Source organism: Arthrobacter sp. NicSoilB8, assembly GCF_019977355.1.
In the GTDB taxonomy this organism is placed as follows: domain Bacteria; phylum Actinomycetota; class Actinomycetes; order Actinomycetales; family Micrococcaceae; genus Arthrobacter.
In genome coordinates this window covers 1,198,011-1,255,681 of sequence record NZ_AP024655.1, presented here as the reverse complement: position 1 = coordinate 1,255,681, position 57,671 = coordinate 1,198,011, and the positions used below count along the sequence as shown (strand labels likewise).

Genomic DNA, 57,671 nt, shown 5'->3' with positions numbered 1-57,671 from the left:
TTGGCCCATTCCTGCTTGGCCAGGATCACGCCGGAGCGCGGGCCGGCCAGCGTCTTGTGCACTGTGGAGGTGACGACGTCGGAGTGCGGGACCGGGCTCGGGTGCAGCCCGGCGGCGACCAGGCCGGCGAAGTGCGCCATGTCGGTCCAGAGCAGCGCGCCGACCTCGTCGGCGATCGAGCGGAACGCGGCGAAGTCTAGGTGCCGCGGGTAGGCGGACCAGCCGGCGATGATCACCTGGGGCTTTTCGGCGATGGCCTGCTCGCGCAGCTTGTCCATGTCGATCCGGAAGTTGTCTTCCTCGACCTGGTAGGCGGCCACGTTGTAGAGCTTGCCGGAGAAGTTCAGCTTCATGCCGTGGGTGAGGTGTCCGCCGTGGGCCAGGGACAGGCCCAGGATCTTGTCACCGGGGGTGATCATGGCGGCGAGCGCGGCGGCGTTGGCCTGCGCGCCGGAGTGCGGCTGGACGTTGGCGTATTCGGCGCCGAAGAGCTCCTTGACGCGGTCGATCGCGAGCTGCTCGGCGACGTCGACGTACTCACAGCCGCCGTAGTAGCGGCGTCCAGGGTAGCCCTCGGCATACTTGTTGGTCAGGACGGAACCCTGGGCTTCCATCACGGCGCGCGGGGCGAAGTTTTCGGAGGCGATCATTTCCAGGGTGCCGCGCTGGCGGCCCAGCTCCTGGGCCAGTACGGCGGCGATTTCAGGGTCGAGTTCGGCCAGCGGCTGGTTGCTCACGGCGGCTGAGGTGGCGGTAGTAGTAGTCACGAGGAACTCCTGGTAGGCAACGGGTACGGCTATTGGTCAGGCTACCGGCTGGCCCGTTGCACCGCCCTTTGATTACGGGCCCCTTGACAGCGGGCCGCGACAGCGGCGGTTGGCGCCCTGGACGGGCGCCGGCAACGGCGCGCAGCGGTGAGGCTGCCAACCGGTAAGACATGACCCTCGGCCCAGGCGTACGATCCGTGGTCTTCGTGAGTGCCGCTCCCTGATGGTTAGCCATCCAACGCCAGTTGCGACGGTTTAACACTACCAAAACGCTTTCAAAACCGCCCTTGAAGCGCAGGTAGGCTGTTCTTCGTGACTGACGCGAACCTGACTGCCTCCTACATCCTGACCCTGTCCTGTCCCGACCGGCCCGGCATCGTGCACGCCGTCGCCGGCGCCCTCCTCGTGGCGGGCTGCAATATTACGGACTCCCAGCAGTACGGCAGCCAGGGCACGGGCACCTTCTTCATGCGCGTGGAGGCAACGACGGCGGCGTCCCAGGCGGAGCTGCAGGCCGCGCTCGAGCCCGTGGCGCAGGCCTTCGGGATGCAGTGGAGCCTCAACCCGGCCGGCCGGAAAGTCCGCACCCTGCTGATGGCCAGCACCTCGGCCCACTGCCTGAACGACCTGCTGTTCCTGCAGCGCTCCGGCACCCTGCCGATCGAGATTCCGGCCATTGTCTCCAACCACCCTGACCTTCAGGGCCTGGCGGAGTTCTACGGGATCCCGTTCCACCACATCCCCGTCACCCCGGACACCAAGGTCCGGGCCGAGGACGCCCTGCGCGCCCTGATGAAAGAGCATGACATCGAGCTCACCGTCCTGGCGCGCTACATGCAGATCATCTCCGACGACCTCTGCACCGAACTCACGGGCAAGGCCATCAACATCCACCACTCGTTCCTGCCCTCCTTCAAGGGCGCCAGGCCCTACCACCAGGCGCACGCCCGCGGCGTGAAGCTCATCGGTGCCACAGCGCACTATGTCACGGCCGCCCTGGATGAGGGACCCATCATCGAACAGGAAGTCATCCGGGTGGACCACCGGCGCACTGCCGAGCAGTTTGTCCAGATGGGCCGCGATGTGGAGGGCCGCACCCTCGCCCAGGCCGTGCAGTGGCACGCCGAGCACCGCGTCCTGCTCGACGGCAACCGGACGGTTGTCTTTAACTGAAACCAGTCCTTGACTAGAGCTATGGAATCCACCCGGAAGGACCGGCTCGAATCATTCGTGGCCCTGTTGAAGTCCGAGGGCCGGCACGCCGTGCTCGGGCTGGACTGCGGCCCCGGCACCGACGGACTGCACTTTGTGCAGGCCGGCATCCATTTCACCGGCGTCGACCCGTCCGAGGAGAATATCCACGTCGCACGGGCGCACGGGCTCGAGGCCTCCGTGGCGGGCCCGGCGCCGCTGCCCTTCGCCGACGCCGCGTTCTCCTCGGTGTGGGCGGTGGACGCCCTGGCGGGCCTTCCGCCGGAACAGTGGGACGACGTCGTCCACGAACTCTGGCGGGTGGCGGAACCGGGCGCGCCGATCGCCGTCGTGCTTCCCGTGCCCGATCCGCACAGCGTGGGCGACAAAGAGGGCGGGTTCGGCGGCGGCGAGGGCGGGTTCGGCAGCGGCGAGGGCGGCGGCGGGTTCATGGTCCTCCGCTCCCCCGCCTGACCCAACTGACTAGCAGCAGGGGCCGTTTTGAGCGCTCAAAACGGCCCCTGCTGCTAGCTAGTTGGGCGGGGAAGTGTCCTAGGCTGGGGGCATGGCTCCCCTTTACGCGTTCGCCGGCACGACGCCGGCCGTCCATGACTCCGCCTTCGTCGCCCCCACGGCCTCGGTGATCGGCAACGCCACCCTGGCCGAGAACTCGAGCGCCTTCTACGGCGTGTCCGTCCGCGCCGACACCGCCGCCATCAGCGTGGGCGCGGGCAGCAACCTGCAGGACAACGTGGTGCTGCACGCCGACCCCGGCTTCCCTTGCACTGTGGGCGCGCGGGTCAGCGTCGGCCACAGCGCCGTGGTGCACGGCTGCACCGTGGAGGATGACTGCCTGATCGGCATGAGCGCCACCATCCTCAACGGGGCCGTGATCGGCGCCGGCTCGCTCATTGCCGCCGGCGCCGTGGTGCTGGAGGGCACGGTCATCCCGCCCCGCTCGCTCGTCGCCGGCGTTCCGGCCAAGGTCCGCCGCGAGCTCAGCGACGAGGAGTTCGCGGGCGTCCAGCACAACGCCGCGCACTACCAGGAGCTGGCGCGGGCGCACCGCGAACTGCACAGCGCGTGAACGGCACGGCACGGCACGGCACATCAACGGCACGGCACGTCAACGGCAAAGCGCGTGACATAGCGGGCTGACTGCCCGCGCCAAACACCTGCCAGCGCCCACCCTGCTGCCGGCCGAACCGCTCAGTCCAGCGCGACCGGACCCAGCTCGTCGAGCAGCTCGCCCGGTCCGGGGTTCCCCGCCGGGGTCCGGCCGCCAAGGTGGTTGACCACACCCCAGACCGCGTTCAGTCCGGTGGTGACGGCGCCCTCGGCCCAGCCTGCGGTGAAGGAGACGTCGTCGCCGGCGAGGAAGATTCCGCGCTGTTCGACCGGGAGCCCGTTCTGCTTGAAGTGGGTGAAGAGCCGCTGCTGGTAGCGGTAGTGTCCCGGCAGGTTGGCCTTGAAGGCTCCCATGAAGTTGGGGTCGGCCTCCCACGAGACGGTGATCGGCTGGCCCACGATGTGGCTGGCGATGTCGACGCCGGGGTAGATCTGCTCGAGCGAGTGCAGCATGAGCTCCGCCCGCGCGTCCGCGTCGAGCGACAGCCACTTCAGCGCGTCGTCGTTCCAGGTGTAGGACAGCAGGATCACGGCGGGCTGGTCCGGGCCGTTGTCCAGCAGGTACGTGGCCCGGTTCAGCCGGTCGGTCAGCGTCATGGACAGGACCTCGCGGCCCGTCTCCGGGTCGATGTCCTTCCAGAACGGCCGGTCCACCATGACGAAGGTCTTGGAGGACTGCATGTAGTGCGAGCGTTCGATCGCGGTCCACAGCTCGGCGGGAAAGAGGGTTTCGTCGGTGTGGATCCGTGTCGACAGCAGCCAGGACTGGCAGGTGGTCACCACCGCCGGGTACGCGGATTCGCGTCCCCAGCGTTCGCGGATCCGGAAGTCGCCGGCGCCGTCGCGGGCGATGCGCTCCACGGCGCCCCGCGGGGCACCGGCATGCAGCGATGCCAGGGAGGTGCCGTCCGGCCAGTGCGCCATGCCCGACGGCGCGTGCTCCCACAGTGCCTCGGGGAGCCGTTGCGCGCCGCCGGCGATGAGCCGGTGCTGATCATCGGCGTCGGTGTAGACCACGCGGAGGATTTCGAGGATGGAGTTGGGGAAGTCAGTGTCCCAGCCGCCGGTGCCGAAGCCCACCTGCCCGAACGCCTCGCGGTGGGCGAAGCCGGCCTCCTTGAAGGAGTCGCTGCCGGCGATGAAGCCGTAGAAGGTCTGCTCGTCCAGTTCCGGGAGCAGCGCGTTCCACAGTTCCTTGATCTTTGCCGTGTCCCGGGCACGGATCGCGTCCTGCATTTCGGCGAACCGGGCGCCGTCGTTCACGGCCGCCTTCCACGCGTCCGCCACCTCGAGGAAGAACGGGGGCAGGTCCGCCGCGGTCTCGGCGTAGTACTTCTGGCCCGCAAGCTCGATCACCGTGCTGGAGGTCGCCGGCGCCAGAGGGTTGGGGAACTCCTGGGTCTCCAGCCCGAGCAGGTCCACGTAGTGGTAGAAGGCCCTGCCGGAGACCGGGAACCGCATGCCGCCGAGGTCCGCCACGATGCCCGGCGCGGACGGGAAGCTGGCGGTCCTCAGCCGGCCGCCGATCCTGTCGGCCTCGTAGACCACCGGCCGCAGGCCCAGCTTCATGAGTTCATAGGCGGTCACCAGCCCGGACAGGCCGGCACCGACGACGGCGACCTCCGTCCCGTACAGTTCGGGCGGCACCGAGCCCAGGCCGTCGGGGTGGGCGAGGTAGTGGTCGTAGCTGAACGGGAAGTCCGGATTCAGCATGGTGATCGGCGCCTGCGCCGAACGAGTGGCGGCCGGGCTGTCTGCCGGAGTGAAAGCCGGTTCGGGGGCCGGCAGTTCGGTGGCGGTGGTCATGAGATCTCTGCCTTCAGTTCCTGGGTTGTGGTGGTGACGGGTTGGCGGCTTGATAGTTCACGGTATTCCTCGTGGCTCAGGGCGGCCACCCTGGAGTTCTTCCGGCCGTAACCGAAGTAGGCGGCCAGGCCCACGAGCATCCAGGCACCGAAGACCACCCAGGTCTCGGCACCGAGGTTGGCCATGAGGTAGGCGCACATGAGGGCGCCGAGGATCGGGGTCAGCGGGAACAGCGGGACGCGGAAGCTGCGCGTGAGCTCCGGCCGGGTCCGCCGCAGGTAGATGACTGCCACGTTGACCAGCGCGAACGCGAACAGGGTGCCGATGCTGGTGGCGTCGGCGAGGGCGCCGAGCGGCACCAGGCCGGCGGTCACGGCGACGGCGGTGCCCACGATCAGGGTTCCGGCAACCGGCGTGCCGGTCCGGGCCGAGACCCGGCCGAAGACCTTGGGGACCAAGCCGTCGCGCGACATCGAGAGCAGGATCCGGGTCTGCCCGTAGAGCACGGTCAGCACGATGCTGGCGATGGCGAGCACGGCGCCGACGGCGAACACCACGCCGACCCAGGGCTGGCCGGTGGTTTCCTCGAGGATTTTCACGAGGGCGGCTTCGGTGCCGTCGAACCATCCCCAGGGGCGGGCGCCGATGGCGGCGACGGCGACGAGCACGTAGATGCTGGTGACGATCAGCATGGAGAGCAGGATGGCCCGCGGGAGGTCGCGCTTGGGGTTGCGGGCTTCCTCGCCGGCCGTGGAGGCGGCGTCGAAGCCGATGTAGGAGAAGAAGACCCGGGAGGCGGCGGCCGAGACGCCGGCGGCGCCCATCGGCATGAGGGGTTCGAAGTGTCCGCCGTTGAAGGCCGTGAAGGCCACGGCGCAGAAGAACAGGAGGATGCCGACCTTGACCAGGACGATCGCCGTGTTGATCCAGGCGCTCTCCTTGGCGCCGCGGACCAACAACACCATGGCCAGGACCACAATGACGATCGCGGGCACATTAAGCACCCCGCCGGCTCCCGGCGGCTGCGACATGGCGTCCGGGAGGGACAGACCGAAGACCGCCAGGGCCTCGTTGACGTACTGGCCCGCGCCGACCGCGACGGCGGCCACGGAGACGGCGTATTCGAGCACCAGGCACCAGCCGCAGATCCAGGCCATGCCCTCGCCCATGGTGGCGTAGGTGTACGAGTAGCTGGAACCGGCGGCGGGGACCAGTCCGGCCATCTCCGCATAGGACACGGCGGAGAGCAGAGCGGCGAGTCCGGCAATGGCAAAGGAGATCCAGATGGCAGGGCCGGCGAGCGGCACGGATTCGCCCAGGATCACCAGGATGCCGGTGCCGAGCGTGGCACCGACGCTGATCATGGTCAGCTGCAGCACGCCGAAGCTGCGGACCAGCCGCGTGCCGCCGTGCCCGGTTTCGGCCTCGCTGACCAGCTGCCCGATCGGCTTGCGGCGCAGGATCTGGGCGGCGAGCCCGGGACGGCCGGCGGCGGCCGGCGGGCGTTCCCCGATCAGAGTTGGCACAGTCATCGTTGACGTCCTTATCTTCAGTAGTGGTCGGATTCCCCTGACCACCCTAGGCATGTGAGCCACCTCTCACGGTTGTGCAAAATGACCTGTACTCTTCAGTCATGAGACTTAATGCACTGCCCGCGCGGTTTCGGGACCGGCGGGACCGGCGGGACGGGGGCTGCGGCCGTGGCTGCTGAGGACTCCGAGCGGTTTGGTTTCGTCACGCTCTCACAGTTCCTGCGCCAGCTGCCGGAGCTCGGCGTCCTGCACGACGGCGGCAACGGGGACGAGCGCCTGCGCTGGGTGGAGCCGAGCGAGCTGGATGACCCGACCCCCTATCTGCTCGACGGCGAGTTCCTGCTCACGGCCGGTCTGCCGTTCGTCGGCGAGGGCGGCAGCGAGGAGGCGGTGGACGCCTACATGCGCCGGCTGGTCGGGGCCCGGGTCGGCGCCCTCGGCTTTGGCCTGGAACCTTACTTCGAGGCCGTGCCGGAGACCGTGGTCCGGTCCTGCCGGCGACACAACCTGACCCTGGTGTCCATCCCCGGGACCATCCCGTTCGCCGCGCTGGGACTCGAGTTCTCCCGGCTCCTTGAGTCGGACAACGCCAGGACCTTCCGCCAACTGGCCGACACCAACCGGCAGCTCATGCGGGCGGTCCTGTCTGCGCGCCCCGAGCACGAGCTCCTCGCGGCCCTCGTGCAGCGCGTCCCGGTCTGGGCCGTGCTGGTCGGGGCCGACGGGCGGGTGCGTGCCCGCGGCTCGGGCAGCTCCCCCGGCCCGCACACCGCGCACTCCGCGGCCGGCACCGTGCCGGGAGCCGATTCCGCCGTCCTGCAGCCGCTGCTGGCCCGGCTGCTCTCCGGCAGCGGCCCCCGGGTGGAGATGGATTCTTTCGACGCCGCAGGCTCATCGCTGGTCTTCGGGTACCCGCTGCGCAGCACCCGGGACGCCAACCTCGGCGCGCTCGTCCTGGGCACGGACGCCCCGCTGACGCCGGCGCAGAACAGCGTGGTCTCCACCGCCGTCGGGCTGCTGGAGCTGCTGGTCCGGCAGCGCACGAGCGGTTCCCTGGCCCCCAGCCAGCTTGCCACGGCACTGCTGCTGCACCCGGAAAGCGTGGCATCGGGTACCGCACGGCAGGTCAACGGGTTGAAGGACCTGCTGGCACAGAGCATCTCCTCCACCCGGTCCGCCCAGCTGCGGGTGGTCCAGGGCGTCCGGGTGGACGCCGCAGCGGGAGGCGACCGTGCCGCGGGCGGACCGCGCCACGCGGGCGAGGGCCGGGTGCGGGAGCTGTTGGAATGGCGCCGCCTGTTCGACACCAAACTGGTGGAGCACACCGACTACGGCTTCGCCGCGATCACCCGGCTCAAGGTCGACGACGCCCTGCTCGCCGAGGTGGAGCGGCTCGGCTGGCGCCTGGTGATCGGCGGCGGCACCGAATTCACGGGACTTGCCGGCGCCTACCAGGCTGCGTCGTCGCTGCGCAACCGGGTGCTGACCGGCCGCCGGAGCGTCCGGGCGGAGGAGGTCACCTGGTCCGTGACGGGGCTGCTGGGCTCGGAGGCCGGCACTATGCTGGCGGACCGCCTGCTGGCGCCGGTGCTCGCGCTCGAACCGGAGCGCCGCGACACCCTGCTGGGCATCCTGCGGGCCTGGCTTGGCGAGAACGGCAGCTGGGACGCCACGGCCAAGGCCACCGGGCTGCACCGCAACAGCGTCCGCCGGCAGGTCGGCGTCATCGCCGAACTGCTGGGCCTGGACCTCAACCAGGCCCAGGCCCGCGCGGAGCTGTGGATCGCTCTCCAGTACATCGCCCATCAGGACCAGGGCGGACCCGAGTTGCCCGGCACTGCGTCACCTGGCGCAGGTCCGCCCCCAGCCCCGGCCCCGGCAGCCGTCACTTCGGCCGAATCAGGCGCTCCCGCGGGTCAGATGTCCCAGGACCGGTAGGCGCTCCCGCGGGTCAGATGTCCCAGGACCGGTAGATGTCGGGGCGGCGGTCACGCAGGTACGCGACGGCGTCGTCCGCGTCACCTGCCCGGTCCGCGTCGTCCCTGCCGTCCCCGGCGGCGTGCTCGGCCCCTCCCAGCTCGGCCCCTCCCAGCTCGACAAAGAGCAGTTCCGGCCCGGGTCCGGCCACAGCCAGGGCCGTTCCGTCCGGGCCCGCCACGATGCTGCCGCCGCGGAAGTCGTAGCCTTCCTCCGTGCCGGCGTGGTTGGCGTACGCCACCGTCAGCTGGTTCTCCAGCGCCCTGGCCCGGACCAGCACCTGGGGCACGGCCTCGAACCCGCCCGCGAGTGCCGTCGGCACCAGCAGCAGTTCGGCGCCGCGCACGGCGGCGGCCCGTGCGGACTCGGGAAACTCGATGTCGTAGCAAATCACCAGGGCCGTCTTGAGCCCGTGGAAGTCGACGACGCCGGGCGCCGCCGCGGCGGGCGTAAACGCCGCCCGCTCCTCGGGGCCGAACAGGTGCACCTTGTCGTAACTGAGCAGCTCGTCGCCGGACGCGTCAACCAGGGAGGCAGAGATGTGCCACTCCCCGGCCGGCGTGACGGCGGGGAGGCTGTAGACGAGAGCGATGTTGTGGCGCCGGGCGATGCCGGCCAGGGCTTCCCGGAGCGCAGGCAGCGTGCCCGGATCGAAGCCTGACCGCAGCCGGAGCGGCGCGTAGCCCACGGGGAAAAGCTCCGGCGTCAGCAGCAGCTGCGCACCGGCGGCGGACGCCTCGCGGGCCGCCTCGTCCACCGCGGCGCAGTTCGCCGTCACATCCAGCACGGCGGCGTTCGCCTGCATCAGGGCCAGCAGCACCATTACTACCTCATGACTCTTCGGGTCCTTCCGCAGGAGCACTGCGGACTCTCTGGTCCCAGAGTAGCCGCGGCCCGCAATGCCGCATTTGGTGCATTTCCGCCCGGGTGGCGGGCGAACAGGGCGGAACGTCCCGCCCATGGAGGCCGGGAGGCCCGCGGGCCCGTCGCGTCCCCTGAAACCGGGGCTGCCGTTATCAATGCGTTAACTTCTTGACTACAAGCCGCCGATGCGTCACGCTTCATAGCATGCCCTCACCAACGCGCTCAACGAGGAGCCGAACCAAGAACCCGGGATCGCAGTCCGCCCTCCGGCATCTGAACCAGCAGCGGATCATCGAATGCCTCCTCGCGGGCCCTTCCACGCAGGCGGAACTGGCCCGCCAGACGGGCCTCTCCACGGCCACGGTTTCGAACATCGTCAAGATCATGCAGGACGCCGGGCTGGCATCCACCGAGCCGATCACGAGCTCCGGCCGGCGCGCGCTGAACGTGCGGCTCAACAGCAACGGGGCCGTCGCCGTCGGGATCGACTTCGGCCGGCGCCACCTGCGCGTGGTGCTGGCCTCGCTTAGCTACCACGTCATTGCCGAGGAGTCGGTCCTGCTCCCCTTGGGCCACCATGCCGAGGAGGGGATCCAGGCCGCCGTCGGCGTGCTGGACCGGCTGCTCGCAGAAAGCGGCGTGGAGCGCAGCGCCCTGGTGGGTGCCGGCGTCGGAATTCCCGGTCCCATCGACCGCCGCACCGGCACCGTGGCGCAGGGCGCGATCCTGCCCGAATGGGTGGGCATCAACATCCTCCAACGCCTCGAAGAAGCGCTTGACCTGCCCGTATTCGTCGACAACGACGCCAATCTGGGCGCCCTCTCCGAGGTCACCTGGGGCCCGCACAGCGGCATCAGCAACTTGATGTTCCTCAAGATCGGCTCAGGCATCGGCGCCGGGCTGATCCTCAACGGCGTCCCGTACTACGGCAACGTCGGCATCACCGGCGAAATCGGCCACGCCACCATACACGAGCACGGGCTGATCTGCCGCTGCGGGAACCGCGGCTGCCTGGAAACCATCGCGTCCACCACCACCATGATCGAGCTCCTAAGCCGCGGCGAGGACCGGCCGCTCACGCCCGGGGACATCGTCCGGAAGGCCCTGGAACGGGACTCCGCGACGCTGCGCGTGGTGGACGACGCCGGCCTCGCGGTCGGACGCGCCCTGGGCAACGTGGCGAACCTGATCAACCCCGAAGTCATTGTGGTCGGCGGCCCGCTGGCGGGACTCGGCGAACTCCTCCTGGACCCGATCCGGCGAGGCCTGATCCGCCACGCGGTGCCGGTCATCGGCGAGACAACCACCCTCACGATGTCGTCCCTGGGCGACCGTGCGGAGGCCCTCGGGGCCACGGCTTTGGTCTTCCAGCACGCCGGAATCAGGCGCAACTAACCATTTCGTTATCCGCCCGTTGCGTTAAAGACTTGACGACAAGGGCGTGATCCAGTTTACTTTTCCATCAGACGGCCCTGCGGTTTGCAGGGGCGGACAACGAAGTCATGCATTGGAGGCGTAAGGGCAGATGACGTCCCTCAACACGCACAGTGATCCGCTAATCCTCGAGATGCGATCCATCACCAAGGAGTTCCCCGGCGTTAAAGCTTTGGCCGATGTGAACCTGCGGGTGAAGGCCGGCGAGATCCACGCCATCTGCGGTGAGAACGGCGCCGGGAAGTCGACCCTGATGAAGGTGCTCTCCGGGGTTTACCCGTACGGGACCTACACGGGCGACATCGTGTATCAGAACGAGGTCCAGGAGTTCAAGGACATCCGCGCCAGCGAGCACGCCGGCATCGTGATCATCCACCAGGAGCTCGCGCTCATCCCGGAACTGTCGATCATGGAGAACATCTTCCTCGGCAACGAGCCCACCAAGCGCGGCGTGATCGACTGGGCCGAGGCCCGGAAACGGTCCACCGAGCTGCTGGCCCGGGTGGGGCTGCGCGAGGACCCGGACACCCCCATCAAGGAAATCGGAGTCGGCAAGCAGCAGCTGGTCGAGATCGCCAAGGCGCTGAACAAGTCGGTCAAGCTCCTGATCCTGGACGAGCCCACGGCGGCGCTGAACGAGTCCGATTCCCAGCACCTGCTGGACCTCATGCTGGGCCTGAAGGGCCGCGGGATCACCTCGATCATCATTTCCCACAAGCTCAACGAGATCGAACAGATCGCGGATGAGATCACGATCATCCGGGACGGGAAGTCGATTGAGACCCTGAACGTCAAGGCCGACGGCGTCGACGAGGACCGGATCATCAAGGGCATGGTGGGCCGGACGCTGGAATCCCGGTTCCCGGACCACGAGCCGAAGATCGGCGAGGTCCTCTTCGAGGTGAAGAACTGGAACGTCGGGCACCCGCAGATCCAGGACCGCCTGGTGTGCAAGAACTCCAGCTTCTTCGTCCGCCGGGGCGAGATCGTCGGGTTCGCCGGGCTGATGGGGGCCGGGCGCACCGAGCTGGCCCGCTCCGTGTTCGGCCGCTCCTACGGCCGCTTCATTTCCGGCCATGTTTATAAGGACGGGAAGGAACTGCAGCTCAAGAACGTCCGCCAGGCGATCGACGCCGGGCTGGGCTACGTCACCGAGGACCGGAAGTCCCTGGGCCTGAACCTGCTCGATGACATCAAGGCCACCACGGTCTCGGCGAACCTGCGCAAGATCAGCAAGCACTTCGTGGTCGACGAGAACAAGGAATACGCGGTCGCGGAGGAATACCGGAAGTCGCTGCGGACCAAGACGCCCTCCGTGGAGGAAGGCGTCGCGAAGCTCTCCGGCGGCAACCAGCAAAAGGTTGTCCTGGCCAAGTGGATGTTCACCGACCCGGACGTGCTGATCCTGGACGAGCCCACCCGCGGGATCGACGTCGGCGCCAAGTACGAGATCTACGGCATCATCCAGAATCTGGCCAACCAGGGCAAGGCTGTGATCGTCATTTCCTCGGAACTGCCCGAGCTGCTGGGCCTCTCGGACCGGATCTACACGATCTTCGAGGGCGCCATCACCGGCGTGCTGGACAAAGACCAAGCCAGCCAGGAAAGCCTCATGAAACTCATGACGTCCGCCCGCAAATCCGCCTGATCCTTTGGGACCAAACAGAACAATCCGAACACCCCGGACACAAGGACTGAAACAATGAACGCGCTCAAGAAGCTCTTTGGCGGCAACACCCGCCAATTCGGCATGATCTTCGCCCTGGTTGCGCTGATCGTGTTCTTCGAGATTTTCACGGAGGGCCGCACGCTCACGCCGGGCAACGTCATCAACCTCTTCAACGGCAACTCCTACATCCTGATCCTCGCCATCGGCATGGTGCTGGTCATCATCGCCGGACACATCGACCTCTCCGTCGGCTCCGTCGCGGCCTTCGTGGGCGTCTGCGTGGCCCTCTTCATCCGCGACTGGGGCCTGCCCTGGTACGTCGGGATCCTGCTCGGGCTGCTGCTGGGCGTCGCGATCGGGGCCTGGCAGGGATTCTGGGTGGCCTACGTCGGCATTCCCGCGTTCATTGTCACGCTCTCGGGCATGCTGATCTTCCGCGGCGCCAACCAGTTCGTCGGCAAGTCCAACACCATCCCGGTCCCGGGCGACTTCCAGTACATCGGCTCCGGCTATCTGCCCGAGGTCGGCCCGAAAACCGGGTACAACAACCTCACCCTGCTGCTGGGCCTGCTCGCGGTCGCGTACGTGATCTTCAGCGAGATCCGCTCCCGCCGCAACGCCAAGGCCCTCGGCGCCGAGGTCCCCGAGGCCTGGGTCAGCATCCTCAAGCTCGTCCTGGTCTGCGGCGCCATCCTCTACGCCACGTACCTGTTCGCCACCGGCCGGCCCGGCACCTCCTTCCCCATCCCGGGCCTGATCCTGGCCGTCCTGATCCTGATCTACGGCTTCATCTCCTCCAAGACCGTTATCGGCCGCCACATCTACGCCGTCGGCGGCAACCGGCACGCCGCTGAGCTCTCCGGCGTGCAGTCCAAGAAGGTCAACTTCCTGGTCATGATGAACATGTCCGTCCTCGCCGGACTCGCCGGCATGATCTTCGTCGGCCGCTCCACCGCCTCCGGCCCGTTCGACGGCGTCGGCTGGGAACTGGACGCCATCGCGGCCGTCTTCATCGGCGGCGCCGCGGTCACCGGCGGCGTGGGCACCGTGATCGGCTCGATCATCGGCGGCCTGGTCATGGCCGTGCTGAACAACGGCCTGCAGCTGCTCGGCGTCGGCGCCGACCTCACCCAGATCATCAAGGGCCTGGTGCTCCTGATCGCCGTCGCGTTTGACGTCTACAACAAGTCTCAGGGCAAGAAGTCCGTCATCGGCATGCTCATGAAGAACTTCGGCCGCAGCAGCGAAATCAAAGCGGACGAAACCACCCAAACCAAAGAGGTCATCTCGAGGGGGATCTGATCTGGTCCCCCGTTACCCACGACCCACGACCCACAATTCTCCCCACACCACCAAAAGAAAGTGAACCAAGCAATGCGAATGATTGGTAAAGCAGGAAAGGCAGCAGCAATCGCTGCTATTGCGGCACTGGCGCTGACAGCCTGCGGCCGTTCCGACACCGGAACTACCGGCGGTTCCTCCTCCGGCGGCGAAGCGTTCCCGAAGGGCTCCTCGATCGGCGTCGCACTGCCCCAGAAGACCTCGGAAAACTGGGTCCTGGCGGAGCAGCTGTTCAACGACGGCCTCACCAAGGCCGGCTACAAGCCGGACGTCCAGTTCGCCAACGGCGGCGTTTCGGATCAGCAGAACCAGATCAGCGCCATGATCACCAAGGGCGACAAGGTCATCATCGTCGGCGCCATCGACGGTGCGCAGCTGGGCACCCAGCTCAAGCAGGCCAAGGACGCCGGCGCCACCATCATCGCCTACGACCGGCTGCTCCTGAACACCGAGAACGTGGACTACTACGTGGCCTACGACAACTACAAGGTCGGTGTGCTCCAGGGCCAGGCCCTGCTGGAAGGCATGAAGGCCAAGAAGCCGAGCGGCCCGTACAACATCGAACTCTTCGCAGGTTCCCCGGATGACGCCAACGCGAAGGTCTTCTTCGACGGCGCCATGAGCGTGCTGAAGCCGAAGATGGACGACGGCACCCTGAAGGTCCTCTCCGGCCAGACGAGCTTCGAGCAGGCCGTTACCCAGGGCTGGAAGGCCGAGAACGCCCAGAAGCGCATGGACACCCTGCTCGCCGGCACCTACGGCAGCGCCTCGCTCGACGGCGTGCTGTCCCCGAACGACACCCTGGCCCGCGCGATCATCACCTCCGTCAAGGCCGCCGGCAAGCCGATCCCGGTTGTCACGGGCCAGGACTCCGAGGTTGAGTCCGTCAAGTCCATCATGGCGGGCGAGCAGTACTCCACCATCAACAAGGACACCCGCGCGCTCGTTGAGCACTCGATCGTCATGGTCAACGACATCCAGGCAGGTAAGAAGCCGGAGATCAACGACGACAAGTCCTACAACAACACGGTCAAGGTTGTTCCGGCGTACCTGCTGGAGCCGGTCATCGTGACCCAGGCCAACGTCCACACTGCCTACGTCAACGATCCGGTACTCGGCCCGATCACCAAGCAGTAGTTCTTTATCTAGGCACAAGATCTAGGCACAAGCCGCCCAGGCGCAAGCCAACTCGGCGCAAACCAGACAACAGAGCCCCGGCTCTCCCGCAAGGGAGGGCCGGGGCTCTGTTGTGCCCCGGACCGGGCCGGCTCCGGCAGGTTCCGGCAGGCCGCGGGCCTCCGGCCGGCCGGCACTGGCAGGCACTGGCCGGCACTTCACAGCGGAGACATAGCTTCGCCGGGAGGTTCGCACAGCAGCCCGTACCACTGTGGGAGCAGCCGCCGGGCATTCCGTCCGGCAAGAGACACCCAAGAAAAATTAGGAGTATCGTGAGCGTTCTTGCCCGGAGTGTAGGCAACGCCTTTCGAAACAAGGTCAGGACGGCCGCTGTGGTGGCCGTGCTGGCCGTCGCCATCGGACTTGCCCTGGCCATGCTCGTGGCCAATCAGGCCGTGACCGGCAAGGTCGCCGAGCTGAACGCCTCGGTAGGCACTGTCCTGACCGTAAATCCGGCCGGCGGCCAGGGTTTCGAAGGCGGCGGCGAGCCGCTGACCTCGGCGCAGGCGGCCACCGCGGCGGCCGTCCCCAACGTCAGCAGCGTGGTCGGCACCAAGGCACTGCGCCTGCGCAACGCCGCTGACATTGCGGCCGAAGCGGCGTCCGGTCGGACAGGCCAGGGCGGCCCTGGCGGGCAGTCGGCCACCACCGTCACCACGAGCCTCAAGGCCGCCGTCGACGCCGGGACGCTCGGCAACCGCAACCAGGCCACCTCCGGCACCTCAGGGACGTCCGGGGCCACCGGGACCAGCACCACCCAGGCCGCACCGGCGTTCTCACTGCCCGTCACCGCCACGGGCATCGGGGCCGAGGTGGACTCCACCGGCAAGGCCCTCCAGCTGACCCAGGGCACCGGACTGGGCGACTACACCGCCGCGTCCACCGGCGCCCTGCTGGGCACCACCTTGGCCGAGAAGAACGGCCTCAGCGTGGGCTCGGCGTTCACCATCCAGGACCAGACCTTCACCGTCAAGGGACTGTTCGACGCCGGCACCGCCTTCGGCAACAACGCCCTCTACGTGACCCTTCCGACCGCCCAGACCCTCGCCGCGCTGCCGGACGAACTCTCCACCATGATCGTCACGGTCAACAGCATGGAAAACGTCGACGCCGCCAAGACCGCCCTGCAGGCAGCGCTCGGCTCCGACAAGGCGGACGTCACGCAGGGCCAGCGGAATCTTGAGACGGCCGTCAGCTCGCTGGACAGCGTGAAGAATATTTCCTTCATCGCCTTCGTCGCCGCCCTGGGGACCGCCGGCCTGATCATCCTCCTGATCATGGTCATGCTGGTCCGCGAACGCCGCCGGGAGATCGGCGTCCTGAAGGCCATCGGCGCCCCGAACCGCACCATCGGCCTGCAGTTCGTGCTGGAGGCCCTCGTGCTGGTGGCCCTCGGCAGCGTGGTGGGCGCCGCCGTCGCCTCCTTCGCCAGCGGCGGCATCGCCAGCGCCCTGATCAGCTCAAGCAGCAGCACCACGAGCGCGGCAGCGACCGGTCAGCGCGGCGGGCCCGGCGGCTTCCCGGGCGGCCAGGGCGGTCCCCTCGGCGGGGCCAGCCAGCTCCTGACTTCCGTGACGGCGAGCGCCTCCCCCGGCGTCATCGCCGCAGGCATCGCCGCGGTCTTCGGCGTCGCCATCATCGGCGCGCTCGTCCCGGCGCTGCTGACCGCACGCATCCGTCCCATCGAAGTCCTCCGAGGAGAATAGCCATGATCGAAGTCAAGAACCTGGTCCGCACGTTCAAGTCCGGCGACCGGACCATCAAGCCCGTCAACGACGTCAGCTTCGAGCTCGAACAGGGCACGCTGGCCTCGATCGTGGGCAAGAGCGGCAGCGGCAAGAGCACCCTGCTGTCCCTGCTCGGAGCCCTGGACAAGCCCACCAGCGGCGATGTGGTGGTCAACGGCGTGAGCCTGGCCAGCATGCCGGACGGGAAGCTGACCAACTACCGGCGCCGGGACATCGGCTTCGTGTTCCAGCAGTTCAACCTGATCCCGAACCTCTCGGCCGTGGACAACGTGATGCTGCCGATGGAGTTTGCCGGCGTGCGCAAGGCCGTCCGGGCCGAGCGTGCCCGGGCGCTCCTCGAACAGGTCCAGCTTGACCCGGACAAGCACGTGCGCCGCATCAACCGGCTCTCCGGCGGCGAGCAGCAGCGGGTGGCGATCGCGCGGGCCCTGGCGAACGAACCCAAGCTGATCCTGGCCGACGAACCCACCGGCAACCTGGACGAACAGACCGGCGAGCACATCATCGAACTGCTCAGCGCGCTCAGCCGAGACCACAACACCACCATCCTGGTGGTCACCCACGACCGCTCTCTGGCCAATAAGACGGACCGGCGGTTCCGGCTCCAGCAGGGCCGCCTCACGGAGGAAACGGCCAAGACCCGTGCGACGGCGTCCGTAACCGGCTGATCCCGGACGGCGCCGGGTCGTGACGGGGTCCGGGATCCCGTCCCGGTGACGCACCCGGCGTCGGGCGCTGGCCGGGCCTCCCGGCGTCGGGCGCTGGCCGGGCTCCCGGCGTCGGGCGCTGGCCGGGCCTCCCGGCGTCGGGCGCTGGCCGGGCCTCTCGGCGTCGGGCGCTGGCCGGGCGCTGGTCCGGCGTTAGTCCGGGTGGAGGCAACAGGGTGAGAAGATGGCACCATGTCTGCCCTCATCGCGAAGCCGTGGCTGTTCACCCAGCCGGACCAGGATCCCCGCACAGCCACCGGCGCCAGGCTGCGCTGGGGCATCATCGCCACCGGCGGGATCGCCGCCGCGGTCACCCGCGATCTCGAACTCCTGGCGGATGCGGAGCTGTATGCCGTCAGTTCCCGCACCCAGGCGGCGGCCGACGCGTTCGCGGCCGACTACGGCTTTGTCCGCGCCTATGGTGACCACGACGGCGTGAGTGGTTATGACCGCCTGCTGGCGGATGCCGCCGTCGACGTCGTCTACGTCGCCACGCCGCACGCCCGCCACCACGAAATTGCCCTGGCCGCCCTCAACGCCGGCAAGCATGTGCTCTGCGAGAAGGCCCTCACCATCAACGCCCGGGAGGCCGCCGAGCTGATCGCGGTGGCCCGGGACAACGGTTTGTTCCTGATGGAGGCGGTGTGGAGCCGGTTCCTGCCCAGCATGCAGCGGGCGTTCGAGATCGCCGCGTCGGGCGAGATCGGTGCGGTCAAATGGGTGGGCGCGGACCTCGGCTTTCCGGCGCCGTATTCACCCGGTTCCCGGCTCTGGGCGCCCAAGGACGGCGGCGGCGCCCTCCTGGACCTGACCGTCTATCCGCTGCTCTGGGCCCTCGGCACGCTGGGGTTCCCGCAAACGGTCAGCGCCACCGGCTGGCTCAATGACGACGGCGTCGACGCGCAGAACGCCCTGACGCTCGGCTACCACCACGGCGCCCAGGCCCAGCTGACCTCGTCCCTGCTGGCGCACGGACCCCGCACCGCAACCGTCGCCGGCAGCGAGGGCTTCCTCCAGACCACCGGCTCCATCAACAACCCGAAGGAACTGCTGGTCAGGATCGGCTTCGACGATCCCCGCACGGAGCAGTTCACGGTGGTGGGGCGTGGCTACACCTACGAGCTCCGCGAGGTCACGCGGTGCATCCAGCAGGGACTCACCGAGAGCCCGGTCATGCCGCTGGAAGACTCCCTGAACACCATGCGGCTCTTCGACGGCGTACGCGCGCAACTTGGTGTGAGCTACCCTAACGACGCCCACTGACCACGCCCCGCGGGCAACAAGACTTCGCAGATAGCGAGTGTCTCGGTATGCGTACAGTTTCCGTTCCGCTCTGGACTCGCCCACCGGGGCCGACTTACCCTGTAGGCATTCATCCGGTCGTCCTGAAGCGGGGGTGTGCGCATGGCTCCAGCAGCAGCGACCTCCCGCACGAGCCGAACCCTGCGCCCCTTGCGCCGCGTTCTCCTGGCCGCCGTCGCCGGCGCCGCGTGGCTGACGCTCTCCGCGACCGCCGCACAGGCAGATGACCCGATCATTTTCTACGGGGCCGCCGGCGGCACCGGTGGCAGCGTGGCTGGGGCCGATTTCGCGGACGCCGACGACTTCCCGGTTCCCCTCCTCGAGGGAGCACAGGTATCCCTCGACGCCGGGCCGGCCCCGGCGGGCACGTGGGCGGCGGGCGCCGTTCCGGGCCCGAGAATACCCGTTGCGGACATTGAACCGGACGTCGCGCCGGATGTGGCGCCTGCCGCGGCTCACGTAACTGCCTTCCAACCCGCAGCCGCTGTACCGGAGCCCGCTAATGCCGTTCCGGATGCGCCGCCGTCCGCGACTGATCCGGCGGCGACCGGTTCAGCACTTCCCGCGCAAGGGATCGCGCCGCCGGCAACTGTGCCCTTGGTCGACCCTGCCGCGCCCCTTCCCGTGCCAGTGGTCCCGGCCCCCGCCGGCCCGTCCCCCGCAGCGCCGGGTGCGGAACCCACAGGTCCGGACCCCGCCCTCCCGGACCCTGGAGGTCCGGACCCCACACTTCCGGACTCCACACTTCCAGAGCCCGGCATTGTTCCGCCGCTTGTGGACCCCGGAACCTCAGTTCCCGAGCCGACCGGTCCTCTCCCCGGCGACCCCGCGGCGGTGCCGCCGGGCGGCGGCGTCCTTCCGGGCGACGTACCGGCGGAGGCCCCGGCGATAACTCCGGCGGCTGCGGACGGCGCTTCCCCACCGGCAGACAGTGCCACTGCGGGCACCGCAACATCAGGCACCGCCACATCAGGCACCGCCAATTCAGGCACTGCGACATCAGGCACTGCAAAGTCCAACACCGCCAAGGCATCACGACCGGAACCGCCGGCTCCTGCTCCACCCGGTTCCGAGGCGGCCGCCGCACTCGCGGCATACCGTCTCCCCGCCTCCCTGCCGGCGAGTTACCCGTGGCTGGTGCCTGGATCCCCGGCGGCCGCTCCTGTCCCGACCGGGGCTGCCCCTCCGGCGAAACCGCCGGCCGGGACGGGTGAACCGCCCGCTCCCGCCGGAGACCCGGGTCCGGGTCCCTGGCATGGCGGCACGGGCCTGCCCGCGCCCGATGCACTCCCTCCTGCTCCGGGGTCCGGGTCTGGCAGCGGGAACTCTGCGAATGGGCCTGCCGGAACGGCGGCATGGATGCCCAGCCTGTGCTTCTACGTGCCCACAACGGGGGCTGACCCCATCGGCGGTCCGCTTCAGCACGAGTACGCCGCCGTTTGCGCCGATCCCGGTTCTTCTCCTGACTAGTCGGGCCGTCTCTGCCTCCACAGAGCACGGCCCGTCGGGCTGCCTTGGCCGCCCGTTTACAGTCACCCAGGAGATCTCCCCATGGACTCGACCGTCCACCGCCGGGTATCCGGCACCCCATTTCCCAACGGGCTAATCCCGCCAGCGCCGCCGATGTCCGCGGCCCCGCCGTCCGGCCCATCACCCGCGGTGCCTTCACCTTCCGTGCCCTCACCACTTGCGGCCTCGCCCGCTGTGCCTTCTCGTTCTGTGCCCTCATCTTCCGTGGCCACAATGTCCACTTCCAGGCCGGCAGGAAGCGTGCTGCGCACCCCGCCGACTCCGGAGCGCTCCGGTCCGCATCCGCGCCCGGGATGCAAGCCCCGCCCGCCGTAACGCACTCACCGCTCCCGCCGAAGTCCTGTAACCGCCGGAGCGAGGTCGTTGGGTCCGCTGGGGGACCGAACGGCCATTACTGGCTCCGGCGGCAGGGCTTCCGCGGATGAGCAACAGGTCAAGCAATGAGGGCCGTCGCGTGCTGCGGCCCGATCGGACCCAAGCGGCGCGGTAAGGAGGCGTATACCCGGCCCCGTATTATTCTTTAGGAGCGCCGTCGGGGTGCATAGGGAAGGTACGGGGACATCGTGGACAGTTCGGCCAACAGCGTCGCGGCGGAGCCTTTAGGCGGCCGCTATCAGCTGGGGGACGTGATCGGCCGGGGCGGCATGGCCTCGGTCTACACCGCCAAGGACCTGAACCTGGGCCGGGACGTGGCCCTGAAACTCTTCGCACCTCAGTCGGCCGATCCGGACGAGCTTCGCCGCCAGGAGGCCGAGATCGAACTCCTGGCTACCCTCAACCATCCAAGCCTGGTGACATTGTTCGACGCCGGGACGGACACCCGGATTCCCGACGAGCCCCGGCCCTTCCTGACCATGGAGCTCGTGGACGGCCAGGACCTGCGGACCCGGATCCGCCACAGTCCGCTGCCGCTGGACGAGTTGGCCGTGGTCGGTGCCGGGATCGCCGACGCCCTCGCCTACATCCACACCCTCGGCATCGTCCACCGGGACATCAAACCGGCCAACATCCTCCTGGTGCCGGTCCGGCCGGGAGAGCCGCTTCGACCCAAGCTCACAGACTTCGGCATCGCCCGCCTGATCGACGGGACCCGGCTTACGGCCACGGGAACCATGGTCGGAACAGCCGCCTATCTCAGTCCGGAACAGGCCCGCGGCGCCGATCTCGGGCCGGCGAGCGACATCTATTCCCTGGGACTGGTTCTGCTCGAATGCCTCAAAGGCGACGTGGAGTATCCGGGCAGCGCCGTCGAATCCGCCGTCGCGCGGCTGCACCGCGCCCCCGCAATTCCGGACGCAGTCCCGGCCGAGTGGGCCCGGCTCATCCGTGCCATGACTGCCCTCGATCCGCTGGACCGCCCCTCGGCTGGCGAGCTCGAGGCAGCCTTGCGCTTTGCCCTCGTTTCCCCCGGGTCCTTGCCGGGCCCCGTCAAAGAGGCGCCCACCCGTGTGCTGCCGACCCCGCCGTCGAGGCCCCGCCGGCCGCCCGGGCACGGGCTCGCCGCAGAGACACGCCCGCTGAACCTGCCGGATCCCCAGGCTCTGCCGCGGAGGCCACGCCGCCGCCCCTCCGTTTCCCCCTCGTCCCCCTCTTCTCGCTTTCCCCGCTTTTCCCGTTCTTCCGGCCTTCTCCGCTTTTCCCGCTTTTCCCGCTTTCCTTCCGCAGCCGCCTGGTTCGCCCGGGCCCGGCTCCGCACACGCCTGGCTGTGGCGTTGGCCGCGGTGGCTGTCCTCGCCGTGGGGGCGGCGGTCGGGCTCACGCTCTCCACTCCGGACGCTCCCGACGTCGTCCCCTATCCCGCCGTCACAGGTCCGCTCGGCGACCACCTGAAAGACCTCCAGAAGAGCGTGGAGCCATGAGCCGACGTTTAATCACCCGCCCAACCACCCGCCGGGACCGCGGCGGCCCCGGCTCCCGGACCCCCGCGGCACTCCTGGCGGGAATGCTGCTGGCCGGGGCGCTGGCAGGCTGCGGCGCCCCCGCCCCCGAGTTGGACCGCGACGCCGCCAAGCAGCTGCAATCCGAGGTCCTGTCGGTCAGCCAGGCCGCGGCAGCCAACGACCCCGCCGGCTCCCTGAAGCTCCTTGACCGGCTCCTGACCCGGCTGGATGCCGCCGCCTCCAGCGGCGACGTTTCCTTTAAACGCCACCAGAGCATCAAGTCAGCGATCGACGCCGTCCGGGCGGACCTTGCCGCGCAGCAGGCGGCCGCCGAACGCGCCGCGGCAGAACAAGCGGCCGCGGCAGAACAAGCGGCCGCGGCGCAGGCGGCTGCGGCAGCTGCCGCCGCGCAAGCACCAGCAGCCCCCGCCCCCGTCGTTCCGGCCCCCGCCCCGGCGAACGGCGGCAAGGCCAAGGGGAAGGAAAAGGGGAAGGGCTGATCCGCCGTCGTCTTCGTCAGCCTGCTTACTATTTCGGCTGAAGCCCGCTAGCGTGGAGGAACGGCGTAGTGCCGGTCAACGACAAGAATTGCGGACTGCCGTCCGCCAATCGAAGGAGTGACGCCTGCATGGCAACTGTTCAGGAATCCATCGAAGTCAATGTTCCGCTGAGCCAGGCCTACAACCAGTGGACGCAGTTCGAGGAATTTCCGCTCTTCATGAGCGGTGTGGAATCCGTCAGTCAGCTGGACGACACCACTGTCCATTTCAAGACCAGCATCGGTGGGGTCCGGCGCGAATACGACGCGCGGATCACCACGCAGGAGCCGGACCAGCGTGTGTCGTGGGAAAGCCTTGACGAACCACGGAACGCCGGTACGGTCTGGTTCGAGGACCTCGGCGACGTCGGAACGAATGTAAACGTCGAGCTGACCTGGGAGCCGGACTCGGCCACAGAAAAGCTCGGCGCGGCCATCGGCCTTGATTCCCGTCAGGTTGCGGCCGATCTGAAGAGATTCAAGCAGTTTATCGAAGAGCGCGGCGCCGAGACCGGCGGCTGGCGCGGACGCGTGGACGGCGTCGCGCCGGGCGCCGCCACCGCCGTGCCGCTCCAGGAGGAAGTGGGCTTCGGGGAGCCCGCCTTCCAGCGCGTGGACGCCGATCCCGATATTGCCCCCCGGCCGCCGTTCGGCCAGGACCAGCAGCGCTGACCCGGCGATTGCACTGACCCTGCGATTGCACTGATCCGGCGCGTGGTTTGCCTTTCCGGACGGGCAGCAGAACGCCCCGCTTCCCTTCCGGGAGGCGGGGCGTTCTGCGTGACCGCTACTGCTGCCGCGGTGCTGCGGTGCTGCGGTGCTGCGGTGCTGCGGTGCTGCGGTGCTGCCTTAATGATGCGGCGGAGGGCTACTTGGTCAGCATCCCGAGGACTTCGCTGAACGTCGCCGAGGGGCGCATGACCGCTGAAGCCTTGGCCTCGTCCGGCCGGTAGTAACCGCCGAGGTCCACCGGGGATCCCTGCACCGCGAGGAGTTCACCGGTGATGGTGTCCTCGCTGGAATTCAGGGCTTCGGACACGGCCGCGAAGGCCGCGGCGAGCTCGGCGTCGTCGTTCTGGCGGGCCAGCTCCTGGGCCCAGAACTTGGCCAGGTAGAAGTGGCTGCCGCGGTTATCCAGCTCGCCGGCCTTGCGCTTCGGGGACTTGTCCTCCAGCAGGAACGTGCCGGTGGCACGGTCCAGGGTGTCGGCCAGGACCTGGGCGCGGGCGTTGCCGGTGGTGGTGGCGAGGTGCTCGAAGCTCACGGCGAGGGCGAGGAATTCACCCAGGCTGTCCCAGCGCAGGTGGTTTTCCTTCAGCAGCTGCTGAACATGCTTCGGGGCGGATCCGCCGGCGCCGGTCTCGAACAGGCCGCCGCCGTTGATGAGCGGAACCACCGAGAGCATTTTGGCGCTGGTGCCGAGTTCCAGGATCGGGAAGAGGTCCGTGAGGTAGTCGCGGAGCACGTTGCCGGTCACCGAGATGGTGTCCTGGCCCTTGCGGAGGCGTTCGACCGTGAAGGCCGTGGCCTCGTCCGGGGACATGATGGCGATCTCAAGGCCCTCGGTGTCGTGGTCCTTGAGGTATTCCTCCACCTTGGCGATCATCCGGGCGTCGTGGGCGCGGCCCTTGTCCAGCCAGAAGACGGCGGGCGTGGCGGAGGCGCGGGCGCGGGTGACGGCCAGCTTGACCCAGTCGCGGATCGGCACGTCCTTGGTCTGGCAGGCGCGCCAAATGTCGCCCGGGGCGACCTGGTGCTCGATCAGCACGGTGCCGGCGTCGTCGACGATCTGGACAATGCCGGCGGACTGGATCTCGAACGTCTTGTCGTGGCTGCCGTATTCCTCGGCGGCCTGGGCCATGAGGCCGACGTTCGGGACGGTGCCCATGGTGGTGGGGTCGAAGGCTCCGTGGGCGCGGCAGTCGTCGATGACAACCTGGTAGATGCCGGCGTAGCTGCTGTCCGGGAGGACGGCCAGCGTGTCGGCCTCCTGCCCGTCGCGGCCCCACATGTGGCCGGAGCTGCGGATCATGGCCGGCATCGAGGCGTCGACGATCACGTCGGAGGGCACGTGCAGGTTGGTGATGCCCTTGTCGGAGTCGACCATGGCGAGTTCGGGGCCGTCGTTAAGGCCCTTCTCGATGGCAGCCTGGACGTCGCCGCGGATCTCCTCCGGGAGGTCCTGGAGGCCGTTAAGGATGGAGGCGAGGCCGTTGTTCGGACTCAGGCCGGCGGCGGCGATCTGCTCGCCGTAGGTGGCGAAGAGGTCGGCGAAGTAGGCCTTGACGACGTGGCCGAAGATGATGGGGTCGGAAACCTTCATCATGGTGGCCTTCAGGTGGGCGGAGAACAGCACGCCCTCGGCCTTGGCCCGGGCCACCTGGGCGGCCAGGAATTCATCCAGCGCAGCGGCGCGCATCACGGTGCCGTCGATGACCTCGCCGGCCAGGACCGGGAAGGCACGCTTGAGGACCTTGACAGTGCCGTCTTCCTTGACGAGCTGGATCTTGATGTTGGTGTCGGCCTCGATGACCACGGACTTCTCGTTTGAACGGAAGTCGTCGGCCTCCATGGTGGCCACGTTGGTCTTCGACTCCGGAGACCACGCGCCCATGCTGTGCGGGTTCTGGCGTGCGTAGTTCTTAACCGAGAGCGGGGCGCGGCGGTCCGAGTTGCCTTCGCGCAGGACCGGGTTCACGGCCGAACCCTTGATCTTGTCGTAGCGGGACCGGATGTCCGTTTCCTCATCGGATGAGGGGTTGTCCGGGTAGTCCGGCAGCGCGTAGCCCTGGCCCTGGAGTTCGGCGATTGCAGCCTTCAGCTGGGGCACGGACGCGCTGATGTTGGGCAGCTTGATGATGTTGGCTTCCGGCGTCTTGGCGAGGGCGCCAAGCTCGGCCAGGGCGTCGCTGACGCGCTGCTCCTCGGTGAGGTAGTCGCCGAATGCGGCGATGATGCGGCCGGCCAGCGAGATGTCGCGGGTCTCCACTTCCACACCGGCCGTCGAGGCGAACGCCTCAATGATCGGCAAGAACGAATAGGTGGCCAGCATCGGCGCTTCGTCGGTGTGGGTATAGATAATCTTTGCCATTGCGCGGGCGTCTCCCTGAAGGTCTGGGTATTTCCGGAATCTTGTGTTATCTCAACACCCCTAACTTACCCGAGGTGCCCCCGTTGGCGCCTACCGGCGTCGTGCGCGGGCGGGTGCATGACACCCCGGCGCGGCATAACAAGAATTGACAAATGACTTTACAGATTAGTCAAACTGCCGTAGTTTCGTTCCCATCCTGCGGCCGCCACGGGCGGCCGCCTCGCTTTCCATCGGTTAGGACACCATGAGAACACCCAAGACTCTGGCCACCAGCCTGCTGACTTTTTCGGCCGCCGCCCTGCTGGCCCTGAGTGCCGCGGGGGCGGCCGCTGCCTCCCCCGCGCCGGCCAAGGCGCCGGCATCCGCCTCCGATGTCTCCAGCCATACCGTCACGGAGACGGGCACGGCTGACTACTGGACCGCCGAGCGCATGCGCAACGCCGTTCCCGGTGACGTCCTGGCGGACAGGGCCCTGAAGCGCAACGCCACCTCCGCCAAGTCCGCGGCGGCACCGCTGGAGGGTGCCGCCCCGAGCATGGTCGAGGCGGCGGCTCCGAGCCTTCAGTCGAAGGCGCAGCAGTCGCAGACTTTGCAGACCAAGACCAACGCGAGCGAGTCCCCTGTCCCGCACATCGGCAAGGTGTTCTTCACCCTTGGCGGGACCAATTACGTGTGCTCCGGCAACTCGGTCTCCTCCGGCAACAAGAGCACCGTCTCCACGGCCGGGCACTGCGTCAATGAGGGCCCGGGCGCCTTCGCCACCAAGTTCACGTTCGTCCCGGCGTACCTCAACGGCGCCGCCCCGTACGGCAAGTGGACGGCCAAGGCCCTCTACGCCCCCACCCAGTGGAGCTCCTCTGGCGACATGACCTACGACACCGGCTTCGCCGTGATGTCCACGCTCAACGGCCAGTACCTGAGCGATGTGGTGGGCGGGTCCGGGCTGCAGTTCAACGCCGCCCGCGGCCTGAGCTACAAGTCCTTCGGCTACCCCGCCGCCGCGCCCTTCAACGGGGAATCCCTCAAGAGCTGCTCCGGCACCGCCACCAACGATCCCTACAACCCGCAGTTCAACACCCAGGGGATCCCCTGCAACATGACCGGCGGCTCCTCGGGCGGTCCGTGGTTCATCGGCACCAGCTCTTCCGGCTACCAGAACTCCATCAACAGCTACGGTTACGGCAGCAACTCCACCAAGATGTACGGCCCGTACTGGGGCAGCGTCATCCAGCAGGCCTACACCACCGCGGCCGCTTCCTAGCCCGATCCGCACGAGCCTGGCTGACCTCAGGCTCGTGCGGACGGTTTTCGAGCTTGTCCCGGCTTACTCTGCCCCCGGCTGTTTACTTCCGGTGTGCGCAGCCCGGATTTCTCTGCCCCCGGCTGTGTACTGCAGCACTCCAGCCGCATCAACTGCAGCTTCGTCTATCCCAGGCATCAGGTACCCCAGCGTGGGGTCACTTTCGGCCCGTCTCCAGCAGAGGGGAAGGTCCGCGGTGGCCCCGCGTTGGTGCTTAAGGCGCCACGGCGGCGCCCCACCCCTGGACATGTCCTCCGCGCAGGTCAGGGCATGGACATATTCCCCATATGCCCACTCCTAGCCACGAAAAATGAGCATGTTCCGCGGGAAGAATGAGCATCTCCCCGGACTGGGCCGTCAGCCCAACCCTTGGCACTAAGAATGAGCATCTCCCCCGGGGACTTGACCGCCGGCCTACCGCGGCCCACAAAGAATGAGCATGCCCCCAGGACGACATGACCACCAGCCCAGCCCTGCGCAAAGAACGAGCATCTCCCCCGGACTTGGCCGTCAGCCCACCGCGGCCCACAGAGAATGAGCACGTCCCCGCCAAGAAGGAACTGCTCCCCCACCTGGCGCCAGCCCGCTGCTGTCACAAACATTGAGCATGTCCTTGCAGCTGGACTCAAAAGCCTGCGCATGCGCCCGAGCTCACCGAACATGCCCTCCGCGCAGGTCAAGGCCTGGACATATTCCGCATATGCCCACTCCTGGCCACGAAAAATGAGCCTGCTCCGCGGGAAGAATGAGCATGTCCCTTTAGGGACTAGTTCACCGCCGCTTGCCCAACACGTCGCACAAAAAATGGACATGTCCTCGGGGTGGGAGGGCATGTCCATTCTTTGTGCTGATCGTTCGTGCGGCTACTTGTCTGGCAGGCGCCGAGCAAACGGCCGTGCCGACGTAAAACGCCCTAGTGGAAGAGCCCTAGTGGAAGAAGTGGCGGGCGCCTGTGAAGTACATGGTGATGCCTGCGGCGTTGGCTGCGGCGATGACTTCCTCGTCGCGGACGGAGCCGCCGGGCTGGACCACGGCACGCACGCCGGCGTCGATCAGGATCTGCAGGCCGTCGGCGAAGGGGAAGAACGCGTCCGAGGCCGCCACCGCGCCGCGGGCACGCTCGGGTGCTTCGGACGCGTCGGTGCCGGCCGCGCCGCCGGCGGCGTCGACGTCGGACTCCACAGTGACGCCGAGCGTGTTGGCTCGCTCAACCGCGAGCTTGCAGGAATCGAGCCGGTTGACCTGGCCCATGCCGATGCCGACGGCGGCACCGTTGTCCGCGAGCAGGATGGCGTTGGACTTGGCGGCGCGGCAGGCGGTCCAGGCGAACGCGAGGTCGGCCAGGGTGGCGGCATCGGCGGCCTCGCCCGCGGCGAGGGTCCAGTTGGCGGGGTTGTCGCCCTCGGCGTCGACCTTGTCCGTGGCCTGCACCAGCATGCCGCCGGAGACCTGGCGGAACTCGGTCGGGTAGCGGCCGTATCCCTCGGGCAGGGCCAGGAGGCGGATGTTCTTCTTCTTGGACAGGATCTCCACGGCCTCGTCCTCGAAGCCCGGTGCGATGACGACCTCCGTGAAGATGCCGGCGACGGTGCGGGCCATGCCGGCGGTGACCGTGCGGTTCGAGGCGATGACGCCGCCGAACGCGGACACGGGATCGCAGGCGTGTGCCTTGGCGTGGGCATCGGCAATCGGGTCGGCCGCGGAGGCGGACCCCACAGCCACGCCGCACGGGTTGGCGTGCTTGATGATGGCGACGGCGGGCTCGGCGAAGTCGAATGCGGCGCGCAGGGCGGCGTCGGCGTCGACAAAGTTGTTGTAGCTCATGGCCTTGCCGTGCAGCTGGTCGGCCTGGGCGATGCCGGCCGGGGCGGCCCGGTCCACGTACAGCGCGGCCTGCTGGTGCGGGTTTTCGCCGTAACGCAGGACCTCGGAGCGTTCCAGGGCCAGGCCGGCGTAGGCGGGCCAGTCGATCACGCCGTCGCCGTCCTCGTCGAGGAACTGGCTGGCCGTCCAGGTGGCCACGGCGGTGTCGTAGGACGCGGTGTGCGCGAATGCCTTGGCGGCGAGCCGGCGTCGGGTCTTCAGGTCAAAGCCGCCCGAGGCGGCCGCCTCCACCACGGAACCGTAGGACGCCGGGTCCACCACGATCGCGACGGCGGCGTGGTTCTTCGCGGCCGAGCGCACCATTGCGGGGCCGCCGATGTCGATCTGCTCGACGACGTCGTCCGGCGCCGCGCCGGACTTGACGGTCTCCACGAACGGGTACAGGTTGACGACGACGAGGTCGAACGGCTCGATCTCCATGTCCGCCAGCGTCTGCATGTGCGCCGGGACGCGGCGGTCGGCGAGGATGCCGCCGTGCACGCGCGGGTGCAGGGTCTTGACGCGGCCGTCCAGCATTTCCGGCGAACCGGTGACTTCTTCGACTTCCTGCACGGGGATGCCCGCGGCGGCGATCTTCTTGGCCGTGGAGCCGGTGGAGACGATCTTGACGCCGGCGTCGTGCAGGCCCCGGGCGAGCTCCTCCAGACCGGTCTTGTCGTAGACCGAAATCAGTGCCCGGCGGATGGGCACTCGGTCAATGGATACACGGTCAAGCTGCGTGAAGCTCACAAAAGTCTCCGTCTTATGTCGCGGCGGGCCGCGGGTGGTGGGGATGCGGCCAGTTTATCGCGTCCGGGCCCTCTGCCTTCCACGGGGCTGCCCGCGCGCCGGAGTGTGAAGCACGCACCGGCCGCGCCCGGGCCACGTAGAGTTTTCCCAGGAGGCGATGATGAACACGTACACCACTGTGCCCAGCGGCGAACAGGTGGTCCAGGAACTGCCGTGGCGGTGGAAGGTCCAGGGCCGGATCTTCCTGATCGGCGGCCTGGGCTTCATGTTCGATGCCTGGGACGTCACCCTCAACGGCATCCTCATTCCGCTGCTGTCCAAGCACTGGTCGCTGAGCCCGGGCGACGCCGCCTGGATCGGCACGGCGAACCTGATCGGCATGGCCCTGGGCGCCTTTGTCTGGGGCACCATCGCGGACACGATCGGGCGCAAGAAGGCCTTCACCGCGACCCTGCTGATCTTCTCAATCTTCACCGTGCTCGGCGCGGTCTCCCCCGATTTCACGTGGTTCGTCGTGTTCCGCTTCCTGGCCGGGTTCGGCCTGGGCGGCTGCATCCCCGTGGACTATGCGCTGGTGGGCGAGTTCACGCCCCGCAAACAGCGCGGCCGCGTGCTCACCGCGATGGACGGCTGGTGGCCGATCGGCGCCGCCCTCTGCGGTTTCGTCTCCGCCGGGCTGGTCGCGGCCTTCGCGGACTGGCGGCTGACCATGCTGGTCATGGTGCTCCCGGCGCTGCTGGTGTTCTGGATCCGCCGCAGCGTCCCGGAATCCCCGCTGTTCCTGATCCGCAAGGGCCGCCGCGACGAGGCCGCCAAGGTGATCGACGGCCTGGTCGAGGCCACCGGCGCCGAGCCGCGGGTCTACAGCCTGCCCGCCCCGCAGGACGCGCCCCGCCTCTCCGCGGGCAGCGCATGGACGCAGTTGCGCGCGCTCTGGCAGTTCAACTGGAAGATCACGACGGCGGCGTGGGCCCTCTTCTTCTCCATCCTGCTGGTCTACTACCTCTCGCTGACGTGGATGCCGCGGATCCTGATCGGCGCCGGGTTCGAGGAGTACAAGGCGTTCCTCACCACCGCGTCCATGGCCGCCGTCGGGCTCCTCGGCGTGGTGGTGGCGGCACTGCTGGTGGAGCGGGTGGGCCGCAAGTGGATCCTGGCGATCACCGGCCCCTTGTCCGCGCTGACGCTGGTGATTGTGGCGATCGTGGTGGACATCCCGACGGCGGCCGTGTTCTGGCTGCTCGTGTTCGGCTTCGTGGTGCAGGTGGCCATCCCGGTCCTGTACGCCTACGTCTCCGAGCTCTACCCCACCGAGCTGCGCAGCTCAGGCTTCGGCTGGGCCTCGACGTTCTCGCGGCTCGGCGCCGGGTTCGGGCCGCTGGTCTTCGCGGCGTTCCTGTGGCCGGAGCTGGGCCTGGCGACCTCCTTCGCCCTGGCCGGCGGGCTCGTGCTGCTGTCCGTGCTGTGGATGGCGTTCTTCGCCCCTGAAACCAAGCAGCGCCGGCTCGAGTAGCCCTCCCCTCCCCCTGAGCCCCCTCCCGCGTCCCTCTCCCAACTGGCTCGCAGCAGGGGCCGTTTTGAGCGCTCAAAACGGCCCCTGCTGCGAGTTAGTTGGGCTGCCAGCCACGGGAGGTGAGCGCGGCGCGGACCTTGGCGACGGCGGCGCGCGCGTCATTCTCCATGTGCCGCTTCGAGATCCGGACCAGGATCCAGCCAGCACCGGAGTAGTCCTCTTCCCTCGCGATGTCGCGGATAACCTGGGCCGCCTCGGAATGCCCGGCGCCCTCGTACTCCACAGCAACCCGGTGCTCCCGGTACGCGAGATCAGGTTGACGCACGACGCCGGAGCGCAGGACCGTGCCCACGTTCAGTTCCGGTTCCGGCAAACCTCTTCGGCAGAGGGCAAGCCGGAGCCTCGTCTCGGGAGCCGAGTCCGCACCGATCCGGGCCTGATCCAAGGCGAGCCGCGCCTTGCGGATGCCGGGCGTGCCCTTGTGCCGGTCCAGCATCTCGGCCAAATCTCCAGGACTGGCATATGGCTCCGCCCGGGCTTCAAATTCAGGCCGAGGGCGGCGCAACAGGTGGTCCGCCACCACGGTCAGCTCATCAACACTCATCTTCCGGGCGCAGTCCAGCCACGTCCTGGTCCGAGTGGTGACCAGCGCACCGTCGACCCTGGTGATTTCGTCGGCGAAGAATTGCCCGACGTGGCCGATCACGCCCCTGCGCCGCGGTATTGCCATCGTGTCCGGACGGGAAATGTGGATGCCGGGGGCATCGGCGCCCGGGAGGAAGCCCGGAAACTCCCAGATCAGGAAGGCGGTCGCGTGGGAGGCCGCCGAGCACTGGGTCACAAGGGTGAGGGGCCGCGCATGGAATGTCAGTTCAGCGGGAAGTTCTGACGGCAGCCGGATCCCGCGGCTTGGCAAGTGCAGGGAGCGATGCTTGAGCCGGCGCCGGCTGACCCCGGCGTCGACGGCTTCCCTGACGGTGAACGGCGCCGAGCCGAGCGGGAACGGGAGCGGCCGGGGTGTCTTCATCGACCCATCGTCGCAAAACCGGGGCTGCCCCGGAGAGTTATCCACAGGCCGCCGCCCGTCACCCCAACTGACTAGCAGCAGGGGCCGTTTTCAGCGCCCAAAACGGCCCCTGCTGCGAGTCAGTTGGGGCAGGCGGGGTGGGGCAGGCGGGGTGGGGCAGGCGGGGTGGGGCAGGCGGGGTGGGTCAGACGGGGGCGTGCTGGGCTGCGGCGAGGGAGGCCAGGGTGGAGACCAGGAGCCGGCGCTCCACCACCTTGATGCGCTCGTGCAGGGATTCCTCGGTCTCGCCGTCCTCGACCGCCACGGCTTCCTGGGCGATGATGGGGCCCGTGTCCACCCCGGCGTCGGCCCAGTGCACCGTGCAGCCGGTGACCTTCACGCCGTAGGCCAGGGCATCGCGGACTCCGTGGGCGCCGGGGAAGGACGGCAGCAGCGCCGGGTGCGTGTTGAGGTATTTGCCGCCAAACGCGTCGATGAAGCCCGCGCTGACAATCCGCATGAAGCCCGAGGACACCACAACGTCGGGGGCATACGCGGCCACCGCCTCGGTCAGCGCCGCATTCCAGGCCGCCCGGTCCGGGTAGGCCTTGAAGTCCACCACGAACGTGGGAATGCCGGCCGCGGCGGAGCGCTCCACCCCGAAGGTCCCGGGCCGGTCGGCGCCGACGGCGGCGATCTCGACGTCGAGCGCGCCGGACTTCACGGCATCGATAACTGCCTGGAGGTTGGAGCCGGTGCCGGAAACGAGGACAACTATGCGCATGGTCCTAGCTTATGGGGCCGCTCGCGTAGGCTGGAAAACATGAATTCCCCCACGGACTCCGGCGGCGGCGAGCCGGGGCATCCGCGCGGCGCTGCGGCCACAGAATCCCCGCAGCTGACCGCCACCCTGTTCCGGCTGTTCGTCGTCGCGGTGCTCGGCTCGTTCTTCGTCTTCCAGCTCGACGTCAGCTACCTGTGGCTGACGGCCCTTCTCACGGCGGCCGCGATCGTGCTGGGCATTATGCTGCTGATCCGGGCGGTGAAGTACAAGGAATCGCGGCTGGTCCTGTTCGGCGCGATTTCCGGCCTGGTCGTCTCGGCCGTCATGCTGCTGGTGGTCCTGGCCTCGACACTGTTCTTCACCCAGATCCGCGACTACCAGCAGTGCGCCCGCCAGGCCCTGACGGAGCAGGCAACGTCGGCCTGCCGCACGCAACTGGAGAACTCACTGCCTGCACAGGTGCGTTAGCAACAGGTGCGCTAGCGGCTGTTGACCGCTTCGAGATCCGCCTCACGCAGGTGCTGCTGGCGTTCCAGCCAGGGACCGGCTGCGTAACCGATCACGACGCCGATCCCCACTTCCGCGGCCATGAACAGTGCCGTGCGGAGCGGGTCGGGCCCGATGTCCGTCAGCCTCCCGATACCGGCGGAACCGCGGGCCAGCCAGGCAAGTCCGGCCGCGAGCAGCCCGGCGACGGAGCCGATCACCGCGCCGAGCACCAGGGTGGACGCCGCGGCCGTGAACCAGCGGGCCCGGATCTTGATGGACAGCCATTCGTCGAAGTGGTTCTCGCCCTCGCGCAGGAACCACCAGCCGGCCAGCACCCCGGCGAGCGCCGGCACCACGAGGGCCACGAAGCCGAAGTCCAGCGACCCGGACGGCAGCGCGGCGAACACGGGAATCGACGGCAGCGGCCCGACGGCGGTCCCCAGCGGCCCGGCCAGCGAGCCGGCACCCAGGGCGAACCCGGCGCCGGAGATCCAGGCCAGGGCAAAGACCACGAGGTTGGGCAGGAAGCCCAGTTGCGCGATGGTGAGGACGGCCCCGCCGGTGGCACCGGCGTCGAGCCCTTCATAGACGGCGACCACGAGGTTCCAGTGGATGAAGAGGTCGACGGCGAGCAGCGCCGCCGACATCGCCAGGCTCGCCATGAGCGCCACCGATCCGGCCTTGATGGCCGAGCCCAGGTACGAGCCGGCCCAGCGGGAGTGCTGGCTGGTGCGGGAAAGCCACGCCACGGCGTCGACGCCGATCAGACGGCTCCAGGAGCCGGCCTCGCGGCGCGCGCCGACCGCCATGCCGAGCCCGAACGGGATGAGCGGAATCAAGGCGGCGGACCAGAGGCTGATGCCGACGTCGGCCGCGCGGCAGACGAAGCCGGTGGCGATCCCGAACCCCGCATACGCGAGCCACGAGCCGAGCAGCGCCTGCCAGAGCTGATCCGTGTACGAGGCGCGGGCGAGCCGCCGGCCGGCGCGCCAGGCGAGCAGGAACGGGATGAGGGTCAGCCCCAGGGGAACGAGCGAGAGCGCGCCCGATTCCGGGTGCGCCGCGGCCCCGGACCCCGGAGTGTCCAGCAGCAGGGGCACGCCGTGAATCAGCAGCCAGGCCTGGCCGGCCAGGCGGGCCAGCACGTCGAATCCGCTGTGCTGGAACCCGGCGGTGGCCCAGACCGTGACGATCGGCGCCACCACCACGAGGGCGGAGATGACGGCGGCCTGGGCAGACTCGAGGGCGCCCTGCAGCCACAGGGGCATGGGAAGGCCACGTTGTCCGGTCTGATCAGCGCGCAGTTTCATCGAGATCCATGGTGCCACGCGCCCGGCACCGGGCCGGTTTCCGACAGGCACAACGCGCGGATCCGCGGAATTCGCCTGCCCCGGCCGCCGGCGCTTTTTCCACACCCCGGCCGTAAAATTGTAAATGTCCGCAATCAGTGGTTGGAGGCAGAAATGACTACCGCATCTCCTCATGCCCATGGCGTTCATTTTGGTCGGACAGATGTACAGAACGTAGGCATGGGTGTAGGTATCGTCCTAATCGTCGTAGGCATCCTGGGGTTCATCCCCGGCATCACGACGCACTACAGCGAACTAAGGTTCTTCGGGCCTGATTCCAAGGCACTGTTCCTGAACCTGTTCCAGGTGTCGATGCTGCTGAACATCGTTCAGCTCGCGATCGGTGCCGTCGGCCTGACCATGTCCCGGACCGCAATGGGCGCCCGGAATTTCCTCATGGGCTCCGGCCTGCTGTACATCGTCCTTGGCATTTACGGCTTCATCGTCGGCGTGGAATCGGCGGCCAACTTCCTGTCGCTGAACACCATGGACAATTGGGCCTTCTTGGTAATGGGCGTAGTAATGGCCGGCGCAGGCTGGCTGATGACGAGGCACCTTGAAGAAGACGTGAAGACCCGGTCATCAACCCCCGGGACCTAGGGAGCCGCGAATGAGTAACGTTTCATAGATTCGAAAAAATTCGTACTACCTGCTGGTGCAGTGGCTTTGCGGAAACGCGGCGGCTGCACCAGCTTTCTTTGTGCTCGCACCCATTTCCTGGTGCCCGCCCCCAACTGACTCGCAGCAGGGGCCGTTTTGAGCGCTGAAAACGGCCCCTGCTGCGAGTCAGCTGGGAAAGCGTGGCGGGAACCAGCTTGCAGCCGTTGTCGAGGTGCTAGGTGATGGCCTCAACACGGGGCGGGAGGGTGTCCCACTCCGTTTCCGCGGCACGCATCCAGGGGAAGGGCAGCAGGTCCTTGATCCGCACCTTCCCCACCTCGCCCCCGGCGTCGACCAGGACGGACGTTTCGGTTCCGTAAGAGCGCAGCAGTTCCCGGCAGAGGCCACAGGGGTTGGTGACTTGGGGCTCCCCCCGACCGTCCATGCTGACGGCGACCACGGAGTGGATTGATGCCTCCTGCGCCATGCGTGCATTGGCGAGGGCGCTGGATTCGGCGCACACATTGAGCCGTTTGGCGCCGATGTGCAGCCCGAGGTAGATGGCCCCGGACCCACCACGCATCGCGGCGGCCACCCGGTGGTTCTCGCTGTGATGGGCGGCCAGCAACATCCCGCGGGCTGCCTCATAGAGCTCCACGTCTGACGCGTCCAGTTCAAAGGAGATCACGTTTTCCTCGCCTCCGTTTCGATCCGGGCGGCTGGTGTCCATGAGCGTTCCCACTTTCCGTTCCTGCTTCCTGTGTTCCAACTTCTGAGCCAGTGTTCCTACCGGCCGACGAAGATGCCGTTCTTCCGCCGGGCGAGCAGATAGAAGACGATGCTGAGCGCCGAGAGGACGGCCACGTAGACCGGGAAGATCCAGGACGCATTCAGCGACTGGAGCCAGACCAGGAGGTAGGAGGCCGTTCCGCCGAAGAGCGCGACGCCCAGACCGTATCCGAGCGCAGTTCCGGCGCCGCGGCAGTTCTTGGGCATGAGGGAGCTGGTGACCACGTTGTACAGGGTCATGTTCAGGACCAGCACCACCGAACCGCCGAGGAGAACGGCCGCGAAGCCGGCGATGCCCGGCTTGACGTACATCAGCATCAGGAAGACGGACGGGATGGCCAGCGCGCGGGTGATCAGGAACCACTTGGAAATCGACTTGCCATCGGCAACCTTGCTGATGATCAGGCTTCCGACCACCAGCACGACTCCGAGGACGGTGGTGAGGGCGAAGACAGCGGTCGCGTCTTCCTTGAAGCCGCTGCGGGCCGCCGTCGGCAGGCCGGTGTTCCAGGCGTAGTTGTAGGCCTGCGCCGCCCCGACGACGAACGTGATGGCAAGTACGCTCAGCCAGTGCTTGCGCACCCCGCCCCAGACCGTCTTGGCGGAGTTGTCCGCCAGCTCCTCGGGCTTCATGGTTTCCGGCAGGGTGCGGCGCAGGTAGACCACGACGAAGCCGAAGACCGCGCCAACGATGAACGGCACTCGCCAGCCCCAGTCGGCCATGACGGCCGCGCCGAGCATCAGGCTCGACAGCCAGCTGACCAGCGAGGCGAGCAGGATACCTGCGTTGACGTAGAAGGAAATGATGCCCGCGACAAAGCCCTCGCGTCCCTCGGGGACGAGTTCGACGGCGTGCGCGGTGGACAGCGGGGCCTCAACACCTGTGGAGATGCCCTGGATGATGCGGCAGACCAGCAGGATGACGCCGGCGGCTGCACCGATCTGCTCGTAGGTGGGGCACAGGGCAATGATCAGGGTGGTGCCGGCCATCATCATGATGGACCAGAGCATCACCCGGCGTCGTCCGATCCTGTCGGCCAGGGTGCCGAGCAGGATGCCGCCCAGCGGGCGGAAGGCGAAGCCGACGGCGAAGACGGCCAGGGCACTCAGCGTTGCGGCGATGGGGTCCTGCGAGGGGAAAAACTTTGGCCCGATGAAAGCCGACAGGAGGCCAAAGACCATCCAGTCGTACCACTCCAGAGTGTTCCCTAGTCCGAGGCCCAGGAGCCCCCGGCGCACTTCCGGAGAGAGCCGGGACCTCCGGCCATCCTCCACGTCAATCTTGACGAAAGTGTCAGTCATGATTCTTTTCCTTCCCCCGGCCGTCGGGCGCGGGAGGGTACGGATCACCGGCGGACGCCCTCACGGGGTCACCGGCAATCGAAACTATCGTTTGGCTTGGTCCGCAGGGCGGGACCGGCTCACCACATGGGAGGCGAGTTAGCCCAGATAGCTACGCATGCCTCTTCGTAGCGATTGAATGCAAACGGGCCATCCGGCCCGGCAACGGGGAGTGCGTCCGTAGGAACGTATCCCGGCTGACCGGACAACATCAGGTTTGCGGATGGTTTGGCAGATGCCACTGCACAGTACAAGGGAACGATCACGAACGCGGGCCGGACGCGCCTTCCGCCAGAAGGCCGTTGCGCCCCGTCCCTGTTCGAATCGCGTTGAACCCTTAGTGGTGCGGCTCACACAACTATATTGAAGATCTTCACAGAGTCAATGGTTTTGCCGAAAGTGCGGCCTCACCTCGACCGATGCCGCCCGGCAGCGCGGGAGCGGATCAGACCCGGGGCCCGGATCGCGCCAAAACAGGCGCCACTCCAGCCCCAAAACAGGCCCCACTCCAGCGCCAAAGCAGGCCCCACTCAGGCCCCAAAACAGGCCCCAGACCTGGTCAAAGCCCAAGCCTCAACCCCGGGCCCCGCCGGCGTCGCGGCAGCGCATGAGCCGCAAGAATTTTCACAAAACCATTGATTCGCTAAAAGTTTTCACTATAGTTATGTGTGTCAGCTCACCCAGAGAAAGTCGGACCATGGCCAACGAAAGCGTCACGGGATCTTCCCCTGCCGGCACGAGCGTCCTTCTTGCCACTGTAGGCAACAAGGTCCGCAACATGCGCAAGGACAAAGGGATGACCCTTGCCAAGCTCTCGGAAGTCACCGGCCTCAGCCCGGCGATCGTAAGCCAGATCGAACGCGGCCTGGCCAATCCGTCTTTCACCACTCTGGCGCAGCTGGCGCACGGCCTGGACATTCCGGTGGGGAAGTTCTTCCTCGGACAGGAAGAAACCAGGTCGCCCGTGGTCCGCAAGGCCGAGCGGCGAAACCTCAAAGGCGTTACCAAGAAGTCTGTGGGTGAGGCGGTCTATGAACTGCTCACCCCGGACCTCAACGGTGCGCTGGAGGCGCAATGGATCGTGAGTCCGCCAGGCCACGACACCAGTGCCACTCCTTTCCGGCACAGCGGCGAGGAATTCGGCATCATCCTCTCCGGCCGGAAGGACATCTTCCTGGACGGAGAGTGCTACACCCTGGAGGAAGGCGATTCGATCACCTTCTCTTCGGATACGCCTCACTGGTACAAGAACAGCTACGAAGAGGTCTGCGTAGCGATCTGGGTTAACGCACCTCACGCGTGGTGATCGGCCGGCCCTAGCCGCCGTCGCCATCCTCCGGTCCGGACGCCCGAGTGTCCGTCGGAACCCTTTCCACACTCCGCAGCAAGGTCCGCAACGGGCCGCGCTGCGTCATACCCTCTGCCGGGTGGATTTCGCGGTCAGCGCCGCCGCGCCCTCCTCCTGAGCACCGTCTTCTACGTCACCGGCCGCCGTTCCGACGGCACTTCCATGCCGGAAAGTAAGGATCCCCCCATGACCTCCCTGAACTCGCTGGAACTCAGCACCACGACGGCGGACCTCACCGCCCCCGTCATCTCCCGCTCCGACGTCCTCGTGGTTGGCGGCGGCCCCGCCGGCGTCGCCGCCGCCGTCACCGCGGCCCGCTCCGGCGCAGCCGTCACCTTGCTGGAGCGCTATTCCTCCCTCGGCGGCCTCGCCTCCGGCGGCATGGTCCTGGTGCTCGATGACATGATCAACGGCCAGGAAATCACGGTCACGGGCATCGTCTCCGAGTACGTCGAACGGCTCCAGAAGCTGGGCCTGGCCATCGTCCCGCCGGCCGATGACCGCAAGACCTCCGAGGAACTGTGGAACAAGTGGGGCCGCTACGGCACCTTCGACTTCCACTCCCACACCACCCCCAAGCCGGTCTGCTACGCCGCCGCCTTCGACCCGGACGGCTGGAAGCGCGTCTCCAACGACCTCGTCCGCGAGGCCGGCGTCAACCTCCGCCTGCACTCCTGGTTCTCCCGTCCGATCGTGGACAACGGCGTCATGAAGGGCGTCATCTGCGAGACCAAGTCCGGCCCGCAGGCCTTCATGGCCGACATTGTCATCGACACCACCGGCGACATCGACGTCGCCTCCCGGGCCGGCGCCAGCTACATCAAGGACAGCTACCTCACCACCCTCGTCTTCCGCCTCGGCAACGTGGACACCAACGCCGCCGAAGCCTTCGAACAGGCCAACCCGAAGGAAGCCCGCGCCATCAACCGCAAGATCAAGCGCCTCCTCGGCGGCGCCTGGGAACTGTGGTGGCTCAAGACCCCCATCGACGGCGTCGTCTGGTGCAACGCGCCCCACATGACCGGTTTCGACGGCGTGGACCCGGCGGACATGACCGCCGCCGAGTTCGCCGCCCGGGACCGGATCACCGAGGCCGTGGACTACGTCCGCGCCAACCTGCCCGGCTTCGAGAACTGCTACATGCTCGACGTCGCGTCCCAGATGGGCGTCCGGCAGACCCGCCTGCTCGAGGGCGAGTACGTCATGACCAAGGACGACGTCACGCAGCGCCGGCACTTCGCCGACACCGTGGCCCGCGGCCGCGACTACTACTACCCGTACCGCTCGCTGCTGCCCAAGGAAGTGGACCAGCTGCTCGTTGCCGGCCGCCACTACTCCGCCACCCCCGAGGCGCAGAAGATGTCCCGCGAAATCCCGCCCTGCATGGCCATGGGCCAGGCCGTCGGCGTCGCCGCCGCGCTGGCCATCCAGAACGGCACCCTGGTCCGCGACGTCTCCGCCCTGGACATCCAGCAGGGCATGCGCCGGCACGGCGCGGACCCGGGCGACGTCCCGTCGTCGAACGCCACCGTTGACGTGGACGCGGTGGTGGGGGCATGAGCACCGTCATCGAGGACCTGCTGTCAGGCACAACAACCGGCACGACGGCGGCGCCCGCACCTGAATCTGCCGGCACCCCGCTGCCGCTGGACGGCATCAAGATCGTCGACTTCACCCAGGTGTTCATGGGCCCGTCCTGCACCCAGCTGCTGGGCGACTACGGCGCGGACATCATCAAGGTGGAGCGCCCGGGCGCCGGGGACATCTCCCGCAACTCGTTCCCGGACAAGGACGGCCAGGACAACCCGATCTTCCTGTCCATCAACCGGAACAAGCGCAGCATCTCCGTGGACACCCGCACCGGCGAGGGCAAGGACGTGCTCCGCCGGCTGCTGGCCGACGCCGACGTGGTGGTCAGCAACTTCCGCTCCGGCGTCATGGAGCGGATGGGCTTCGGCTACGAGGACCTCAAAGCGGAGAACCCGGGCATCATCTGGGCCTCCGGCACGGGCTTCGGCCCGGTGGGCCCGTACTCCCACAAGGGCGGCCAGGACGCGATCGCGCAGGCCTACTCCGGTGTGATGTGGCGGCGCGAGTCGGAGGACATGAAGCCCTCCATCTACCCCACCACGCTCTGCGACTACATCACCGGCATGCACCTCATGCAGGGCATCCTGCTGGCACTGCGCACCCGGGAATCCGCCGGTGTGGGGCAGAAGGTGGAGGTGACCATGTACGACTCCATGCTGCACCTGCAGATGCAGGAGGCGTGCATGCAGCTCAACCGCGGCTACGAGGTCAACTGGGGCGCCATGCCGCTGAGCGGCGTCTTTGAAACCACCGACGGCGCCGTCTGCATGGTGGGCGGCTTCACCCCGGACCCGCTGGCCCGCATCTCCGAGGCCCTCGGCCTGGACGAGGACCTCACGCAGCGTCCCGAGTTCGCCACCCTCGAGGAGCAGTTCAGGCACAAGCCGGCACTGCAGGCGATCTTCCGCGAGCGCATCGCCACCAACACCACCGAGTACTGGACCGGCCAGCTGGAGGACAAGGGACTGCTCAACGCCCCCGTGCACACCCTGGAACAGACCCTCGCCGACGCGCAAACGCACGCCAACGGCATGATCGTCGAGGCCGAACACCCCGGCGTCGGCACCGTGAAAATGCTCAACGCCCCCATCCGGCTCTCCGCGACACCGCCCAGCATCCGCCGGGTGGCCCCGCGGCTCGGCGAACACAACGTCGAGGTCCTGCTGGAGAACGGGTTCGACGCCGAGGCCATCGAGCGCCTGCAACAGCTGGGAGTGCTCCGGTGAGCGCCGTGACAGAAGCGGCGAAGACCGCCTCCGTTCCAGTGGACGAAGTGACCCTGACCGTCGAGAACCACGTCGCCACGGTGGTCATCGACCGCCAGCACGTCCTCAACGCCGTCGACGGCCGCGCCCAGGCCCGGCTCAACGAGATCTGGGACCAGCTCGAGGCCGATCCCGACGTCCGCGCGGTGGTCATCACCGGCGCCGGGACCCGCGCCTTCTGCGTCGGGGCGGACATGTCCGCCGCCGCCGTGGACAAGACCGGCCTGCAGTACTGGGCCGGGCTGGATCCCAACGGCTTCGGCGGGCTCAGCCTGCGCACCACGCTGGACGTTCCCGTGATCGCCAAGGTCAACGGCTACGCGCTCGGCGGCGGCATGGAAATCGTGCTGGGCGCGGACATTGTGGTCGCCGCGGACAGCGCCCGGTTCGGGCTGACGGAACCGCGCGTGGGGCGTCTGGCGCTCGACGGCGGCATCCACCAGCTGGTGCGCCGGATCCCGTACACCCAGGCGATGGGCATGCTCCTGACCGGGCGGAAGGCCGAGGCGGCGGAAATGCAGTCGATGGGCCTGGTCAACGAGGTGGTCCCCGCGGAGGAGCTCGACGCCGCGGTGCAGCGCTGGCTGGACGCGATCCTCGCCTGTGCCCCCACCTCCGTCCGGGCCGTCAAGCAGATGGTCACCCGGACCGCGCACCTGACCGCCACCGAGGCCCGCGGGCTCCGGCTCCCGGCCCTCATGGCCGCGCTGGACAGCGCGGACTCGGCCGAGGGCGTGCGCGCCTTCCGGGAGAAGCGCCCGCCGGTCTGGCCCGGACATTAGGGATGCAGCCGGTGAGGATGCGGCCGCCAGAAATGCAGACATCAGGAATGCAGACGCCAGGAATGCAGACATCAGGGACGCAGCCATGGGAGCAGCAGCCACTTTGGGACAACGAATGAAGGAGAATCCGATGCGGGAGTCACTGACACCCGGAGTGTGGGGCGTCGTCGCCACACCATTCCAAGGCAGCAGCCTGGACGTGGACCTGGACAGCCTGGCCGGGCTCGTGGAACGCTACGAGGCCATCGGCGCCACCGGCCTGACCGTCCTGGGCGTGTTCGGCGAAGCCGCCGCGCTCACCTCCGGGGAACGCGCGCACGTGCTGGAAACCGCCGTCGAATGCACCGAACTGCCGCTGGTAGTGGGCGTGACGGCGCTGGCCACCCGGCCGGCCATCGAGGAAGTCCTCGCCGCCCAGGCCGTCGCCGGCGAGCGCCTGGCCGCCGTTATGGTCCAGGCCAACTCGCCCCGGGCGGACACGGTGATCCGCCATCTGGACGCCATCCACCGCGCCACCGGCGCCAAGGTGGTCCTGCAGGACTACCCGCTCGCCAGCGGCGTCAGCATCACCGCCCAGTCCCTGATCACCGTGGTGCAGGCCTGCAGCTTCGTCACCGCGGTCAAGGCCGAGGCGCCGCCCACGTCCGTGGCGATCGGACAGCTGACCGCAGCCCTCGACGTCTCCGTGTTCGGCGGCCTCGGCGGACAGGGGCTGCTGGACGAGCTCCTGGCCGGCGCCGCCGGGGCCATGACCGGCTTCTCCTACCCCGAGGCGCTCATCGCCTGCGTCCGGGCATGGCAGTCCGATGGCTACGAGGCCGCCCGCGATGCCCTGCTGCCCTACCTGCCGCTGATCAACTTCGAGCAGCAGGCACGGATCGCCCTGGCGGTCCGCAAGGAATGCCTGCGCCAACGCGGACTGATCGCCGACGCCGGTGTCCGGACTCCGGCGTCGCCGTTCCCGGAGGTCCTCCGGCCGGCCCTGCTGGCCCACCTCGCCGAGGCGGCACAGGCCCTGGAATCCGGTGCGGCAACGACGCCGGCCCTCACGACGGCGGGGAGGAACTGATGGATCTCGGAATCAGCGGAAAAACCGCCTTCGTGGCGGCCTCCACCGGCGGACTCGGCCTGGCCATTGCCCGCGCCCTCGCCGCCGAAGGGGCACGCGTGGCCATTACCGGACGGCGCCAGGTCCGCGCCAAGGAAATCGTCGCCGAACTGACGGAGGCCTACGGGCCGGGCGCCATCGCCGTCGAAGCGGACCTCAGCACCGCCGAAGGGGTGGCCGCCGCCGTCGAACAGACCGTGGCGGAACTGGGCCCCATCGACATCCTGGTCCTCAACGGTCCCGGGCCCAAACCCGGCGCGGCCGCCACCCTCGGCGCCGACGACATCGCCGCCGCCTTCGAACAGCTCGTCAAACCGCACCACGCCCTGGTCTCGCACATCCTGCCGGGCATGCGGGAACGGCGCTGGGGACGGATCCTGGCCGTCGGCTCGAGCGGCGTCGTGGCACCGCTGCCCAACCTGGCCGTGTCCAACACCGGCCGCGCCGCGTTGGCCGGCTACCTCAAGACCCTCGCCGCCGAGGTCGCCCTCGACGCCGTCACGGTCAACATGCTCCTGCCCGGCCGCATCGCCACGGACCGGGTGGCGGAACTCGACCACGCCGCCGCCAAGCGCCGCGGCACCACACCCGAGGAAATCCAGCTCGAGTCCCGCAAGACCATCCCCGCCCGCCGCTACGGCGAACCCGAGGAATTCGGCGCCGCCGCCGCGTTCCTCTGCAGCGCCCCGGCCTCCTACATCACCGGCGTGGCCCTGCGGTGCGACGGCGGCCTGATCCGCAGCCTCTAGCCGCCCGCCACCAGACCTCCCGCCCTTTCCCGAATCACCCGAAGGAACCCCATGACTTCCACGGCAACAGACCTCTCCACTGCAACCGAGACCCCCACCGAGCGGGACCTCATCACCGCCCGGCACCTCATCAACGGCGCATGGCTCGGCCAGGCGGACACCGGACGCATGAACCCCGCCCGCCCCGGCGAACTCGCAGCCCTCTCCCCCAGCGGCACCGCGGCCGACGTCGACGCCGCCATCAGCGCCGCCACCGCCGCCCAGCCGGCCTGGGCCGCCCTGCCCGCCCCCGCCCGCGGCGCCATCCTCATGGCCGCCGGCGACCTCCTGCTGGAACGCCAGGCCGCGATCGCCGGTGACCTCGTCCGCGAGGAGGGCAAGACCTTCGCCGAGGCCAAGGGCGAGGTCAAGCGCGCCTCCGACGTGCTGCGCTTCTTCGGCTCGCTCGGCTGGGCCGCCACCGGCGAGGTGCTGCCCAGCGGCCTGCCGGACACCACCATCACCACCCGGCGCGAGCCGCTCGGCGTCGTCGGCCTCATCACGCCGTGGAACTTCCCCATCGCCATCCCGGCGTGGAAGTCCGCCCCGGCGCTGATTAGCGGCAACGCCGTGGTCATCAAGCCGGCCGAGCTCACCCCGCTCTCCGCCACGCACCTGGCCCGCGCCCTGCAGGACGCCGGGCTGCCCGCCGGCGTGTTCAACGTGGTCCACGGCAAGGGCCGCGTGGTGGGCGACGCCCTGGCCCGCGACCCGCGCATCGCCGGGCTGTCCTTCACCGGCTCCACCAGCGTGGGCCTGGGACTGCAGGAGATCCTGAACGCCCGCCGCGCCCGGGTCCAGCTCGAAATGGGCGGCAAGAACGGCGTCCTGGTCCTGGACGACGCCGATCCCCGCAAGGCCGCCAAGGTGGTCGCCGCCGGCGCGTTCGGGCTCACCGGCCAGGCCTGCACCGCGACCTCCCGCGTCTACGTCACCCCCGGCGTCCGCGAGGACTTCCTCGCCGCCCTCACCGAGGAAGCCGCCGCCTACACCCCCGGCGACGGCCTCGGCCGTGACGGCTCGGGCGGCGCCGCCATGGGTGCCGTCGTGAGCCGCCAGCAGTTCGAACAGAACCAGGCGGCGGTGCGTACCGCCGTCGAACGCGGCGCCACCCTGCTCCACGGGGCGTACGACGGCGGCGCGGACGCCGGCTTCCTGTTCCCGGCCGCCATCCTCACGGACCTGCCCTTCGACGACGCCGCCGTGACGGAAGAGATCTTCGGCCCCGTGGTGGCCGTCCTCGAGGTCCCGGACTACGAGGCGGGACTCGCCGCGATCAACGATTCCCGCTACGGCCTCACCGCCGGCATCTGCACCGACTCCCTGGCGCTCGCCACCGACTTCGCCGCCCGAGCCCAGGCCGGCGTCATCAAGGTCAACCGTCCGACGGCGGGCCTGGACCTGAATGTGCCGTTCGGCGGCGTCAAGGACTCCTCCACCAACACGTTCCGCGAGCAGGGGAAGTCCGCGCTGGACTTCTTCACGTGGGGCAAGACCGTCTACACGGGTGTGTAGCCTGCCATGACGTACGTGATCGCGCAGCCCTGCGTGGATGTGAAGGACAAGGCGTGCATCGAGGAATGCCCGGTGGACTGCATCTATGAAGGCGAACGCTCGCTCTACATCCACCCGTCCGAGTGTGTGGACTGCGGCGCCTGCGATCCCGTGTGCCCGGTCGAGGCCATCTACTACGCGGACGACGTCCCGGACGAATGGGCCGACTACGTCCGGGCCAACGCGGAGTTCTTCGAGGAGCTGGGGTCACCGCTTGGCGCCTCGGTCCTCGGGAACCTGCACCGCGACCACCCAGTGGTGGCGGCGGCAACGGCTGCACCGGCAACGGCAGGGGCCGCCGGCTGACCCTGTGACTTATGGCTCTAGTCGCCGGCGGGCGGCCTGAGGAGCATCACAAGGGTCAGGACTCTGCCCGGCCAGGGCATCCTCCGACCCCGAGTGCAAACCCGACCTGCAAGAAGGACCGTCATGTCGGTGGCCTGGATTCGCCCTTCACCCCGCCGGCTCACGGCCGCGGTCGCCGCCGTCGTGCTCACCGCGGCCGTGGGCGGGTGCAGTCCCAGGCCGGCAACGCCGGCCCAGCCGCTCCCGCCCGATTCCGGCTACCGGGCGGTGCTCGAAGAGTTCAGCAGGAGGATGCTCGACGACGGCGCCCCCGCCGTGCTCATCCAGGTCCGGGTAGGCGGGGACGAATGGTCCGCGGCGTACGGTGTCCGGAACCTGGACGGCGGCTCCCGGGCCGAGGCAACGGATCCTGTCCACGTCGGCGGCATCACCAAATCCATGGTGGCGGTCTGCGTGCTGAAGCTGGCCGAGGAGGGCCGGATCCAGCTGGACACGCCGGTCAGCGCCTATCTGCCGGACTTCGACCGGGTCACCCACGCTCCGGGACCCGTCACCGTCCGCCAACTCTTGCAGCACCGCTCCGGGATGCCGTCCGTTGACGGGCCGCTGTACGATCCCGCCACCGTGCAGCAGGCCCTGACCACCAAAGTCAGCCTGGCCGACCTGCTGGCCATGGCCGGCCGGATCTCGTGGCAGGCGAAGCTGGCCCAGGGCTTTGAGTACTCTAACTCGAACTACATTGCCCTGGCGCTGATCGTCGAACGCCTGCGCGGACGGCCGATCGGCGAGGTGATCCGCACCGACATCATCGAGCCGCTCGGGCTGACCGGGACCTCGATGACGGCGGCCGGGCCTCCGCCGTCGTCCATGGTCCACGGCTACATCACGCTGGACCGCAGGCAGCTCGATGTCACGTATCCGGCGGCCCAGATCGACAACGCCGCCGGCGGCATGGTGTCCTCCGTGGCGGACGTGAACACCTTCTACCGTGCCCTGCTGCAGGACCGGCTGCTCAAGGCCGATACGATCACGCAGATGCAGAGCCCGCTCTACGCCAGGTACGGCCTCGGCGTGGTCCGCTGGAACGACCTCTGCACGAACGACTTCTACTATGGCCATCCCGGCGACGTCCCCGGCTACGGCACCATCGCCATGACCAGCGCCGACGGAACCCGGCAGCTCACCATGGCGGTGGCATTCCCGCCGGAACCGCTCCAGTCCGGCGCCCCGCGCATCCTGCAGGAAATGCAGGCCATCGCGGAGGACACTCTCAACGCCACGTGCCAGGCCGCGCCCTCAGGGCCCGTCCAGGCTGCCGCCGGCCGTCCGGCCCGCCACGCGTCCGGCTCCGTGACAAACTCTGTGAAAAGCTCTGTGACAAACTCTGCGAAAAGCTCTGCGACAAACTCTGTGACACTCCGGCAAGAGTCACTGGGACAATAGGCAGATGACAGCCATCATCCTCGTCTGGAACCCGGACGAGTGGAACGAGTGGACCTACCCGGCGGTCCTGGACGAGGTTGCCGAAACCGGCTGGCACCTGGCCAGCTGGGAGGTCGGCAACGGGGGCGCGGAGGCCGGCGCGGGCAGCGGGGAGGCCGACTTGGGCAGCGGCGAAGCCGGGGCCGAGGGCGGGTTCGCCGGTTCCGGCACGGAGGCGTGGCTCGTGCTTCAGGGCCGCCATGGACGCGGCCTGATCGGGCACGGCGTCATCGTCTCGGAGCGGCCGGCGCCCCGCCTTCAGGAATCCGAGGCCGGGACCGGCGCGCGGGCCGGATCCCGGATGGCCGGCACCCGGCGCTACGTGCGCGTGGCCTTCGATGCCCTCCTGCCCGCCGGGGACCAGATCCCGCCCGGCGTCCTCAAGGAGGCCCTGCCCGGCATCGACTGGGACGCCGTGCACGGCTCCGGTCTGGCCATGGACCCGTCCGTCGAGCCCGTGCTCCGCGGGCTCTGGGACGAATTCGGTCCGCGGCCGGGGGCCGACCCCACGCAGCCCCTGCCCGGGACCGTCCCGGCCGCAGCGGTCAGCCGCGTCGAGGTGAACCGGTATGAGCACAGCCCGGACGCGCGGCGGGCCTGCATTGCCCATCACGGGACCAGCTGCGCCGTGTGCGGGTTCTCGTTTGAAATTGCCTACGGGGAGATCGGCAAGGACTTCATCCCGGTCCACCACCTTGTCCCGATGTCCCAGCTGGGCAGCCACTATGAGCTGGACCCGGTCACGGACCTCGTGCCGCTCTGCGCCAACTGCCATGCCATGGCCCATCACGGCGTGAGCACGCCGCGCACGGTCGCGGAACTGCGCCGGATCAGGGCCGCCGCCGGGTACCTGACCGGACACGCGCTGAGCCAGGACGAGCTCCAGGCCCAGCAGGACGCGCGGCGGATCCTCGAACAGCAGTAGCGCGATCACAACAGTAGCGCGGTCAGAGCAGTAACGCAGGAATCTCAATGACGTTGTCAACGGATTCCTCGGGTGCCGACTATGGCGTGGGGTCATGGCGTGGGGTCATGGCGAGCGGTCGAGCCGGAGCAGATGCCATTGCCATGCGTCCAGCCCGACGAACAGCCCCTCGACCAGATCGTCACCGGCGCGCTCGAAACTCATATCCCGGGTCGGGTCGGTCAGCTGCCACCGGTGACCACGCAGATCCGGCCACGGTGCTCTCACCTGACCGGTTGCGGGCGCATCGCTCAGATTCACCACGATCAGCCACCGGGTGGCACCGTCCCAGCTCCAGGCGACGAGATTTTCGAAGCTGTTGTCCCCCGGCCATCCCGACCGTTCACACAATTGCCAGTGCCCGTCCCGATAAGTCGGGTCGGCGACAGCCGCCACGAGCCGGCGGTAGAAATCCGCCAGCTGGTCATCGGCCGGCTCGGTGGGGAAGCGGCCGAGGAACACCGGAAGGCGTACCCGCCGCCCCGACAGCTGGCCGTGGTGAATCAGCCGTGCCCCGGTCTGGGTCAGTGCCGTCACCGCCGCCGCCTCTGCACGGCCGGCTATGAACGCAGCCGCGGCCCGTGGCTCGTCGTGATTCTCCACGAACCGGACGAGCGCGTTCTGATATGCGGGCTCTGCCAGCAGGTGCAGCCGCACCTCCTCGGCAGTACCGCGGAGAAGGCGGTCATACAAACGCTTGTCGTAGCAGTAGTCGAAGCCCTGCTGCATGAGGGACCACTCAAGATCCCAATAGGCTTCGGCGATGAATACGAAACCGGGGTGGGTTTCACGGACGGCGGTGATCACTGTTGGCCAGTACTCTGTGCCCGGTGCGGGCCCGACCCGGGCGCCCCAGGTCCGGGCGAACACGTCGTTCATGACCAGCATCGCCATGTCGCAACGCACCCCGTCGCACTGATCGGCGATCGATCTGACGGTCTCCACCGCCGCCGATCGCAGGGCGGGGTCGAAGGCGTTGAGCTGAACGACATCCGGCCACGCCGGGAAGTAGGGGTCCCGCCCGTTGGCGAGCACCCGGCCGCCCACCTCGACGAAGGACGCCGGATCTTTGTCCAGGTCCGCCGCGGTCCCCTGCACGAAGAGCTCAGGTGTCTCCGTGGTCCACGGATGATCCGGGGCGACATGGTTGGGCACGAAGTCCAGGATCAGCCGGACGCCGCGCACCGCCAGCGCCTCCCGGGCTGCGGAAAGCCCGGCAGGGCCACCCAGGCGGTCGTCGACCACATAGTCCCTGACACAGTATGGCGACCCGACGACGTCCTCGGCACGCCAGTCGGGAAGAGCTGCCTGGAAGTCGGCCCGCAGGGCAGGGTTTTTCAGTGCGATCGCGATTCCGGCGGGGCTGCGACGCCAGACGCCCATCAGCCAGACCGAATCGAAGCCCAGTCCGGCAATCTCGTCCCAGTGCCGTTTCGGGACGGAGCCCAGATCGATGGGTTTGTTTTCTTCGGCGCTGATTGATGCGAGCCATGCCCAGGTGTTGATCTCGTAGATATAGGGGTGGGCCACCGGTGGCGTCAGGCCCGGTGCTCGGACCGGCACTACCATCCCGTCCGTCATCGTGCCGTCGCCCCTCATGGCTCCCCGGAAACGGCTTTGTCCCTCAGTGTTGTTCGGCATCGGTTCACAGCTCCGTTTCCGGTGGTCCTGTCGTGGTGGCGGGCGCCGGGTTGTCCCCGAACACCATCCGGTGGCTGTGGTGAGGCGGGTCCAGGATGAGGTCCGCGACCACGGCGGTCCACCCGGTCTGGTGCATGGCGCCGAGTCCGGCCCCGTTGTCGCCGTGGAAGTACTCGTAGAAGAGCAGGTTCTCTTTCCACGCGGGATCGTTCTGCAGCAAGTCGACGCCACCATAGACGGGCCTGCGTCCGTCCGGGCCGGGGAGCCAGATGCTCACCAGCCGGTCGGCGAGGTCACTGGCAATCTCTCGCAGGGTCAGGTGGTGACCGGACCGGGTGGGGTATTCGATGGTGAAGTCTGGCCCGAAGAACTGGTCGTACTGCAGCAGGGCCCGGATGACGAGATAGTTCACCGGCAGCCACACCGGTCCCCGCCAGTTGGAATTGCCGCCGTACATCGCCGTCCGCGATTCGGCGGGCTCGTACTGGATGGCAGCGGTAGGCAGCCCCGGGACGGTGTAGGGGGTGTTGTGCCGTTTGGAGAGCGATCGCAGTCCGTGGGGAGACAGGAATGCCTCCTCGTCGAACAGGGTGCCGAACAGCCGGACGAGTTTGTCCATCGGGAGGACTGACAGCAGCGTCCGCCGCGAATCCCCGCTGCCACGGACCTGCCAATCGAGAATCTCGTGCCGGTCGGTCTGTTCCAACCGGCTGGCGAACCGCTTCCGCAGCCGGCGGTTCCGGTCCGTGTCCTGGGTGGGGAGCGCGACCGCGGGCAGCGCAGGGATCAACCCGACGAGGGTCTGCACCTTGATTGGAAAGCTGGTCCCGGAAGGATCGGTGAGCCGGTCGTAGAAGAAACCGTCCTCGGTGTCATAGCAGCCTGAGTCCTCCAGCGCGTCCATGATCAGCACGGTCTGTTCCAGGAATTTCACGACCATGTCCTCATAGACGTCGTCATGTTCGGCGAGTTTGGTGGCCAGGGTGAGCATAGCCACCGAGTAGTACGCCATCCACGCGGTGCCGTCGGCCTGGTCCAGTTTGAAGCCGGGTGGGAGGTGCGAGCGGTCGATGGGGCTGATGTTGTCCAAGCCTAAAAAGCCGCCGCCGAACAGGTTGTTCCCGTCGGGGTCCTGCCGGTTGAGCCACCAGGTGAAATTCAGCAGCAGCTTGTTGAACACCCGTTTTAGGAAGTGTAGGTCGGTGCCGCCGTCGATGACGAAGACCCGGATGGCGGCCAGCGCATGGACGGGCGGATTGACATCGTCGAAGCTCCACTCATAGGACGGGAGCGCACCGTTGGGATGCTGGAACCATTCCCGAAGGAGCACCAACAGCTGGTATTTGGCGAACGCGGGGTCCAGGTGTGCCCAGGTGACGGCGTGAAACGCCAGATCCCAGGCCGCGAACCACGGGTACTCCCACGGGTCGGGCATGGCCAGCACGTCGAAGGAGTCCAGGTGCCGCCACCCCGTGTTCCGGCCGTTACGGTGCCCGGCCGGCGGCGCCGGTTGGCCGGGGTCGCCATCCAACCACCGGTTCACCCGATACGGGTACATCTGTTTGCTCCAGATCAGCCCCGCGCAGGACTGGCGCATCACCTGCATCGGCCCGGCATCGATCTCAGCGGGGGCTATGGCCGCATAGAACTCGTCAGCGTCCCGCTCCCGGGCTGCCATGACGTCATCAAAGTAGGCATCGGACCAGCCGGCGCGGGGTGTGGCCCGGTCCGGGACCGGCCGGTGCAGCCTCAGCCGCAACTCGACCCGGCCTCCGGCCGGCACGGCCACCTGGTACCACCAGGCTGCCTTGGTGCCCCGATGTTGCGGATTCACGGTCTCCGCGCCGGAGACCACGTGGTCGTTGATGCCGTCCTTCGGATAGGCGGTGACCGGAGCCGCCCCGAACAGGCGGGCCGTGTTCGTCTCGTTGTCACAGAACAACGCCTGCGGCCGGACGCCCTCCGTGGTGGGAGCGGCATCGAGCCGGTAGCCGGACAGCCGTGGGTGCTCGACCGCGATCCCGTCCCCGTCCAGGAACAGCGACGGCGCGCTACCGCCGTTGACCCGCCACGTGTTGCGGAACCACATGGTAGGCAATACCGAAAGCACCGCTTCCTCGGATGAATGGTTTTCGAGGGTGATCCGGGCAAGTACCTCGGTAGGTGATGCCTTCGCGTACGCGACATCCACCGACCAGTACCGGCCGCCGTCGAACACACCGGTGTCCATCAACTCGAACTCGGGTTCGTCCCGGGAGCGGCGGGCGTTCTCCTCGACCAGCCGCTGATAGGGAAACGCTGCCTGCGGATAGTGATACCGCCACCGCAGCCATGCATGGCTGGGCAACGCATCCGGGTACCACCAGTATTCCTTGACGTCCTCCCCGTGGTTGCCCTGCGGACCGGTCAGCCCGAACATCCGCTCCTTCAGGATCGGATCGGCCCCGTTCCACAACGCCAACCCCAGGCACAGGTCGTGATGAATATCGGACAGCCCAGCCATGCCGTCCTCGTTCCACCGGAACGCACGGGACCGGGCCTGGTCATGCGGAAAATACTCCCACGCGTCACCACTGTCGCTGTAGTCCTCCCGCACCGTGCCCCAGGCCCGCTCCGACAGGTAAGGCCCCCATTCGTACCAGGGATTCGCCTCGAACAAGACGTCCTCCGCGGCACCCATGGCCTCAGCCAGCCGGGCATGTTCAGCGGTCACACCCCGAGGTGCCGCGGGCGGAATCATGTCGTCGGTCATGACGGCCCCTTAGGAATTGACGGTCGGCGGCGTTTTTTCGGCCCGTAGCTCCTCGCCGTGGGCGATGACCGCGAAGATGATCAGCACGTCGATGGCGATCACGATCAAGGACCACCATGGCTGCGCCGGAACGAGCATCAGTTGAACGACCGCGCTGAGGCCAGCCACGACCACAGCGACGATTCGGGCCCACGCTGCACCGGAGAAAAGCCCGACGGCGGTGAGGATCAGGAGCACGCCGAGAGCCACATTCCACCAGCCCCACCCCTTCGCATCGAAGATGAACAGGGCGCGCGGGGTCGACAGATAGTAGGTATCGGGCCCGGTCAGCGCGACGAGGCCTTGAAGGCCGATGAAAACGCCGTTGATTATCAGAATGATTCCGGCGAAACTGACCCAACCAGTCCAGCCGGTTGAAGCAACAGGATGATGAACAGCGCTCAGTTTACTCATTGCGTGGATCGCTTTCCGTTGAATGTTCTGCCATAGCCCACAGGGTCGGCGCAGACGTGTCGTGAAGCTCGTACCGGTTCCGATGATGTGTCAGTGATGGCAACAACCGGATCCAGCCGAACCTGGGAGAGCCGACAGATCGTCATGACTTTCATGACGGGATGCCCGGCGGCCACCCGTTTCCAGGGGCGCGGCGTACTGCTCCACCCAAGGCGACCCGGCTGATGCGGCAGCCCGGGCGAGCTCCCACACCATGCCCGGACCACCCACCCCGGCTTCAACCGCATTCAAAGAAACGCACCACCGCGGTAATTCCATGCTTTCCCGAATCAAAGAACCCCAGTTAGGGTCAAACGGCCTGTCCACACCTGGAACGGAATGCTGCGACTGACCACTCATGAACCAGTGCCTTCCCGCGCGCCACCGCGGCGACCCGATCCCGTGAAGGTCACGCTCGGCCGGCAAGCGATAGGTTGCCCTCCACGCCACCGAGGCTGCGCTACGGGGAAACCCGCTGGATTTCGTGCTTGCCCTGTCCGGGATCTCCGTTCGCGGAGTCCCGGATCCGGATTGGCAGGGGGCGGATTCCCTCCCAACCGGCTCGTGTCGCGGTAAGAGCGTCGGCAAGCCGCCGGGCATTTCTCTCCCGCTCTTCGATTGTGGGCGGCACGGCGCGGGACTCGTTGATGCAGGTCAGCAGTGCTGCCGTGACCTCCGCGCTCAAATTCGGGAACGGGCTAAACCCGTATCCGCCACCAGAGGAGACTTCCGAAGACTTCAGCACCCTGGTGATGAACACGGCGGCCTGTGTCCTGCCCGCCACCCCAAGTTTCCTCAGCACGGCCGAGGTCAAGTTCTTCACGGACTTTTCGGCCAGCACCATCTCCTGGCTGATCTGGCGGTTCGTCATCCCTTTACCCAGGTGGATGGCAACGTTCAGTTCCTGCCTGGTAAGGGTCAGGAGTTTCTCATCCGTGCGCCGCAGCCTGCGCCGGTCTGATGGGGCGACGAGCGCGGCCCGGAACCGGGCGCTGTATGCGGTGTGCCCGGCCAAGGCACGGCGGATGAGTCTGAGCAGTTCGCTGCTGCCATCCTGTTTGGACAGACAACCCCATGCGCCGGCCAGAATGGAGTCGATCAGCACGGCCTCGTCGGTATCTCCGGTCATAAGCACGCATCGAATGTCAGGGGCCACCGCGGCGATGGCCCGGCACACCTCGGCACCGGAACCGTCCGGAACATCGTCATCGAGGATGACCAGCGCCGGGCGAAGATCCGGGATCCGCCGGACCGCTACACCCGCGGACCCCGACTCCCCTGCGATCCTCAGACCAGCTGCCCCCAACAGTTGGCGCAGGCCCCGCCTCACGATCTCGTGGTCATCGAGCAGAAACACGCCCGGGCCGGCCAAAGAGAACTGCGGGTCGTCTTCCGGGCAAGCCATCATCATGACGTTCCTCTGCCTCTGAGACCCCGAAGGCGTGCTAGCCAATCACTGTTCAGTCCCCCTCCAGCGCGCGTTCATCCGCACGCTGGCGCATCCCCCTTACGGTAGACCTATGAGCGTCCGGCCAACAGTGCCCGAAAGGATGTGGCTCGCGAATTTTCTGAAAGTGTCCCGGCGGACAGCCGGAATCGAAACGTCAGGTCACTAGCGGTGCCGTCGTGGAGGATGGCGCGAGAATCGTCGTCGGGCTTTCCTGGACGCTGCCCGCTGCTGCGGTGGTGCTTATGACCCCGTGGTTTGGGGATTTCGGCCGAGGATTTCGGCGCGTTTCCTGACGGCATTGACGTACTCGATGAAAGCCTGCTGCGTGTCGGACGCGAACTCCCGGAGCAGCAGCCCGCAAAGCGGGCCAGTGAACTCTTCTCTTACGCGCAGGTGAGTCATGCCGCCCAAGCGTTCAAGGGTGAAGGTGCGCACCCCGGTAAGCAGGCCCAAGGGCAGGCCCTGGGTCCAGGTCATCACCTCGCCAGGCAACTGCTGGACACGCAGCCGGACGGTGCGATTCCCTCCGGTGCGTGTCCGGATTCTGATAGTGCCACCGTCGCGCAGCTCACCCCTGAAGTGAATGATGCCGGATTCCCAGACGGTGTAGTTTCGTGCATCGGTGATGACGTCCCAGACGGTGGAGCTTGGGGCGTTGATCAGCGTCTCGGCCTCGACGGAGTGCACGGACCTATCGGGTCCTGCGCTTGTAGGCCGCCGGGTTGCGGGTACATGGTCTGTAGACATCAGTCTGCAACCCAAGGCAGTGGCCGCCGGACCGGGCCACGGCCATTCAGACGGCGGCCGGCCCCATGACCGATGTCCCCGGCTAGGGGCAGCGCCGGAGTCTGGACGTCCTTGACGCCGTAGTCCTCAGTCGTCAGCTGGTGGTGCATCACGGGCACGATGTTCCGTCTCAATTCTTCGGACAAGCGGATTCTCCTTTTCAACGGAGTAATAGCCGGATAATAGCCCGGCTCCCTGCGCGTAGCCTGAGTCCATTGACCGGCCACCCTCGCAGCTTCCGCCCGGGCCGGGGCCGCGAGCACGCCATCGACGGCCGTGAACCGGCCCCGGGATCGCCAATTGGGGCATGCAGCGACGGACAGGGAGGAGCCCCGTGGAAGATACTGGACTCCAGTTGAGGACTTCAGCAACACCGTGCCCCAGGTCGATGCTTTGCCTCCGGCAAACTGTGCTGCCGATGGGGCCACGGCGCTCTCAGGCCAGGGCTTTGCTCTTGATCCTTTCAAATTCATCAGCGCTGATCGTTCCCGAATCCCGAAGAGCCGTGGCTTTGGAGATCTCCTCGCTTGGACTGGCCGTAGCGATGCCGCGGATGTACGTATCCGAGGCCTCCCGATTCGTCCGCGCCCGTTCCATGGACCGCTCCGTCATGCCCTTACCGCGGGCAATCACGTACACCAGAAGGCCCAAGAAGGGCAGGAAGGCCAGGACGAGGATCCAGACGGCTTTCCACCAGCCGCTCAGCTTGTCGTCGCGGAACAGGTCGCCGATGACGGCGAACAAGGCCCAGAGGAAGGCGAGGAAGACATACACGCAGAAAAGCCACCAGAAGATATCCCAAAAGTCTTCCCAGAAACTCATGCCACCTTCCCTGCTTCCGATTGAAGAGGTGTTCTACGGGAACGCGGCCCGGGCAGGTCTGAGGTTGGCTGCAGGCCTGGCCAGTGAAGCCCGGACGTCAGCATTTGGTCGCCGTCTGCAGGTCGCTGACCGCGGCCTGGACATTGGCTGCGTCGTCCCGCAGGGAGGCGGCCGCCTGGCTCAGGGTGGCATCATTCGGGACGGCCCTGACGGCTGCGTCGAACTTGTTTTCGGCCTTTTGTACGGCGTCCATCTCGTCTTTGGCTACGTCCTGGCTCGCTTTGACCAGGTCGTCGTAAGTCTTCGCGACCTGTTCCCTGGCCGATTTGATCTGGTCTATCGTGGCGCCAGGTTTGAGTGTCTGTTTGAAATTTGTGAGGGATCCGGCAAAGGCGCTGGCAGCAGCGCAGGCCTGCGAAACGTTCTTCTCGGCCCTGGCGCTACTGACGGACGTGCCGGGGCTGGAGGGGCCGCAGCCCGTGAGCAGCGCGAGGGCCGCCCCGGCTGCGATCGATCCTGCAAGGATCCGGTGTGGTCTGGACACTGGAGTCTCCTTTCCGAAAGGGGTGCGGCAGCGAGCCCTGCCACTGGCAAAGTACGACCATTGTCTGCCCGCACCGTGGTCATGGACCTCACCCGGGGAAGATGATCCGTAGCGGCAGCACCCGGAGTCCGAGGCCCGGACGGCGCCGCAATGTATCCGCTGTCCGCAGGGCCCCTGCACCCGCCGCCAGGCAATCCAGCAGCCGCGGGCTGGCGGCGAGCCGCCGGTGGTTCACTTCCCGGACGGAACCCTTCCATCCGGCACCAAGGCCGTCCGCACCCTCGTTACGGTCCGGTGGCAGGGCCGGCCGACTGCTTTCCCGCGCATGGGGCTACTTAAGGAGCTTGGCGGGAAATATTGCGGCGGTTCCCCGCTTGGACGCGGCAGGAATAGCGGCACGTCCTCAGGCGGACCACACCTGCCGGAACTTGCCGCTGCGGTCCGGCCGGGGCGGCTCATCGGCGAACCGGACGTCGACGCCGTCGGCGCCTTGGGCCGCGAAGAACCGGCCCAGGCGTTCCCTCACTGCAGC

The 57,671-nt window shown here is 67.8% G+C and carries 47 protein-coding genes (2 of these 47 cut by a window edge); 28 read left to right on the top strand and 19 right to left on the bottom strand.

All coding sequences use genetic code 11. The features are described 5' to 3' along the window. Positions 1 to 767: the 5' portion of a serine hydroxymethyltransferase gene (gene glyA, locus LDO15_RS05645; protein WP_276572943.1), read on the bottom strand. Its footprint begins 538 nt before the window's first position; the window shows 767 of its 1,305 coding nt (coding positions 1–767); it begins with the start codon at positions 765 to 767; its stop codon lies beyond the left edge, outside the window. A 312-nt stretch (positions 768 to 1,079) separates the two neighbouring features. Here glyA and purU point away from each other — a divergent pair, with 312 nt between their 5' ends. The 3 genes from purU to LDO15_RS05630 all read left to right on the top strand — a co-directional run bounded on the left by purU (position 1,080) and on the right by LDO15_RS05630 (position 3,045). Continuing rightward, positions 1,080 to 1,940, top strand: a complete 861-nt coding sequence (gene purU, locus LDO15_RS05640) for a formyltetrahydrofolate deformylase (RefSeq protein ID WP_223984881.1) — start codon at positions 1,080 to 1,082, stop codon at positions 1,938 to 1,940. Positions 1,941 to 1,961: 21 nt separating this feature from the next. Further along, positions 1,962 to 2,432 carry a class I SAM-dependent methyltransferase gene (locus LDO15_RS05635; protein WP_223984879.1) on the top strand — a complete coding sequence of 157 codons (471 nt, stop codon included), beginning with the start codon at positions 1,962 to 1,964 and terminating at the stop codon, positions 2,430 to 2,432. A 91-nt stretch (positions 2,433 to 2,523) separates the two neighbouring features. Next, the gene (locus LDO15_RS05630) at positions 2,524 to 3,045 is read left to right on the top strand and encodes a gamma carbonic anhydrase family protein (protein ID WP_223984877.1); all 522 of its coding nucleotides are present in this window, start codon (positions 2,524 to 2,526) and stop codon (positions 3,043 to 3,045) included. A 122-nt stretch (positions 3,046 to 3,167) separates the two neighbouring features. On the opposite strand, the gene LDO15_RS05625 is transcribed toward LDO15_RS05630, so the two are convergent. Beyond that, positions 3,168 to 4,892 carry an NAD(P)/FAD-dependent oxidoreductase gene (locus LDO15_RS05625; protein WP_223984875.1) on the bottom strand — a complete coding sequence of 575 codons (1,725 nt, stop codon included), beginning with the start codon at positions 4,890 to 4,892 and terminating at the stop codon, positions 3,168 to 3,170. Continuing rightward, the gene (locus LDO15_RS05620) at positions 4,889 to 6,424 is read right to left on the bottom strand and encodes an amino acid permease (protein WP_223984872.1); all 1,536 of its coding nucleotides are present in this window, start codon (positions 6,422 to 6,424) and stop codon (positions 4,889 to 4,891) included. Before LDO15_RS05620 ends, LDO15_RS05625 begins: the two co-directional genes overlap by 4 nt. 111 nt (positions 6,425 to 6,535) lie before the next feature. On the opposite strand from LDO15_RS05620, the gene LDO15_RS05615 reads away from it, so the two are divergent. After that, positions 6,536 to 8,362: a PucR family transcriptional regulator gene (locus LDO15_RS05615; RefSeq protein ID WP_223984870.1), complete on the top strand. Its 1,827-nt coding sequence runs from the start codon at positions 6,536 to 6,538 to the stop codon at positions 8,360 to 8,362. Positions 8,363 to 8,375: 13 nt separating this feature from the next. Here the strand turns inward: LDO15_RS05615 and LDO15_RS05610 are convergent, their stop codons facing one another. After that, entirely contained in the window at positions 8,376 to 9,224 is an 849-nt protein-coding gene (locus LDO15_RS05610) for a nitrilase-related carbon-nitrogen hydrolase (RefSeq protein ID WP_223987102.1), read from the bottom strand. A gap of 245 nt (positions 9,225 to 9,469) precedes the next feature. Between LDO15_RS05610 and LDO15_RS05605 the strand changes: the two genes are divergently transcribed. The 10 genes from LDO15_RS05605 to LDO15_RS05555 all read left to right on the top strand — a co-directional run bounded on the left by LDO15_RS05605 (position 9,470) and on the right by LDO15_RS05555 (position 23,262). Next, positions 9,470 to 10,660 (top strand): ROK family transcriptional regulator, encoded by a 1,191-nt coding sequence (locus LDO15_RS05605; protein ID WP_223984868.1) that lies wholly within the window; start codon positions 9,470 to 9,472, stop codon positions 10,658 to 10,660. 130 nt (positions 10,661 to 10,790) lie between these two features. Further along, a complete protein-coding gene (gene mmsA, locus LDO15_RS05600; protein WP_223984865.1) occupies positions 10,791 to 12,347 on the top strand; it encodes a multiple monosaccharide ABC transporter ATP-binding protein in 1,557 nt (518 codons plus the stop codon). A 54-nt stretch (positions 12,348 to 12,401) separates the two neighbouring features. Then, positions 12,402 to 13,670 (top strand): multiple monosaccharide ABC transporter permease, encoded by a 1,269-nt coding sequence (gene mmsB, locus LDO15_RS05595; protein ID WP_223984862.1) that lies wholly within the window; start codon positions 12,402 to 12,404, stop codon positions 13,668 to 13,670. 72 nt (positions 13,671 to 13,742) lie between these two features. After that, entirely contained in the window at positions 13,743 to 14,846 is a 1,104-nt protein-coding gene (locus LDO15_RS05590; protein WP_223984858.1) for a sugar-binding protein, read from the top strand. Positions 14,847 to 15,157: 311 nt separating this feature from the next. Then, positions 15,158 to 16,591, top strand: coding sequence for an FtsX-like permease family protein (locus LDO15_RS05585; protein ID WP_223984855.1), 1,434 nt, complete (start codon positions 15,158 to 15,160; stop codon positions 16,589 to 16,591). A 2-nt stretch (positions 16,592 to 16,593) separates the two neighbouring features. Further along, the gene (locus LDO15_RS05580) at positions 16,594 to 17,301 is read left to right on the top strand and encodes an ABC transporter ATP-binding protein (protein ID WP_223984852.1); all 708 of its coding nucleotides are present in this window, start codon (positions 16,594 to 16,596) and stop codon (positions 17,299 to 17,301) included. 231 nt (positions 17,302 to 17,532) lie between these two features. Further along, on the top strand, positions 17,533 to 18,603 hold the full coding sequence (locus tag LDO15_RS05570; protein ID WP_223984850.1) for a Gfo/Idh/MocA family oxidoreductase: 1,071 nt from the start codon (positions 17,533 to 17,535) through the stop codon (positions 18,601 to 18,603). A gap of 2,132 nt (positions 18,604 to 20,735) precedes the next feature. Beyond that, complete coding sequence (locus tag LDO15_RS05565; protein ID WP_223984849.1) at positions 20,736 to 22,031, top strand: serine/threonine-protein kinase; 1,296 nt, start codon at positions 20,736 to 20,738, stop codon at positions 22,029 to 22,031. Next, positions 22,028 to 22,552 (top strand): mucin-associated surface protein, encoded by a 525-nt coding sequence (locus LDO15_RS05560; RefSeq protein WP_223984847.1) that lies wholly within the window; start codon positions 22,028 to 22,030, stop codon positions 22,550 to 22,552. The genes LDO15_RS05565 and LDO15_RS05560 overlap by 4 nt, the downstream gene beginning before the upstream one ends. A gap of 128 nt (positions 22,553 to 22,680) precedes the next feature. Continuing rightward, entirely contained in the window at positions 22,681 to 23,262 is a 582-nt protein-coding gene (locus LDO15_RS05555; RefSeq protein ID WP_223984846.1) for an SRPBCC family protein, read from the top strand. Between the two features lie 196 nt (positions 23,263 to 23,458). Here the strand turns inward: LDO15_RS05555 and LDO15_RS05550 are convergent, their stop codons facing one another. Further along, entirely contained in the window at positions 23,459 to 25,681 is a 2,223-nt protein-coding gene (locus tag LDO15_RS05550; protein ID WP_223984844.1) for an NADP-dependent isocitrate dehydrogenase, read from the bottom strand. A gap of 244 nt (positions 25,682 to 25,925) precedes the next feature. Here LDO15_RS05550 and LDO15_RS05545 point away from each other — a divergent pair, with 244 nt between their 5' ends. After that, the gene (locus LDO15_RS05545; RefSeq protein WP_223984842.1) at positions 25,926 to 26,942 is read left to right on the top strand and encodes a hypothetical protein; all 1,017 of its coding nucleotides are present in this window, start codon (positions 25,926 to 25,928) and stop codon (positions 26,940 to 26,942) included. Positions 26,943 to 27,908: 966 nt separating this feature from the next. On the opposite strand, the gene purH is transcribed toward LDO15_RS05545, so the two are convergent. After that, positions 27,909 to 29,594: a bifunctional phosphoribosylaminoimidazolecarboxamide formyltransferase/IMP cyclohydrolase gene (purH, locus tag LDO15_RS05540; protein WP_223984840.1), complete on the bottom strand. Its 1,686-nt coding sequence runs from the start codon at positions 29,592 to 29,594 to the stop codon at positions 27,909 to 27,911. A 160-nt stretch (positions 29,595 to 29,754) separates the two neighbouring features. Between purH and LDO15_RS05535 the strand changes: the two genes are divergently transcribed. Then, positions 29,755 to 31,107 carry an MFS transporter gene (locus tag LDO15_RS05535; protein WP_223984838.1) on the top strand — a complete coding sequence of 451 codons (1,353 nt, stop codon included), beginning with the start codon at positions 29,755 to 29,757 and terminating at the stop codon, positions 31,105 to 31,107. Between the two features lie 94 nt (positions 31,108 to 31,201). Here the strand turns inward: LDO15_RS05535 and LDO15_RS05530 are convergent, their stop codons facing one another. After that, positions 31,202 to 32,134, bottom strand: coding sequence for a hypothetical protein (locus tag LDO15_RS05530; RefSeq protein ID WP_223984836.1), 933 nt, complete (start codon positions 32,132 to 32,134; stop codon positions 31,202 to 31,204). 184 nt (positions 32,135 to 32,318) lie between these two features. Continuing rightward, positions 32,319 to 32,897, bottom strand: coding sequence for a phosphoribosylglycinamide formyltransferase (purN, locus tag LDO15_RS05525; RefSeq protein ID WP_223984833.1), 579 nt, complete (start codon positions 32,895 to 32,897; stop codon positions 32,319 to 32,321). A gap of 39 nt (positions 32,898 to 32,936) precedes the next feature. Between purN and LDO15_RS05520 the strand changes: the two genes are divergently transcribed. Continuing rightward, the gene (locus tag LDO15_RS05520; protein WP_223984830.1) at positions 32,937 to 33,365 is read left to right on the top strand and encodes a hypothetical protein; all 429 of its coding nucleotides are present in this window, start codon (positions 32,937 to 32,939) and stop codon (positions 33,363 to 33,365) included. 11 nt (positions 33,366 to 33,376) lie between these two features. On the opposite strand, the gene LDO15_RS05515 is transcribed toward LDO15_RS05520, so the two are convergent. Next, a complete protein-coding gene (locus LDO15_RS05515; protein WP_263428347.1) occupies positions 33,377 to 34,696 on the bottom strand; it encodes a DUF6350 family protein in 1,320 nt (439 codons plus the stop codon). A gap of 219 nt (positions 34,697 to 34,915) precedes the next feature. Between LDO15_RS05515 and LDO15_RS05505 the strand changes: the two genes are divergently transcribed. After that, positions 34,916 to 35,335 (top strand): DUF4383 domain-containing protein, encoded by a 420-nt coding sequence (locus LDO15_RS05505; protein ID WP_263428346.1) that lies wholly within the window; start codon positions 34,916 to 34,918, stop codon positions 35,333 to 35,335. 235 nt (positions 35,336 to 35,570) lie between these two features. Here LDO15_RS05505 and LDO15_RS05500 read toward each other — a convergent pair whose 3' ends face one another. After that, positions 35,571 to 36,077, bottom strand: coding sequence for a hypothetical protein (locus tag LDO15_RS05500; protein WP_223984825.1), 507 nt, complete (start codon positions 36,075 to 36,077; stop codon positions 35,571 to 35,573). 44 nt (positions 36,078 to 36,121) lie between these two features. Then, positions 36,122 to 37,426: an MFS transporter gene (locus LDO15_RS05495; RefSeq protein WP_223984824.1), complete on the bottom strand. Its 1,305-nt coding sequence runs from the start codon at positions 37,424 to 37,426 to the stop codon at positions 36,122 to 36,124. A gap of 736 nt (positions 37,427 to 38,162) precedes the next feature. Here LDO15_RS05495 and LDO15_RS05490 point away from each other — a divergent pair. From LDO15_RS05490 to LDO15_RS05445, 10 genes are all read left to right on the top strand, one after another. Further along, a complete protein-coding gene (locus LDO15_RS05490) occupies positions 38,163 to 38,771 on the top strand; it encodes a cupin domain-containing protein (protein ID WP_120953395.1) in 609 nt (202 codons plus the stop codon). A 228-nt stretch (positions 38,772 to 38,999) separates the two neighbouring features. After that, positions 39,000 to 40,373 (top strand): FAD-dependent oxidoreductase, encoded by a 1,374-nt coding sequence (locus LDO15_RS05485; protein ID WP_223984823.1) that lies wholly within the window; start codon positions 39,000 to 39,002, stop codon positions 40,371 to 40,373. Continuing rightward, on the top strand, positions 40,370 to 41,629 hold the full coding sequence (locus LDO15_RS05480; RefSeq protein WP_223984822.1) for a CoA transferase: 1,260 nt from the start codon (positions 40,370 to 40,372) through the stop codon (positions 41,627 to 41,629). The genes LDO15_RS05485 and LDO15_RS05480 overlap by 4 nt, the downstream gene beginning before the upstream one ends. Further along, positions 41,626 to 42,450 (top strand): enoyl-CoA hydratase-related protein, encoded by an 825-nt coding sequence (locus tag LDO15_RS05475; protein WP_223984821.1) that lies wholly within the window; start codon positions 41,626 to 41,628, stop codon positions 42,448 to 42,450. The genes LDO15_RS05480 and LDO15_RS05475 overlap by 4 nt, the downstream gene beginning before the upstream one ends. A gap of 130 nt (positions 42,451 to 42,580) precedes the next feature. Next, positions 42,581 to 43,519, top strand: a complete 939-nt coding sequence (locus tag LDO15_RS05470; RefSeq protein ID WP_223984818.1) for a dihydrodipicolinate synthase family protein — start codon at positions 42,581 to 42,583, stop codon at positions 43,517 to 43,519. Beyond that, positions 43,519 to 44,307 carry an SDR family oxidoreductase gene (locus LDO15_RS05465; RefSeq protein WP_223984814.1) on the top strand — a complete coding sequence of 263 codons (789 nt, stop codon included), beginning with the start codon at positions 43,519 to 43,521 and terminating at the stop codon, positions 44,305 to 44,307. The genes LDO15_RS05470 and LDO15_RS05465 overlap by 1 nt, the downstream gene beginning before the upstream one ends. A gap of 51 nt (positions 44,308 to 44,358) precedes the next feature. Beyond that, positions 44,359 to 45,861, top strand: a complete 1,503-nt coding sequence (locus LDO15_RS05460) for an aldehyde dehydrogenase family protein (RefSeq protein WP_223984811.1) — start codon at positions 44,359 to 44,361, stop codon at positions 45,859 to 45,861. A 6-nt stretch (positions 45,862 to 45,867) separates the two neighbouring features. Further along, positions 45,868 to 46,206, top strand: a complete 339-nt coding sequence (gene fdxA / locus LDO15_RS05455; protein WP_223984808.1) for a ferredoxin — start codon at positions 45,868 to 45,870, stop codon at positions 46,204 to 46,206. A 123-nt stretch (positions 46,207 to 46,329) separates the two neighbouring features. After that, positions 46,330 to 47,649 (top strand): serine hydrolase domain-containing protein, encoded by a 1,320-nt coding sequence (locus LDO15_RS05450; protein WP_223984805.1) that lies wholly within the window; start codon positions 46,330 to 46,332, stop codon positions 47,647 to 47,649. A gap of 4 nt (positions 47,650 to 47,653) precedes the next feature. After that, positions 47,654 to 48,613, top strand: coding sequence for an HNH endonuclease (locus tag LDO15_RS05445; RefSeq protein WP_223984802.1), 960 nt, complete (start codon positions 47,654 to 47,656; stop codon positions 48,611 to 48,613). Positions 48,614 to 48,718: 105 nt separating this feature from the next. Here LDO15_RS05445 and LDO15_RS05440 read toward each other — a convergent pair whose 3' ends face one another. From LDO15_RS05440 to LDO15_RS05405, 8 genes are all read right to left on the bottom strand, one after another. Continuing rightward, the gene (locus LDO15_RS05440) at positions 48,719 to 50,293 is read right to left on the bottom strand and encodes an alpha-amylase family glycosyl hydrolase (protein WP_223984799.1); all 1,575 of its coding nucleotides are present in this window, start codon (positions 50,291 to 50,293) and stop codon (positions 48,719 to 48,721) included. 4 nt (positions 50,294 to 50,297) lie between these two features. Then, complete coding sequence (locus tag LDO15_RS05435) at positions 50,298 to 53,045, bottom strand: glucosidase (RefSeq protein WP_223984797.1); 2,748 nt, start codon at positions 53,043 to 53,045, stop codon at positions 50,298 to 50,300. 9 nt (positions 53,046 to 53,054) lie between these two features. Continuing rightward, positions 53,055 to 53,498, bottom strand: a complete 444-nt coding sequence (locus LDO15_RS05430; protein ID WP_223984795.1) for a hypothetical protein — start codon at positions 53,496 to 53,498, stop codon at positions 53,055 to 53,057. A 499-nt stretch (positions 53,499 to 53,997) separates the two neighbouring features. Next, positions 53,998 to 54,948 (bottom strand): response regulator transcription factor, encoded by a 951-nt coding sequence (locus LDO15_RS05425; protein WP_223984794.1) that lies wholly within the window; start codon positions 54,946 to 54,948, stop codon positions 53,998 to 54,000. Between the two features lie 279 nt (positions 54,949 to 55,227). After that, positions 55,228 to 55,674 (bottom strand): SRPBCC domain-containing protein, encoded by a 447-nt coding sequence (locus LDO15_RS05420; RefSeq protein WP_223984793.1) that lies wholly within the window; start codon positions 55,672 to 55,674, stop codon positions 55,228 to 55,230. A gap of 534 nt (positions 55,675 to 56,208) precedes the next feature. After that, positions 56,209 to 56,595 (bottom strand): SHOCT domain-containing protein, encoded by a 387-nt coding sequence (locus LDO15_RS05415; protein ID WP_223984792.1) that lies wholly within the window; start codon positions 56,593 to 56,595, stop codon positions 56,209 to 56,211. A 97-nt stretch (positions 56,596 to 56,692) separates the two neighbouring features. Continuing rightward, positions 56,693 to 57,139 carry a hypothetical protein gene (locus LDO15_RS05410; RefSeq protein WP_223984791.1) on the bottom strand — a complete coding sequence of 149 codons (447 nt, stop codon included), beginning with the start codon at positions 57,137 to 57,139 and terminating at the stop codon, positions 56,693 to 56,695. Between the two features lie 403 nt (positions 57,140 to 57,542). Next, a protein-coding gene (locus LDO15_RS05405) for a phenylacetate--CoA ligase family protein (protein WP_223984789.1) crosses the window boundary here: on the bottom strand, positions 57,543 to 57,671 show its end. 1,293 nt of this gene lie beyond the right edge of the window; the window shows 129 of its 1,422 coding nt (coding positions 1,294–1,422); its start codon lies beyond the right edge, outside the window; it ends in the stop codon at positions 57,543 to 57,545.

Coding starts and splice junctions, on each gene's coding strand:
- mmsB (WP_223984862.1), top strand. CDS start 12,402: ATGAACGCGCTCAAGAAGCTCTTTGGCGGCAACACCCGCCAATTCGGC.
- LDO15_RS05490 (WP_120953395.1), top strand. CDS start 38,163: ATGGCCAACGAAAGCGTCACGGGATCTTCCCCTGCCGGCACGAGCGTC.
- mmsA (WP_223984865.1), top strand. CDS start 10,791: ATGACGTCCCTCAACACGCACAGTGATCCGCTAATCCTCGAGATGCGA.
- LDO15_RS05460 (WP_223984811.1), top strand. CDS start 44,359: ATGACTTCCACGGCAACAGACCTCTCCACTGCAACCGAGACCCCCACC.
- LDO15_RS05635 (WP_223984879.1), top strand. CDS start 1,962: ATGGAATCCACCCGGAAGGACCGGCTCGAATCATTCGTGGCCCTGTTG.
- LDO15_RS05580 (WP_223984852.1), top strand. CDS start 16,594: ATGATCGAAGTCAAGAACCTGGTCCGCACGTTCAAGTCCGGCGACCGG.
- LDO15_RS05470 (WP_223984818.1), top strand. CDS start 42,581: ATGCGGGAGTCACTGACACCCGGAGTGTGGGGCGTCGTCGCCACACCA.
- LDO15_RS05425 (WP_223984794.1), bottom strand. CDS start 54,948: ATGATGATGGCTTGCCCGGAAGACGACCCGCAGTTCTCTTTGGCCGGC.
- LDO15_RS05630 (WP_223984877.1), top strand. CDS start 2,524: ATGGCTCCCCTTTACGCGTTCGCCGGCACGACGCCGGCCGTCCATGAC.
- LDO15_RS05445 (WP_223984802.1), top strand. CDS start 47,654: ATGACAGCCATCATCCTCGTCTGGAACCCGGACGAGTGGAACGAGTGG.
- LDO15_RS05515 (WP_263428347.1), bottom strand. CDS start 34,696: ATGAAACTGCGCGCTGATCAGACCGGACAACGTGGCCTTCCCATGCCC.
- LDO15_RS05605 (WP_223984868.1), top strand. CDS start 9,470: ATGCCCTCACCAACGCGCTCAACGAGGAGCCGAACCAAGAACCCGGGA.
- LDO15_RS05415 (WP_223984792.1), bottom strand. CDS start 56,595: ATGAGTTTCTGGGAAGACTTTTGGGATATCTTCTGGTGGCTTTTCTGC.
- LDO15_RS05550 (WP_223984844.1), bottom strand. CDS start 25,681: ATGGCAAAGATTATCTATACCCACACCGACGAAGCGCCGATGCTGGCC.
- LDO15_RS05625 (WP_223984875.1), bottom strand. CDS start 4,892: ATGACCACCGCCACCGAACTGCCGGCCCCCGAACCGGCTTTCACTCCG.
- LDO15_RS05520 (WP_223984830.1), top strand. CDS start 32,937: ATGAATTCCCCCACGGACTCCGGCGGCGGCGAGCCGGGGCATCCGCGC.
- LDO15_RS05430 (WP_223984795.1), bottom strand. CDS start 53,498: ATGAGTAAACTGAGCGCTGTTCATCATCCTGTTGCTTCAACCGGCTGG.
- LDO15_RS05610 (WP_223987102.1), bottom strand. CDS start 9,224: ATGGTGCTGCTGGCCCTGATGCAGGCGAACGCCGCCGTGCTGGATGTG.
- LDO15_RS05435 (WP_223984797.1), bottom strand. CDS start 53,045: ATGACCGACGACATGATTCCGCCCGCGGCACCTCGGGGTGTGACCGCT.
- LDO15_RS05465 (WP_223984814.1), top strand. CDS start 43,519: ATGGATCTCGGAATCAGCGGAAAAACCGCCTTCGTGGCGGCCTCCACC.
- LDO15_RS05615 (WP_223984870.1), top strand. CDS start 6,536: ATGCACTGCCCGCGCGGTTTCGGGACCGGCGGGACCGGCGGGACGGGG.
- LDO15_RS05450 (WP_223984805.1), top strand. CDS start 46,330: ATGTCGGTGGCCTGGATTCGCCCTTCACCCCGCCGGCTCACGGCCGCG.
- fdxA (WP_223984808.1), top strand. CDS start 45,868: ATGACGTACGTGATCGCGCAGCCCTGCGTGGATGTGAAGGACAAGGCG.
- purN (WP_223984833.1), bottom strand. CDS start 32,897: ATGCGCATAGTTGTCCTCGTTTCCGGCACCGGCTCCAACCTCCAGGCA.
- LDO15_RS05545 (WP_223984842.1), top strand. CDS start 25,926: ATGAGAACACCCAAGACTCTGGCCACCAGCCTGCTGACTTTTTCGGCC.
- LDO15_RS05495 (WP_223984824.1), bottom strand. CDS start 37,426: ATGACTGACACTTTCGTCAAGATTGACGTGGAGGATGGCCGGAGGTCC.
- LDO15_RS05530 (WP_223984836.1), bottom strand. CDS start 32,134: ATGAAGACACCCCGGCCGCTCCCGTTCCCGCTCGGCTCGGCGCCGTTC.
- LDO15_RS05560 (WP_223984847.1), top strand. CDS start 22,028: ATGAGCCGACGTTTAATCACCCGCCCAACCACCCGCCGGGACCGCGGC.
- LDO15_RS05535 (WP_223984838.1), top strand. CDS start 29,755: ATGAACACGTACACCACTGTGCCCAGCGGCGAACAGGTGGTCCAGGAA.
- LDO15_RS05485 (WP_223984823.1), top strand. CDS start 39,000: ATGACCTCCCTGAACTCGCTGGAACTCAGCACCACGACGGCGGACCTC.
- LDO15_RS05555 (WP_223984846.1), top strand. CDS start 22,681: ATGGCAACTGTTCAGGAATCCATCGAAGTCAATGTTCCGCTGAGCCAG.
- LDO15_RS05505 (WP_263428346.1), top strand. CDS start 34,916: ATGGGTGTAGGTATCGTCCTAATCGTCGTAGGCATCCTGGGGTTCATC.
- LDO15_RS05590 (WP_223984858.1), top strand. CDS start 13,743: ATGCGAATGATTGGTAAAGCAGGAAAGGCAGCAGCAATCGCTGCTATT.
- LDO15_RS05620 (WP_223984872.1), bottom strand. CDS start 6,424: ATGACTGTGCCAACTCTGATCGGGGAACGCCCGCCGGCCGCCGCCGGC.
- LDO15_RS05570 (WP_223984850.1), top strand. CDS start 17,533: ATGTCTGCCCTCATCGCGAAGCCGTGGCTGTTCACCCAGCCGGACCAG.
- LDO15_RS05480 (WP_223984822.1), top strand. CDS start 40,370: ATGAGCACCGTCATCGAGGACCTGCTGTCAGGCACAACAACCGGCACG.
- LDO15_RS05440 (WP_223984799.1), bottom strand. CDS start 50,293: ATGCCGAACAACACTGAGGGACAAAGCCGTTTCCGGGGAGCCATGAGG.